50 protein-coding genes and 3 tRNA genes (1 of these 53 running past the window's edge) are annotated in these 57,671 nt (G+C 68.7%); 29 read left to right on the top strand and 24 right to left on the bottom strand.

Annotation, left to right across the window (positions count from 1 at the left end):
* Nucleotides 1–4,486, bottom strand: partial view of a glutamate synthase large subunit gene (gene gltB / locus BOX37_RS00250; RefSeq protein ID WP_071925691.1) — the 5' portion only. 182 nt of this gene lie to the left of the window's left edge; the window shows 4,486 of its 4,668 coding nt (coding positions 1–4,486); the start codon lies at nt 4,484–4,486; its stop codon lies off the left edge, out of view.
* A gap of 956 nt (nt 4,487–5,442) precedes the next feature.
* Between gltB and BOX37_RS00245 the strand changes: the two genes are divergently transcribed.
* Entirely contained in the window at nt 5,443–7,365 is a 1,923-nt protein-coding gene (locus tag BOX37_RS00245; RefSeq protein ID WP_071925690.1) for a DUF4407 domain-containing protein, read from the top strand.
* A 136-nt stretch (nt 7,366–7,501) separates the two neighbouring features.
* Here BOX37_RS00245 and BOX37_RS00240 read toward each other — a convergent pair whose 3' ends face one another.
* Nucleotides 7,502–9,028 carry an MFS transporter gene (locus BOX37_RS00240; protein WP_071925689.1) on the bottom strand — a complete coding sequence of 509 codons (1,527 nt, stop codon included), beginning with the start codon at nt 9,026–9,028 and terminating at the stop codon, nt 7,502–7,504.
* 89 nt (nt 9,029–9,117) lie between these two features.
* On the opposite strand from BOX37_RS00240, the gene BOX37_RS00235 reads away from it, so the two are divergent.
* The 6 genes from BOX37_RS00235 to BOX37_RS00210 all read left to right on the top strand — a co-directional run bounded on the left by BOX37_RS00235 (nt 9,118) and on the right by BOX37_RS00210 (nt 15,626).
* Complete coding sequence (locus BOX37_RS00235) at nt 9,118–9,663, top strand: TetR/AcrR family transcriptional regulator (protein WP_071925688.1); 546 nt, start codon at nt 9,118–9,120, stop codon at nt 9,661–9,663.
* 170 nt (nt 9,664–9,833) lie between these two features.
* A complete protein-coding gene (locus BOX37_RS00230; protein ID WP_084759343.1) occupies nt 9,834–11,426 on the top strand; it encodes an adenylate/guanylate cyclase domain-containing protein in 1,593 nt (530 codons plus the stop codon).
* A 10-nt stretch (nt 11,427–11,436) separates the two neighbouring features.
* Nucleotides 11,437–12,297: a hypothetical protein gene (locus BOX37_RS00225; protein ID WP_071925687.1), complete on the top strand. Its 861-nt coding sequence runs from the start codon at nt 11,437–11,439 to the stop codon at nt 12,295–12,297.
* Nucleotides 12,294–13,334 carry a DUF4129 domain-containing protein gene (locus BOX37_RS00220; protein ID WP_071925686.1) on the top strand — a complete coding sequence of 347 codons (1,041 nt, stop codon included), beginning with the start codon at nt 12,294–12,296 and terminating at the stop codon, nt 13,332–13,334. Before BOX37_RS00225 ends, BOX37_RS00220 begins: the two co-directional genes overlap by 4 nt.
* Entirely contained in the window at nt 13,331–14,326 is a 996-nt protein-coding gene (locus BOX37_RS00215; RefSeq protein ID WP_206045745.1) for an AAA family ATPase, read from the top strand. Before BOX37_RS00220 ends, BOX37_RS00215 begins: the two co-directional genes overlap by 4 nt.
* A 4-nt stretch (nt 14,327–14,330) precedes the next feature.
* A complete protein-coding gene (locus BOX37_RS00210) occupies nt 14,331–15,626 on the top strand; it encodes a DUF58 domain-containing protein (protein WP_071925685.1) in 1,296 nt (431 codons plus the stop codon).
* 90 nt (nt 15,627–15,716) lie between these two features.
* Here the strand turns inward: BOX37_RS00210 and BOX37_RS00205 are convergent, their stop codons facing one another.
* Entirely contained in the window at nt 15,717–16,463 is a 747-nt protein-coding gene (locus tag BOX37_RS00205; protein WP_071925684.1) for an RDD family protein, read from the bottom strand.
* A gap of 18 nt (nt 16,464–16,481) precedes the next feature.
* On the opposite strand from BOX37_RS00205, the gene BOX37_RS00200 reads away from it, so the two are divergent.
* A complete protein-coding gene (locus BOX37_RS00200) occupies nt 16,482–17,516 on the top strand; it encodes a stage II sporulation protein M (protein WP_071925683.1) in 1,035 nt (344 codons plus the stop codon).
* Between the two features lie 757 nt (nt 17,517–18,273).
* On the opposite strand, the gene BOX37_RS00195 is transcribed toward BOX37_RS00200, so the two are convergent.
* Nucleotides 18,274–19,644 (bottom strand): NHL repeat-containing protein, encoded by a 1,371-nt coding sequence (locus tag BOX37_RS00195; protein WP_240505486.1) that lies wholly within the window; start codon nt 19,642–19,644, stop codon nt 18,274–18,276.
* Nucleotides 19,645–19,799: 155 nt separating this feature from the next.
* On the opposite strand from BOX37_RS00195, the gene BOX37_RS00190 reads away from it, so the two are divergent.
* From BOX37_RS00190 to BOX37_RS33595, 8 genes are all read left to right on the top strand, one after another.
* The gene (locus tag BOX37_RS00190) at nt 19,800–20,438 is read left to right on the top strand and encodes a class I SAM-dependent methyltransferase (protein WP_071925681.1); all 639 of its coding nucleotides are present in this window, start codon (nt 19,800–19,802) and stop codon (nt 20,436–20,438) included.
* 69 nt (nt 20,439–20,507) lie between these two features.
* Nucleotides 20,508–21,428, top strand: a complete 921-nt coding sequence (locus BOX37_RS00185; RefSeq protein WP_071925680.1) for an alpha/beta fold hydrolase — start codon at nt 20,508–20,510, stop codon at nt 21,426–21,428.
* Nucleotides 21,425–21,958: a TetR/AcrR family transcriptional regulator gene (locus BOX37_RS00180; RefSeq protein WP_071925679.1), complete on the top strand. Its 534-nt coding sequence runs from the start codon at nt 21,425–21,427 to the stop codon at nt 21,956–21,958. Before BOX37_RS00185 ends, BOX37_RS00180 begins: the two co-directional genes overlap by 4 nt.
* Before the next feature lie 284 nt (nt 21,959–22,242).
* Nucleotides 22,243–23,421, top strand: coding sequence for a helix-turn-helix domain-containing protein (locus tag BOX37_RS00175; RefSeq protein WP_071925678.1), 1,179 nt, complete (start codon nt 22,243–22,245; stop codon nt 23,419–23,421).
* Between the two features lie 157 nt (nt 23,422–23,578).
* On the top strand, nt 23,579–23,830 hold the full coding sequence (locus BOX37_RS00170) for a hypothetical protein (protein WP_156910217.1): 252 nt from the start codon (nt 23,579–23,581) through the stop codon (nt 23,828–23,830).
* Entirely contained in the window at nt 23,827–24,075 is a 249-nt protein-coding gene (locus BOX37_RS00165) for a hypothetical protein (protein WP_071925676.1), read from the top strand. The genes BOX37_RS00170 and BOX37_RS00165 overlap by 4 nt, the downstream gene beginning before the upstream one ends.
* Nucleotides 24,072–24,452: a hypothetical protein gene (locus BOX37_RS00160; RefSeq protein ID WP_071925675.1), complete on the top strand. Its 381-nt coding sequence runs from the start codon at nt 24,072–24,074 to the stop codon at nt 24,450–24,452. Before BOX37_RS00165 ends, BOX37_RS00160 begins: the two co-directional genes overlap by 4 nt.
* A 120-nt stretch (nt 24,453–24,572) precedes the next feature.
* Complete coding sequence (locus tag BOX37_RS33595; RefSeq protein WP_156910216.1) at nt 24,573–24,713, top strand: helix-turn-helix domain-containing protein; 141 nt, start codon at nt 24,573–24,575, stop codon at nt 24,711–24,713.
* Nucleotides 24,714–25,096: 383 nt separating this feature from the next.
* Here the strand turns inward: BOX37_RS33595 and BOX37_RS00155 are convergent, their stop codons facing one another.
* The 3 genes from BOX37_RS00155 to BOX37_RS00145 form a co-directional block, all read right to left on the bottom strand.
* Nucleotides 25,097–25,537, bottom strand: coding sequence for a hypothetical protein (locus BOX37_RS00155; RefSeq protein WP_071925674.1), 441 nt, complete (start codon nt 25,535–25,537; stop codon nt 25,097–25,099).
* A 90-nt stretch (nt 25,538–25,627) separates the two neighbouring features.
* Nucleotides 25,628–27,091: a tyrosine-type recombinase/integrase gene (locus tag BOX37_RS00150; RefSeq protein WP_071925673.1), complete on the bottom strand. Its 1,464-nt coding sequence runs from the start codon at nt 27,089–27,091 to the stop codon at nt 25,628–25,630.
* Between the two features lie 110 nt (nt 27,092–27,201).
* Nucleotides 27,202–27,284, bottom strand: a tRNA-Leu gene (locus tag BOX37_RS00145).
* A gap of 217 nt (nt 27,285–27,501) precedes the next feature.
* On the opposite strand from BOX37_RS00145, the gene BOX37_RS00140 reads away from it, so the two are divergent.
* From BOX37_RS00140 to BOX37_RS00105, 8 genes are all read left to right on the top strand, one after another.
* Entirely contained in the window at nt 27,502–28,962 is a 1,461-nt protein-coding gene (locus BOX37_RS00140) for an FhaA domain-containing protein (RefSeq protein ID WP_071925672.1), read from the top strand.
* A 168-nt stretch (nt 28,963–29,130) separates the two neighbouring features.
* Nucleotides 29,131–29,607 (top strand): FHA domain-containing protein FhaB/FipA, encoded by a 477-nt coding sequence (locus BOX37_RS00135; RefSeq protein ID WP_071925671.1) that lies wholly within the window; start codon nt 29,131–29,133, stop codon nt 29,605–29,607.
* Nucleotides 29,604–31,052, top strand: coding sequence for a PP2C family protein-serine/threonine phosphatase (locus tag BOX37_RS00130; RefSeq protein ID WP_071925670.1), 1,449 nt, complete (start codon nt 29,604–29,606; stop codon nt 31,050–31,052). The genes BOX37_RS00135 and BOX37_RS00130 overlap by 4 nt, the downstream gene beginning before the upstream one ends.
* The gene (locus tag BOX37_RS00125; protein ID WP_071925669.1) at nt 31,052–32,524 is read left to right on the top strand and encodes an FtsW/RodA/SpoVE family cell cycle protein; all 1,473 of its coding nucleotides are present in this window, start codon (nt 31,052–31,054) and stop codon (nt 32,522–32,524) included. Before BOX37_RS00130 ends, BOX37_RS00125 begins: the two co-directional genes overlap by 1 nt.
* Nucleotides 32,521–33,987, top strand: a complete 1,467-nt coding sequence (locus BOX37_RS00120; RefSeq protein ID WP_071925668.1) for a peptidoglycan D,D-transpeptidase FtsI family protein — start codon at nt 32,521–32,523, stop codon at nt 33,985–33,987. The genes BOX37_RS00125 and BOX37_RS00120 overlap by 4 nt, the downstream gene beginning before the upstream one ends.
* A 37-nt stretch (nt 33,988–34,024) precedes the next feature.
* Nucleotides 34,025–35,569 (top strand): protein kinase domain-containing protein, encoded by a 1,545-nt coding sequence (locus BOX37_RS00115; RefSeq protein WP_071925667.1) that lies wholly within the window; start codon nt 34,025–34,027, stop codon nt 35,567–35,569.
* Entirely contained in the window at nt 35,566–37,467 is a 1,902-nt protein-coding gene (gene pknB, locus BOX37_RS00110) for a Stk1 family PASTA domain-containing Ser/Thr kinase (protein ID WP_071925666.1), read from the top strand. Before BOX37_RS00115 ends, pknB begins: the two co-directional genes overlap by 4 nt.
* Before the next feature lie 154 nt (nt 37,468–37,621).
* The gene (locus BOX37_RS00105) at nt 37,622–38,041 is read left to right on the top strand and encodes a CBS domain-containing protein (RefSeq protein ID WP_071925665.1); all 420 of its coding nucleotides are present in this window, start codon (nt 37,622–37,624) and stop codon (nt 38,039–38,041) included.
* 4 nt (nt 38,042–38,045) lie between these two features.
* Here the strand turns inward: BOX37_RS00105 and BOX37_RS00100 are convergent, their stop codons facing one another.
* The 3 genes from BOX37_RS00100 to BOX37_RS00090 all read right to left on the bottom strand — a co-directional run bounded on the left by BOX37_RS00100 (nt 38,046) and on the right by BOX37_RS00090 (nt 40,009).
* On the bottom strand, nt 38,046–38,513 hold the full coding sequence (locus BOX37_RS00100) for a deaminase (protein WP_071925664.1): 468 nt from the start codon (nt 38,511–38,513) through the stop codon (nt 38,046–38,048).
* Nucleotides 38,514–38,651: 138 nt separating this feature from the next.
* Nucleotides 38,652–39,350, bottom strand: coding sequence for a RibD family protein (locus tag BOX37_RS00095; protein ID WP_071925663.1), 699 nt, complete (start codon nt 39,348–39,350; stop codon nt 38,652–38,654).
* Nucleotides 39,347–40,009, bottom strand: a complete 663-nt coding sequence (locus BOX37_RS00090) for an aminodeoxychorismate/anthranilate synthase component II (protein WP_071931047.1) — start codon at nt 40,007–40,009, stop codon at nt 39,347–39,349. The genes BOX37_RS00095 and BOX37_RS00090 overlap by 4 nt, the downstream gene beginning before the upstream one ends.
* Before the next feature lie 92 nt (nt 40,010–40,101).
* On the opposite strand from BOX37_RS00090, the gene crgA reads away from it, so the two are divergent.
* Both crgA and BOX37_RS00080 read left to right on the top strand, forming a co-directional pair.
* Nucleotides 40,102–40,365 carry a cell division protein CrgA gene (gene crgA / locus BOX37_RS00085; RefSeq protein ID WP_071925662.1) on the top strand — a complete coding sequence of 88 codons (264 nt, stop codon included), beginning with the start codon at nt 40,102–40,104 and terminating at the stop codon, nt 40,363–40,365.
* Between the two features lie 94 nt (nt 40,366–40,459).
* Nucleotides 40,460–40,918 (top strand): PH domain-containing protein, encoded by a 459-nt coding sequence (locus BOX37_RS00080; protein ID WP_071925661.1) that lies wholly within the window; start codon nt 40,460–40,462, stop codon nt 40,916–40,918.
* An 81-nt stretch (nt 40,919–40,999) separates the two neighbouring features.
* Here BOX37_RS00080 and BOX37_RS00075 read toward each other — a convergent pair whose 3' ends face one another.
* Nucleotides 41,000–41,527 (bottom strand): peptidylprolyl isomerase, encoded by a 528-nt coding sequence (locus tag BOX37_RS00075; RefSeq protein WP_071925660.1) that lies wholly within the window; start codon nt 41,525–41,527, stop codon nt 41,000–41,002.
* A gap of 18 nt (nt 41,528–41,545) precedes the next feature.
* Between BOX37_RS00075 and BOX37_RS34575 the strand changes: the two genes are divergently transcribed.
* Nucleotides 41,546–41,722, top strand: coding sequence for a hypothetical protein (locus BOX37_RS34575; RefSeq protein ID WP_167659879.1), 177 nt, complete (start codon nt 41,546–41,548; stop codon nt 41,720–41,722).
* Between the two features lie 4 nt (nt 41,723–41,726).
* On the opposite strand, the gene BOX37_RS00070 is transcribed toward BOX37_RS34575, so the two are convergent.
* Both BOX37_RS00070 and BOX37_RS00065 read right to left on the bottom strand, forming a co-directional pair.
* Complete coding sequence (locus BOX37_RS00070) at nt 41,727–42,521, bottom strand: ABC transporter permease (RefSeq protein ID WP_437126425.1); 795 nt, start codon at nt 42,519–42,521, stop codon at nt 41,727–41,729.
* A gap of 56 nt (nt 42,522–42,577) precedes the next feature.
* Nucleotides 42,578–43,567, bottom strand: coding sequence for an ATP-binding cassette domain-containing protein (locus tag BOX37_RS00065; protein ID WP_071931046.1), 990 nt, complete (start codon nt 43,565–43,567; stop codon nt 42,578–42,580).
* 611 nt (nt 43,568–44,178) lie between these two features.
* On the opposite strand from BOX37_RS00065, the gene BOX37_RS00060 reads away from it, so the two are divergent.
* Nucleotides 44,179–45,756: a serine hydrolase gene (locus BOX37_RS00060; protein WP_071925658.1), complete on the top strand. Its 1,578-nt coding sequence runs from the start codon at nt 44,179–44,181 to the stop codon at nt 45,754–45,756.
* On the opposite strand, the gene BOX37_RS00055 is transcribed toward BOX37_RS00060, so the two are convergent.
* From BOX37_RS00055 to BOX37_RS00020, 9 genes are all read right to left on the bottom strand, one after another.
* On the bottom strand, nt 45,757–46,668 hold the full coding sequence (locus tag BOX37_RS00055) for an acyl-CoA dehydrogenase family protein (protein ID WP_071925657.1): 912 nt from the start codon (nt 46,666–46,668) through the stop codon (nt 45,757–45,759).
* Nucleotides 46,669–46,699: 31 nt separating this feature from the next.
* Nucleotides 46,700–47,146 carry a nitroreductase family deazaflavin-dependent oxidoreductase gene (locus BOX37_RS00050; protein WP_071925656.1) on the bottom strand — a complete coding sequence of 149 codons (447 nt, stop codon included), beginning with the start codon at nt 47,144–47,146 and terminating at the stop codon, nt 46,700–46,702.
* Between the two features lie 160 nt (nt 47,147–47,306).
* Nucleotides 47,307–47,382, bottom strand: a tRNA-Ala gene (locus BOX37_RS00045).
* A gap of 34 nt (nt 47,383–47,416) precedes the next feature.
* Entirely contained in the window at nt 47,417–47,524 is a 108-nt protein-coding gene (locus tag BOX37_RS35010) for a DLW-39 family protein (protein WP_240505149.1), read from the bottom strand.
* A 31-nt stretch (nt 47,525–47,555) separates the two neighbouring features.
* Nucleotides 47,556–47,629 (bottom strand) — tRNA-Ile (locus BOX37_RS00040).
* 137 nt (nt 47,630–47,766) lie between these two features.
* Nucleotides 47,767–48,804 (bottom strand): DUF3566 domain-containing protein, encoded by a 1,038-nt coding sequence (locus BOX37_RS00035; RefSeq protein WP_071925655.1) that lies wholly within the window; start codon nt 48,802–48,804, stop codon nt 47,767–47,769.
* A gap of 39 nt (nt 48,805–48,843) precedes the next feature.
* Nucleotides 48,844–51,354, bottom strand: coding sequence for a DNA gyrase subunit A (gene gyrA, locus BOX37_RS00030; protein ID WP_071925654.1), 2,511 nt, complete (start codon nt 51,352–51,354; stop codon nt 48,844–48,846).
* Nucleotides 51,355–51,411: 57 nt separating this feature from the next.
* The gene (gene gyrB / locus BOX37_RS00025) at nt 51,412–53,445 is read right to left on the bottom strand and encodes a DNA topoisomerase (ATP-hydrolyzing) subunit B (protein WP_071925653.1); all 2,034 of its coding nucleotides are present in this window, start codon (nt 53,443–53,445) and stop codon (nt 51,412–51,414) included.
* A 426-nt stretch (nt 53,446–53,871) separates the two neighbouring features.
* On the bottom strand, nt 53,872–54,408 hold the full coding sequence (locus tag BOX37_RS00020; protein ID WP_156910215.1) for a DUF721 family protein: 537 nt from the start codon (nt 54,406–54,408) through the stop codon (nt 53,872–53,874).
* A 195-nt stretch (nt 54,409–54,603) separates the two neighbouring features.
* Here BOX37_RS00020 and BOX37_RS00015 point away from each other — a divergent pair, with 195 nt between their 5' ends.
* Nucleotides 54,604–55,059, top strand: coding sequence for a hypothetical protein (locus tag BOX37_RS00015; RefSeq protein ID WP_071925652.1), 456 nt, complete (start codon nt 54,604–54,606; stop codon nt 55,057–55,059).
* Nucleotides 55,060–55,093: 34 nt separating this feature from the next.
* Here BOX37_RS00015 and recF read toward each other — a convergent pair whose 3' ends face one another.
* Entirely contained in the window at nt 55,094–56,323 is a 1,230-nt protein-coding gene (recF, locus tag BOX37_RS00010) for a DNA replication/repair protein RecF (protein WP_240505148.1), read from the bottom strand.
* A 23-nt stretch (nt 56,324–56,346) separates the two neighbouring features.
* Nucleotides 56,347–57,522 carry a DNA polymerase III subunit beta gene (dnaN, locus tag BOX37_RS00005; protein ID WP_071925651.1) on the bottom strand — a complete coding sequence of 392 codons (1,176 nt, stop codon included), beginning with the start codon at nt 57,520–57,522 and terminating at the stop codon, nt 56,347–56,349.
* Nucleotides 57,523–57,671 lie beyond the last annotated feature (149 nt).

Here is a 57,671-nt window from a genome sequence, read left to right as displayed (position 1 = left end):
TCGCGATGATGTCGCGCAGCCAGGTGAAGTCGTCACCGGAGAGCTGCTCGATCGCGTCGGCCTGATCCGGGTTGACCCGCTGCGCGAGCGTGCCGTCGGGGTCGTAGACGAACGCCACGCCACCGGACATACCGGCACCGAGGTTGCGGCCGGTGCCACCGAGGATGACCACCCGGCCACCGGTCATGTACTCGAGCGCGTGGTCGCCCACACCCTCGACGACCGCGGTGGCGCCGGAGTTGCGCACGCCGAACCGCTCGCCCGCGACACCGTTGATCAGGATGCGGCCGCTGGTCGCGCCGAACATGATCACGTTGCCCGCGATGATGTTGTTCTCGGCGACGAAGCCCTCCGGCGCGTTGATCGCCGGGCGCACCACGATGTGGCCGCCGGACAGACCCTTGCCGACGTAGTCGTTGGCATCACCGTGCACGCGCAGCGTGATACCGGCCGGGACGAACGCGCCGAAGCTGTTGCCCGCCGAACCGGTGAAGGTGATGTCGATGGTGTCGTCGGGCAGGCCCGCGCCACCGTAGAGCTTGGTCACCTCGTGGCCGAGCATGGTGCCGACCGTGCGGTTGACGTTGGTGATCTTGGTTTCGATCTTGACCGCCTGACCACGCTCGAGCGCGTCGGCGCTCTTGGCGATCAGCTCGTTGTCGAGCGCCTTGTCCAGACCGTGGTCCTGGGTGCCGGTGCAGCGGGTGTCCTGGTTCATGAACGCCGTCTCCGGCATGTCCAGGATCGGCGACAGGTCCAGCTTGGCGGCCTTGAAGTGCTGCTTGGCCTTGGCGGTGTCGAGCAGGTCGACCCGGCCGACGGCCTCGTCGAGGGTGCGGAAGCCCAGCTCGGCGAGCAGCTCACGCACCTCCTCGGCGATGAACAGCATGAAGTTCTCGACGAACTCGGCCTTGCCGGTGAACCGCTCGCGCAGCACCGGGTTCTGGGTGGCGATGCCGACCGGGCAGGTGTCGAGGTGGCACACGCGCATCATGATGCAGCCCGAGACCACCAGCGGAGCGGTCGCGAAACCGAACTCCTCGGCGCCGAGCAGCGCGGCGATCATCACGTCGCGGCCGGTCTTCATCTGACCGTCGACCTGGACCACGATGCGGTCGCGCAGGCCGTTGAGCAGCAGCGTCTGCTGGGTCTCGGCCAGGCCGAGCTCCCAGGGACCACCCGCGTGCTTGAGCGAGGTCAGCGGCGAGGCGCCGGTGCCGCCGTCGTGGCCCGAGATGAGCACGACGTCGGCGTGCGCTTTCGAAACACCAGTCGCCACCGTCCCGACACCCGGCTCCGCGACAAGTTTCACGTGAATCCGAGCCTGCGGGTTCGCGTTCTTCAAGTCGTGGATCAGCTGGGCCAGATCCTCGATCGAGTAGATGTCGTGGTGCGGCGGCGGGGAGATCAGGCCGACACCCGGAGTGGAGTGACGCACCTCGGCGACCCACGGGTACACCTTGTGCGCGGGCAGCTGACCGCCCTCGCCGGGCTTGGCGCCCTGGGCCATCTTGATCTGGATGTCGGTAGCGTTGGTCAGGTAGTGCGCGGTGACGCCGAACCGACCCGAGGCGACCTGCTTGATCGCCGACCGACGCCAGTCGCCGTTCTCCTCGACCTCGAAGCGGGCCGGGCTCTCGCCGCCCTCACCGGAGTTCGAGCGGGCGCCGAGACGGTTCATCGCGACCGCGAGGGTCTCGTGGGCCTCGGCGGAGATGGAGCCGTAGCTCATCGCGCCGGTGGAGAAGCGCTTGACGATCTCGCTCGCGGGCTCGACCTGGTCGATCGAGATGGGCGCGCGCTGGCCCTTCTTGAACTTGAACAGGCCACGCAGCGCGGCCAGTCGCTCGGACTGATCGTCGACCAGCTTGGTGTACTCCTTGAAGATCGAGTACTGACCGGTGCGGGTCGCGTGCTGCAGCTTGAACACGGTGTCGGGGTTGAACAGGTGGTACTCGCCCTCGCGACGCCACTGGTACTCGCCGCCGACCTCGAGCTCGCGGTGCGCGCGCTCGTTGCGGTTCTCCAGGAACGCGGTGCGGTGGCGGATGGCCACCTCTTCGGCGATCTCGTCGAGACCGATGCCGCCCAGCGGGGAGCGCAGGCCGGTGAAGTACTCGTCGACCAGGTCCTGCGCCAGACCGATGACCTGATACAGCTGGGCGCCGTTGTAGGAGGCGAGGGTGGAGATGCCCATCTTCGACATCACCTTGAGCACGCCGTTGCTGGCCGCGGCGCAGTAGTTCGCGACGGCCTTGCCGAAATCGGCGGCCAGGTCACCGGTGGAACCGGGGATCTGCAGCGAACCGCGCTCGAGCATGTCCTCGATCGACTCGAACGCCATGTACGGGTTGATCGCGGCCGCGCCGAAGCCGACCAGCATGGCCATGTGGTGCACCTCGCGGGCGTCACCGGCCTCGACGACCAGGCCGACCATGGTGCGGGTGCGCTCGCGCACCAGGTGGTGGTGCACCGAGGAGGTGAGCAGCAGCGACGGGATCGGCGCCAGCTTCTCGTTGGACTCGCGGTCGGACAGCACGATGATGCGCGCGCCGCCGTCGATCGCGGCCGAGACCTGGGTGTTGATGGCTTCCAGCGCCCTGCGCAGGCCCTTGCCACCCTTCTTCACCGGGTACAGACCGCGCACGACCACCGAGCGCAGGCCGGGCTGGCTGCCGTCGTCGTTGATGTGCACGAGCTTGGACAGCTCGTCGTTGTCCAGGATCGGCTGCTCGAGCGCGATCTGCCGGCACGACTCGGGGCCGGGGTGCAGCAGGTCGGCCTCGGGGCCGAGGTTGCGCTTGAGGCTGGTGACGACCTTCTCGCGGATGGCGTCCAGCGGCGGGTTGGTGACCTGCGCGAACAGCTGGGAGAAGTAGTCGAACAGCAGACGCGACCGGTTCGACAGCACCGCGATCGGGGTGTCGGTGCCCATCGAGCCCAGTGCTTCACCGCCGGTCTTGGCCATCGGCGAGATGAGCAGGTTCAGGTCCTCGGTGGTGTAGCCGAAGATCTGCTGCCGGATCAGCACCCGGTCGTGCGACATGTGCACGTGCGGGCGGTCGGGCAGATCGGCCATCCGGCTCACGCCGGCATCGAGCCACTGCTGGTACGGCTGAGCCGCGGCCAGTTCGGACTTGATCTCCGCGTCGGTGACGATGCGGCCCTGCTCGGTGTCGACCAGGAACATCTTGCCCGGCTGCAGGCGAATCTTCTGGACCACGGTGGCGGGGTCGATGTCGAGGACACCGACCTCGGAGGCCAGCACGACGAGGCCGTCCTCGGTGACCCAGATCCGGCCGGGGCGCAGGCCGTTGCGGTCGAGCACGGCGCCGATCTTGGTGCCGTCGGTGAAGCAGACCGCGGCGGGTCCGTCCCAGGGCTCCATCAGCATCGAGTGGTACTCGTAGAACGCCCGCAGCTGCGGGTCCATGCTCTCGTTGCGTTCCCAGGCCTCGGGAATCATCATCAGGATCGCGTGGTGCAGGTCGCGGCCGCCGAGATGCAGCAGCTCGAGCACCTCGTCGAAGCGCGCGGTGTCACTGGCGCCCGGCGTACAGACGGGGAAGATCTTCTCGAGCCGGTTGTTGCCCGCCTCGTCCTTGCCGAACACATCCGAACGCAGCAGCGCCTCTCGCGCGCGCATCCAGTTCTCGTTGCCGGTGACGGTGTTGATCTCACCGTTGTGGGCGACCCGGCGGAACGGGTGCGCCAGCGGCCACGAGGGGAAGGTGTTGGTGGAGAAGCGCGAGTGCACGATGCCGAGCGCCGACTCGACGCGGTCGTCCTGCAGGTCGAGGTAGAACGCGCGCAGCTGCGGCGTGGTGAACATGCCCTTGTAGATGAAGGTCTCGCCGGACAGGCTCGGGAAGTACACCGATTCCTTGCCGACGGTGCCCTCGCCGGGGCCTGCCTTGCCCAGCTCGTGCTCGATCCGCTTGCGGATCACGTAGGCGCGACGCTCCAGCGCCATCCCCGAGAGCTGCTCGGCGGAGTTCTTCGGCGAGGCGATGAAGATCTGCCGGAAGGTCGGCATGGCGTCGCGGGCCAGCGCGCCGAGGGAGGACTCGTCGATCGGCACCTCGCGCCAGCCGAGCACGGCCATGCCCTCTTCGGTGACGATCTTCTCGACGCCGTAGGCGGCGCGGGCGGCCTCACGACGGGCCTGCGGCAGGAAGGCGATACCGGTGGCGTAGGAGCCCGCGGCGGGCAGCTCGAAGGGGGCAGCGCTCTCCGCGATCGCGGCACGGAAGAACCTGTCCGGGAGCTGGATGAGGATGCCGGCGCCGTCACCGGAGTTCGGCTCGGCACCCGCGGCACCGCGGTGCTCCAGGTTCAGCAGGGCCGTGATGGCCTTGTCGACGATGTCTCGACTGCGTCGTCCGTGCATGTCGGCGACGAACGCGACACCACAGGCGTCGTGTTCGTATGCCGGATCGTAGAGCCCGGTGACACCGGGTGACCTGTGGCCAGGAAGTTGCGTCATGCCTCTGCCTTCAAGAAAGTCGGCTGTCGATGAGATCTCACCGCCCAGTGCTGAGCGAGGGCCCTTCGTCGTTTCGCCTCCGTCAAGACTGCGTCCGTACGATCCGAAACCAGCGGCGATGGTGGTTTGCGGTGTGCAGTCACGTCTCCAGTTGTCCACCCGCTTCGTTGCCGTAGTGGGGTGCTCAGAGGTAACGGAACGCTTACGTGTTCCTTACCTCCGCGCGGTTTTCACCCGCTACTCTTGGCCCGGTTTCACCGGACCCCGAACAGGTGGTTGTGCCGAGCAGGGGTGTGCTCGGCGTAAGAGCAAACGATAAGTCAGACCGCTGGCCCAACCAACTAAGGTTGTACTAATAACCTTGTCTAGCTGGGGTTTGTAGCGGCCGCCCACTTCGTCGCGCGCGTCGTCCAGTGTAAAGCAGAGCGGGGCACGGATCGATCCCGAACAACCCACGCCGACCTGCGCAAACACGGTGGACGAGCAGGCTCGAAACAACCGTCGACACCGGGCCGAAAGTTCAACTCACCTGCACCGCAGCAGGTTTCCCCGGCAATGCCCTGGTCAAACCTCTCGGGCCCGCTAACGGCGGAAGTCAGCGATGAGATCTTCCCGACAGCGGCCCCGACAAGCCATGGCAGTCAGCCGACCGTACGGTCTGTACTGCCAAATGTGTGTCACAGCACATCTTTAGTTAACTTTTCGGCAGTGGTTTTGGCCACAGAATCGCCGCCGCGGCCGTTCGAGCAAGGCTCGCCGGGGACGACACGCCGAGTTTCTCGCGCAATCGCGCCTCGGTGTCGTCACCGGCGCGATATCAACGCCGTCGCCGTGTGAGGCTGCCCACAAGTGCCACCTCGCTACTCGGTGTGTCGGCGCCGGGCCTGTCACGCTGACACAACGAATCCATGACAGTTTCGCCTGCCGAGTGGAGCTCGAGAACCCGGGGAGAACCTATGACCGGCACACTCGCCTGGCTCGGCGGAGGCCTCGCCTCACCCCGGCGCCGGGATCCCGGCACGGGCGCCGAGCCGGCCCAACACCAGGAACGCGCCGGATACGTCGTCACCGGCGCCGCCGTGCTGCTGTTCGCCGTCATCGCGGCAATCGTCACCGCCGCCGCGCTGCTGGCCGCCGACGGCATCGGCGCGGTGGTCGTCGTCCTCGCGCTGCTCGTCGCGGTGGTCGCGGGCGCGCTCGGCCGTGCGCTGGCCACCACCAGGCCCGGTGCGGGCGGGCTCGGTGGCGGTGCGGGTCGGCTCGATGGCAGCGTTGATCCGGCTGGTGCGAGTGTGCGCAGCGACCCGGCTGCGGCGCGGCGCGATCGGCTCGGCGCAGCGGCCACGATCGGGGTCGGCGTGCTGGCCGGGGTGTTCGTGGCCGAGCTCGCCGCCACCGTCGTGCTCGGCGGGACTGTCGATCGGGAACTCGATGTGCGTGCGCAGGCGAGTGCGGAGAACGCTCCTGGCGTCGTCGCGGCCCGCACCGAATACGACCTTGCCGCCGCCGATCGCGCGGCCCTCGACGCCCGTATCGCCGAGGCGCAGGCCGACATCGACACCGCGCTGGTGATCGCGCGCTGCGAGTACAACCCGACCCCGGAGTGCCCGCAGACCCGGATCACCGGCGTCCCCGGCCGCGGTCCGGAGGCCCAGACCGCCAACGACATGCTCGACGACGCCCGCGCGCAGCTGGCGGCAGACCGGTCCCGTATCGCCGAACTCGACCAGCGGGTGCGCACCGAGACCGCCGAACTCGCGGCCGCCCGCGCGACCGCCTTCGCCGAGGGTGACCGCGGTCTCGGCGCGCGCTGGCTGGCCATGAACAGCTACACCGGCACGCACGCGGGCGCCGCGGCCCTGCGACTGCTGATGCTCGCCGCCGGAATCGTGCTGGCCCTGCTCCCGCTGCTGCTGCGCTGGTGGCGCGGGGAAACCTCGCTCGACCGCAGGGTCGACGCCGCCGAGCTGGCCGACCGCGCCCAGCGCGAGTCCGACGCCGCGATCGCGGTGAAACGCGCCGAGGTGCGGACCGAGACGGCCACGCTGCGCGCCGAGCACGAGCTCACCGCCGCGCGGCTGGCCATCGAAGCCGATACCGTGATCGATCGAGAACGTCAGCGCACCAGGATCATCGCCGCGATCGGCGGCTTCGAGCTCGGGGTCACCGAGCCCCATCGAAAGGACGACGCCGTGGCTCTGGAGCCGAACGTGACACCGCAACTGCCCGCGGGCTACCTGCCGAACGCGCTGCCGCAGGGATCGCAGGCGGGCGCCCTCGTCCCCGCGCAGCAGATGGCCACCCCCGCGGCCCCCGCGCCGACGCCGAACAGCGGCGGCGGGCTCGAACTGCCGATCATCGGCACGGTGCCGTTCACCGACACCGCGGCCCGCTGGATCCGGCCGCTGGTCCCCTCCTTCGTCGCCAACGCGATCGATTCGGCGACCCACCCGCTGCGCACCGCGCGCCAGGCGTTCGAAGAGGTCGAGGAGGTGACCTTCACGCTGCGCCGCAGCCGCAAGGTCACCGTCGACACCCAGGATTCCGCCGCCCAGCAGCAGGTCCCCGTCGGCTACCAACTGCCGCCCGGCTACCAGCCCGGCTACCAGCTGCCCCCCGGCGTCGCCGCACCACACGCCGATCCCGCTGCGGCCCAGTACAACCCGTACGCCCAGCAGATCGCCTCGACCGTCGTCGACGCCCCGAACGCCCGCTACCACCCGGACCCCCGCCAGTACGGCTACCCGTCCCACACCGCCCTCCCGGCCGGATCGAACGCCCTACTGCCCCAGGCGGATCAGCACACCGAACTGCCCAGCCGCGGCACCGCCGAACTCCCCGGACACCAGGGGCCCCGCGAGCTCCCGCCTGCCCGCTGAGCTGGAGCCACTCCGAGCTGCCTGCCCGCGGCATCTCCGCACTCCCCCGGACACCGCGGACCCCATCCGCCGCTGCGACTGTGGGCGACCGGATCGCACGCGAGCTCCAGGTCGGAAGAACCAGGCCCCGTGGCTTTCATTCGCGCGGTGTCTTGGTGCGCACCGCCGTGATCGCAGCGAACAGCAAGACCGCGACCATGCCGAGGACGGTCAGGTGGATACCGGACACGAACGACTCGTGCACCGACGACAGGAATTCGCCCGCCGCCGACGGCGGTAGCGCGTCGACCGCGTCGACCGCGCTGCTGAGCGAGTCCGAGGCGGTCGCGCTCAGTTCGCCCGGCAGGGCCGACAGATCGAGGCCGCGCCGGAACACCGCCATCACGGTGCTGCCGAGGACGGCGACGCCGAGCGCGAGGCCGACCTCGTAGGCGGTCTCGGAGATGGCCGCGGCCGCGCCGGCGCGTTCGGCGGGTGCCGAGCCGACGACCAGGTCGGCGGACACCGTCATCGCCACGCCCGCACCGAGCCCGATCCCGGTGAAGCCGAGCACGAACGCCCCGGCACCACTGCTCGCGTCGACGGCGAAGAAGGCCGCCGCGCCGAGCGCGGTGACGACGAGCGCACCGCCGAGCACCACGACCGCCCGCCAGCGCCGCACCAGCAGCGCCGCTGTCAGCGAACCGACCACGCTGGCCACCAGGCCGGGCACCATCAGCAAGCCCGCGTCCAGGGGCGAGCGGCCGAGCACCAGCTGCAGGTACTGCGAGCCGAAGAACAGCACACCGGCCAGGGCGAACACCGCGAGCATGTTGGTGAGCACGGCCACCCGGAACCGCGGCAGTGCGAACAACCGCAGGTCGAGCATGGGGTCGGCGAGGCGACGCTGCCTGCGCGTGAACGCCATCCCCGCGCCGACGCCGACCAAGCCGATCACCAGCACGCCGAGGTCGAGGCCGTGCGCGGCGGTTTCCTTGATCGCGTAGACCACCGGGACCAGCGCCAGCATCGCGAGGACGGCGCTGAACGCGTCGAACCGGCCCGGATGCGGGTCGCGTGATTCCGGGATGAGCAGCGGCGCGAGCACCAGCAGCCCCGCCATGACGGGCAGGTTGACCAGGAACACCGAGCCCCACCAGAAGTGCTCGAGCAGCCAGCCGCCGACCAGCGGACCCGCGGCCGCGCCACCGCCCGCCATCGCGCTCCACACGCCGATGGCCACGGTGCGCTGTCGCGGGTCCTGGAAGATCGAGCGGATCAGCCCGAGGGTGGCAGGCATCAGGGTGGCGCCCGCGACGCCTTGCAGCACGCGCGCCGCGATCAGCATCTCCGGCGAGCCGGCCCAGGCGGCCAGCGCCGAGGCGATACCGAAACCGGCGGCGCCGATCAGCAGCAGCTTCCGCCTGCCGATGCGGTCGCCGAGATTGCCCATGACGACGAGCAGGCCGGCGAGCACGAACGAGTAGACGTCGATGATCCAGAGCAGCTGCGGCGTGCTCGGGGCGAGGTCGGCGCTGATCGCGGGCACGGCGAGGTCGAGCACGGTCGCGTCGATCGCGAGCAGCAACAGGGCCAGGGCGAGTACGGCCAGACCCGCCCAGTCGCGTGCGGTGGCACGCGGTGGGGCGACCCCGGGTTCGGGGGTGGTGACTGGGGTGTTCATCGGATTTCTCGACTTCCGTCGGGTAGCAGTTGGTAAACCGTCCAGACGGTACAGTAGCAAACTAACCGTCCGGACGGTACAGTGACTGTGTGGCAGCTGACACTCGCGATCGCATCCTCGACGCCATGGAGACCCTGCTACTCGAACGCGGCGCCTCCCAGCTCACGCTCGAGAACGTCGCGGCGGCGGCCGGTGTCTCCAAGGGCGGGCTGCTTTATCACTTCAAGACCAAGGACGCCATGCTCGCCGGGCTCGTCCACCGCCTCGGCGAACGCGCCCGCGACCATCTCGCGGCCGCGCGGGCGCAGGGCAGCTCGACCGCCGAGTGGTACCTGCAATCGCCGGACCCCACCGAACCGGCCGACGCGATCGAATTGACGCTCTACCGCTCCATGCTGGCCACCATGCGCACCATCGACGCCTCGACCGCGCACTCGCCCGACGAGATCCAGCAGGCACTCGGCGATGTGATGACGTCCTGGTCGGACAATCTCGACCTCGAGATCGACGACCCGGTCCGCGCCGATACGATTCGCCTGGTCGGCGACGGCGTCTACCTGCGCGCGCTGCTCGGCCTGCCCCCGCTCGATCCCGACCGCTACCGCCAGGTCGTCGACCGGCTGCTCGAGCGCTGACCGTTCAGTGGACATCTGTACTCCGAACAGGATCTCCGCCGACTCACCCGGTCGCACCACCACCGCACCCCCGAAAAGGCATCGCGGTCTGGTTATATAGCACAATCGGACGCACTGTGACCTGGACAATAGATCGCCGCTGGATCGCCAGATCGGTTTACAGTTCGAGGGTGATCCACAGCGACGAACGGACCGGCTCGACCGGATCAGCGCCGTGGGGTTCCCCGCTCCTCGGACCGGCCGACGAGAAGTCGACGATCCGGCGCGTGCGGGTGCAGTTGCTGCTCACCGTGCCCCTGCTCATCGCGAACCTGATCGGCATCGCGATGACCGTCGTGCTCGCCGGCTTCGTGCTGCCGGGTCCGACCCTGTTCACCCGCGACCTGCTGCTGATCAACGCCATCTTCACCCCGCTGTGCGCGTTCGTCGCGCTGGCGGTCGGCACGGTGTGGGGAACTGCCGCGGGGCTGCGGACCATGCGCTGGGCGACCGATCCCGACCACGTCCCCAACGCGGCCGAGCAGCGGGTCACCGCCTCGGCGCCGCGCTGGATGGTGCTGCAACAGGCGGCGCTGTGGTCGCTGGCGCTCGGCGTGCTCACCATCGTCTACGGGGTGGCCGAGCCCGCGCTGATCCCCAAGGTCTTCCTCGCGATCGGCGCCGCGGCGATCGTCGTGTGCGCCAACAGCTACCTGATCGTGGAATTCGCCCTGCGCCCGGTGACCGCGCGCGTCCTGCAGGCCGACCCGCAGCGCCGCCGCGGCATCGGCGTGTTCGGCCGCACCATGCTGTCGTGGCTGGTCGGGGTCGGGGTGCCGGTGGCGCTGGCGATGACGGTCGCGGTGTGGGCGCTGGCCGATCCCGCGGTGAGCAAGGCCAGGCTCGCGGTGTGCGTGCTCAGTCTCGGCGGCTCGGCCCTGCTGTTCGGGATGCTGTTGATGGCGCAGGTCTCGGCGGCGACGGTGGCGCCGATCAAGGGTGTGCGCCAGGCCCTGCGCCGGGTCGAGAACGGCGACCTCGACGCCGAGATCACCCTCTACGACGGCACCGAACTCGGCGAACTGCAGAGCGGCTTCAACACGATGGTGCACGGTCTGCGCGAGCGGGCGATGATCGAGGACCTGTTCGGCAAGCACGTGGGCCACGACGTGGCGATGGCGGCCATCGCCTCCCAGCCGGTACTGGGCGGCTCCGAGACCGAGGCCGCCGCCCTGTTCATCGACATCATCGGCTCGACCACCATGGCGTCGACCCTGCCCGCCCCCGAGATCGTCGGCATCCTCAACCGGTTCTTCGACATCGTCGTCGACGAGGTGGAGGGGCACGGCGGTCTGCTCAACAAGTTCGAGGGCGACGCGGCGCTGGCCGTGTTCGGCACCCCCGCCCCGCTCGCCGACGCCGCGGGCTCGGCGCTGTCGTGCGCGCGGGCGATCCAGCGCAGGCTGCGCGGCGCCTCCGACCTGGACGCGGGCATCGGTGTGGCCGCGGGCCGGGTCGTCGCGGGCAATGTCGGCACGCACAACCGCTACGAGTTCACCGTCATCGGCGACGCGGTGAACGAGGCGGCCCGGCTGTGCGAACTGTCGAAGGCACACGATGAGCGGTTGCTCAGTTCGGCGACCACGCTGGCCGGTGCCGCCGACACCGAGGCCGCGCACTGGGAGCTCGGGGAGACCGTCACCCTGCGCGGCAGGTTGAAACACACCCAGCTGGCCAAGCCTCGCGTCGACGACCAATCGGGCACTTCGGACGGCATTGGTTAGACTCGGCCGCGTGCGTCCCGCCGTCGAAGCGGACGGCGCCGTCGGGGCGGGAGTCGATCCGGCACGAGCGCCGACGGTTCCGATCCGGCCCCTGCGTTTCCGCGAATTGCTCGACGAGCCGTTCGCCCTGATCCAGGCCCATATCCGGGCCCTCGCCGCGCTCGGCGCCTGCGTGCTCGTGCTCGCCGTGGCCGTGGTGCTCGCGGTGACCGGCGTGGTCTCCCATCTCACCGACGGGTCCGACGCGGGGACCGCGTGGGCGGTGGTCCTGGCGACGGCGGTGTGCCTGTGGCTGCTGCGGTGGGTGCTGCGGGGAGCCACGGTCGCGATGGCGCTGGCCGATTTCGGCGGGGTCACCTTCGGCGCGGGCGCCGCGTTGCGGCGGGCGGCCAAACACGCGGGGCCGCTACTGCTCGCGCAGGTCATGTTCTCGCTGACCGGGATCGGTGTGCTGGTGGTCGGCAGCCTGCTGATCGTCACCTATCCGCTCGCGCTGATCTGGCTGGCGCAGGTGCGGGCCCGACGGTTCGTCACCGAACCGGTGATCATCGGCGAGCACGCGGAGTTCGGCGCGGCCGTGGCCCGGTCCAAGCATCTCGTGGACGGCGCGAACTGGACCATCGGCGGGCTGTGGCTCACCCAGCGGCTGATCTTCACGGTGCTCGCGGTGCCGCTGTTCGGCATTCCGTTCTATCTGTCGGACTTCTCCGGCACACACCGATGGGCGGTGATCACCCTGCTGGTGAGTGGGCTGCTGCTGGTGGTGACGGTCAGCGAGATCGTCGAGGCCACCAGCCGGGCCATCTGCTACATCGACCGGCGCTGTGCCCGCGAGGGCATGGACATCCGGCTTCCCGGTGACAGCCGATGAGCGACAACGACTTCCCCGACCAGCCGCACGGCAGCCCACCACCGCCCCGGCTCGGCGCGGCCGCCGAACATCGCGCCGCCGCCGAGAACGCCGCGGCCCGTCGCGATTACGACCGCGCGCTGCGCGAACGCTTCCGCGCGGTGCTGCGCGCCCTCGAGCAGGACGGCAGTCTGCCGGTGCGCCGCTCGCGCACCGCGCAGGAGACCGCCGACGACGCCACCACCGCGCTGCCGCTGGAACACTCCACCGAATTACATCCGGCCGCACGCAGTTTCGACGAGGTCGTCTACGGCGGTCGCGCGGCCACCGAGGACGAATACCGCAGGCTCGAATACGCGGACCGGTACTCGCAGTCGGCGCCACCCCCGGTGCCGGAACCGACCGAAGTCGAGATCACCGAGCGAGCTCCCCGGCGGCGCAGAGAACTTCCGCCGCTGCCGGAGCTGTTGCGCAGCCCCAAGTTCTGGGCCGCCGTCGCGGGCGGCATCGCCATCGCCCTGCTGCTCTACGCCGCGCTGCAGGGCCTCGGGGCACCGACCGCACCCGACGCGCCCACGCCGCCGCTGCCCGACAACCCGGATCCGCCCGACAGCGACTTCGATCCCGAATTCGGCGAGGGCAAGGACTCGATCTTCAGCCGAATGCCCGGCTGGCTGGCCTACGGCGGCCTCATGTTCCTGCTGGCCTTCGCCACCCTGGTCTGGTGGCGAGCACGCAGGCGCGGGGCGCTGGTCGGCGAACCACGTCCGGTCGAGGTCGCCGCGAACGAGCTGCTCGCCGGGCAAGCCGGGCTGTACCGTCGCTCCGGTGACGTCGCGCATGTCGCGCAGATCCTGCGCACCGCGACCCTGCGCCGCATCCGGCCGCGGGTGGGCGGCGGCGGACTCACCGACGATCGACTCGTCACCACCGCCGCGACTCGCCTCGGGGTACCGGCCGAGCAGATCGGCACGGTCCTGTTCGGCCCGGTGCCGGACGAGAACACCCTCTATTACGTTGCCGCACACCTCGAATGGATCGAGACGGAGCTCGGATGACCGATACCGCGAAGGACACAGTGATGCAGAAGACGCCGAGCGCGGCGGAAGCCGGTGCGGCGCTGGCCGCGTTGCGCACCGAGATCGGCAAGGCGGTGGTCGGCAACGACCAGGCCGTGCTGTATCTGGTGCTCGCGCTGCTGTGCCGCGGCCACGTACTGCTGGAAGGCGTTCCCGGCGTGGCGAAGACGCTGCTGGTCCGAGCCCTGGCCACCTCGCTCGATCTCGACCACGCGCGCGTGCAGTTCACGCCCGACCTGATGCCGGGTGATGTCACCGGGTCGCAGATCTACGATCCGCACTCGGCGGAGTTCACCTTCCGGCACGGCCCGGTGTTCACCAACCTGCTGCTGGCCGACGAGATCAACCGCACCCCGCCGAAGACGCAGGCCTCGCTGCTGGAATCGATGGAGGAGCGCCAGGTCTCGGTGGACGGTCAGCCGCGACCGCTGCCCGACCCGTTCGTCGTCGTCGCGACGCAGAACCCGATCGAGCAGGAGGGCACCTACCCGCTGCCCGAGGCGCAGCTCGACCGGTTCCTGTTCAAGGTCGACATCCTGCTGCCCGACCGCGACGACGAATTCCGCATCCTGCAGCGCCACGCGAGCGGCTTCGACCCGCGCGATCTCGGCGGTGCCGGGCTGCGGCCGGTCGCCGGCCCCGAGCACATCGCGGCGGCCCGCGCCGCGGTCGCGCAGGTGACCGTGAGCCCGGAGATGCTGGCCTACATCGTCGACCTGTGCCGGGCCACCCGCAGCTCCCCCGCCGTCGCGCACGGCGCGTCCACCCGCGGCGCGACGGCACTGCTGGCCGCCGCCCGTGCCTTCGCCTGGCTCAACGGGCGCACGTACGTAACCCCCGATGACGTGAAAACCGTTGCGGTGGCGGTGCTCCGGCACCGGCTGCAGTTGCGGCCGGAAGCCGAGCTGGACGGGGTCAGCACCGAGGGCGTGCTCTCGTCGTTGCTGGTCTCGGTGCCGGTTCCGGTCTAGCGACGTGGTCGTCACAGGCCGGTTCACCCTGCTCACCACGCTCGCGGCGGTGGTGGTGATGTTCGGCGTTCCGTCGTGGATCGGCGCGCTCGGCGCGTGCGCGGCACTGCTGGCGCTGCTGCTCACCGATCTCGCGCTCGCCGCGCGGGCGGACGCGCTCACGCTGACCCGCGATCCCTTGACGATCGTGCGACTGGGGCGCGAGGCCGACGTCGAGTTGGTGGTGACCAACACCGGCACCGCCACCGTGCGCGGATTCCTGTGGGACAGCTGGCCCGACAGTGCGCGCGCCGACCAGCGCACGCACCACCTCGACCTGGCGGCACGCACCCGAATCCGGTTGCGCACCAGCCTGACTCCCACCTACCGCGGTGATCGCGTCGCCGGTCCGGTGACCCTGCGACTGCTCGGTCCGCTGGGACTCGCCGGTCGCCAGCGCCGGGTCGAGGTACCGGGCCGGGTACGCGCGCTGCCCGAGTTCCGCAGCGAGCGGCTGCTGCGCTCGAAGGTGAAGCGGCTGCACCACCTCGAGGGCCGCAATGTGGCGAACACGCGTGGGCAGGGCACCGAGTTCGATTCGTTCCGCGAGTACGTGGCGGGCGACGACGTGCGCAGCATCGACTGGCGGGCCACCGCCCGCGCCACCGACGTGCTGGTACGCACCTGGCGGCCCGAACGCAACCGGCACGTGCTGATGGTGCTCGACACCGGGCGGGCCAGCGCCGGGCGCGTGGGCGAGGGTACCCGGCTCGATTCCTCGATCGAGGCGGCGCTGCTGCTGGGTGGGCTGGCGGCGGCCGCGGGCGACACCGTCGACCTGCTGGCCTACGACCGCGAGGTGCGCGCCGAGACCAGCGGTGTCGGCGGTCATCAGCTGCCGCTGAAACTCATGCACACCCTTGCCGGGGTCACGCCCCGGCTGGTCGACACCGACACCACCGGGCTGGTCCGCACGGTGCTCACCCGGGTCCGCAGGCGTGCGCTGATCGTCTGGTTCACCAGTCTGGACGGGCCGACCGTCACCGAGCATCTGCTGCCCGCCCTGCCGACACTGACCCAGCGTCATCGGGTGCTGATCGTCTCGGTCACCGATCCCGAGATCGCCGCGGCCGCGCGGGACCGGGGCACGGCCGGTGCCGTCTACGCCGCGGCAGCCGCCGAGACGGTGCTGGCCGAGCGGGCACTGGTGCAGGAATCGCTCCGGCGTCGCGGTGTCGCGGTGGTCGCCACTTCACCCGACCGGCTGCCCGAGGCACTGGCCGACGAGTACCTGGAGTTGAAGCAATCCGGCTCCCTGTGAGTTGTGCACAAGTGGAGTTGTCCACCGCCACTCACAGTTCATCCACCGCTGACCAACAGGTTTGTGCACAGGGCTGATTCATCCACAGGCTTACACCCTGGCGAGCTGCTGTCGTCGCGCCAGCACCGCGCCGAGCACGTGATACGGCGGATATCCGGTCGGCACCTGGCAGCGCATGGCCGCGCACACCGCCACGACGAGCTGGCTGCCGAGGTGCTGCTGCGCGGCCGGTGACAGGGTGCGCAACCTGGTCAGATACTGGCGCACCGAGCCGGCGAGCTCGTCGGAGAGCACGCTGGTGTCCAACTGCGCCGACCAGGCGCTCAACCACGGCGGCGCCATCACCAGTGCGGGAACCGGCAGGTTCTGCCGGGTGTGGACAACCACTGTTCCAGCCAGGACGTCGCCCACCCGCCTGCCCTCGCGCGAGCACAGCGAGGTGATCACCGCGACCGCGCCGAAGGCACCGAGCATCCAGAAATCCACAATCGCGCCGGTGAGTCCGCGGGTGAGCGCGTGCCGGAAGTCGATCGGCCCCGCGTCCGACCGCACGACCCGCAGTCCGAAGGCGAGCTTGCCGATGGACCGTCCGCGCGAGAGCGTCTCGCTGCACACCGGGTAGGCGACCAGCACCGTGACCAGCGTGACGATTCCGGCCACCGCCCACCAGGCCTCGTCGGCGTCGAACGCCGTCAGCAGGGCTGTCGCGAGGAAGATCAGGGTGGCGGCGAGGGTGAGCTGGATCAACAGGTCGAGCAGGAACGCGCCCGCACGGCTGGGGATACGCGCGATCGGGAGTTCGAGCGCCACCGCTTCGCCGGTGGTGAATTCGGCCATGTGGCTAGCATTCCCGATATGGACACCGATGCCTACAGCTGGGCGCATCAACGGTCGTGGTATCGGCTCGATCAGCTCGTTCGCCAGCGCACGCTCTCCGGCGCCGAGTCCGAGGAACTCGTCCGGCTCTACCGCGCCACCTCCCAGCAGCTGGCGAAACTGCAGGGGCATCATCCCGATCCCGAGCTGGTCGCCGGGCTGAGCGCACTGCTGGCCCGCGCCCGCGGGCGGGTGCTCGGGGCGCGCTCGCAGCCGTGGCAGGAGGCCGGACGCTTCTTCACCCGGCACTTCCCGGCAGCGGTGTATCGCGCGTGGCCGTGGTGGGTGAGCGTGACGGCGCTGTTCCTCGCGGTGTCGACGGTGCTCGCCGCGCTGGTCGATCACTCACCGGGGGCACGCGAGGCGCTGGGGGTTCCGGAAGGAGACCACTCCGATATCACCGCGCCCGGCGGCAGGTTCGAGACCTACTACTCCGAGCATCCCCACGACGCCTTCGCCGCGCAGGTGTGGACCAACAACGCCTGGGTCGCCGCGATCGCGCTGTTCACCGGCGTGCTGATCCTGCCCGCTGTGTATGTCCTGTTCATGAATGCGCTGAATCTGGGGATAACCGGTGGATTGATGGCCGACGCCGGTCGCCTCGACGCGTTCTTCGGCTTCATCCTGCCGCACGGCACGCTCGAGCTCACGGCCATCTTCGTCGCGGGCGGGTGTGGCTTGAAGCTGGGCTGGACACTGGTGGACCCGGGACGGCGCAGCAGGGCCGTGGCGATGGCCCGGCAGGGCAAGGCGACCGCCACGGTGGCGCTCGGGCTGGTGGTGGTGCTGTTCGTATCCGGGCTGATCGAGGGGTTCGTGACACCGAGTCCGCTGCCCGCGGCGGTGCGGATCGCGATCGGCTTCGCCGCCGAGGCACTGTTCCTGTTCTACGTCTTCGGTCTCGGCGGCCGGGTGGCCGCGGAACAGGACGCCGCGGCTGCCGCTCCTGCCGCGCTCCCCGACCCGGCGCGACTGTGGCTGGCACCTGCGGAAAAGGCGCTGGACCGGGCGTGAATACGCATCTGCACGTGCATTTGCGCGGCAGGCAACTCCGAGCACACCCGGCCGGAGACGGCACTGGGCAACCGGTAGCTAAGCGAGGTTACGAGATGGTGTCGAACTCCCCCATTTGAGTTCCGCTGGCCGCAGCGAGTCGGGCTCGAGCTGCGGCCAGCGTTGCCGCTAACTGTACACAATCGTTATGCCCATGCAACCCCCGACGCGCAGGTCCGGCGTAAGAATCATGAACCAGCAAACAGCTGTGGAGACTGCGTTTTCCACAGTCTCAGCTAACTTCCGGCGCGCCCCTGAAGCAGGGTTGAGCAACACCGAGAATTCATCTGCGGCAAACCTTCGACAACGAACCGCGCGCCCTCGACCCGCGTATCGCGCGATTGTCCGCCGCAGTTGCTCGAGCTCGCCTCCACCCGCCCACATGGCCGATCACCTGGGGATTCGACAAGGGAATTTCGGTTTGCCGGACGTCGGATGTCTTAAAAGAGACTTCAGGTTTGTTTACAGGGCTGCAAACAAGATCAGCACTCAGCAATCAAGCCGAAGAGCCTATCCGGGGCCCCATAACCGATCGAATGACCGGTTGCGAATAGAGCGCCAGACGGCTCGAAAACGGCCGAAGAACACCCCTGAAACATCCCGACAACAAGGCTGTGATCTTCACCTCATCAGCCCGGGCATGCCCATGATCGCGACCGAGCCACAGCACACCGACGACGGTGACCGCCGCTGCGAACATGCCTGGTCACCGGGACCATCAGCCGACGCGAACGACTCCGGTGACGGTGCCTTGCAGCAGCGCTCCGCCATGCGTGGTGAGGGCCGCCATCTGCAGCGGATCCTGGGCCACCGTGCCGGGCAGCGGCGTCGCCGCGCGCACCGCGCCCGTGGCGGCATCGATGACCACGTACTCGTAGCCGTCGAGCGGGGTCGCGGTCTCGGGACCGACGCGGCGCAGGGTGTGGACACCGCCGTCGGCGAGCGACAGTTTGGGCACGGCAGCGCTGCGGACCGGGCTGTCCCACACCTGTGCACAACCAGTCGGGGTGAGGTCGACGCGGGTCAGACCACCACGCAACGGCGCGGTCGCCGGCACCGCGGGGCCCGCGCCATCGGGGACGGCCGGATAGGGATAGCCGTAGGTGCTGGCGACGAAGACGGAGTTGCCGATACCGATGGGTGAGTTCTCGCTGCCTGGACCGCCCTCGGTGAGGACCGGCACCGAGCACACCCGCTCGCCCGAACCGGAGGCCAGGATGAGCAGCCGCACCTGGTCATCGGCGTTGTCGACGAGCGCGAGGTACTCCTCGCCGGTACCCGGACCGAAATAGGTCGGCGTCGAGCCGGTGCCCCAGCTGAGCTGACCCGGCTTGCGCGCCGAACCGCGCTCATAGGCGGCACGCCACCGCACCACGGGGGCACCATCTTTCGCGGCGAGCTCATAGAGCGCGTGCGTACTCGCCACCGCCACAGCACCATTCGACGCCGCGGAGATGCTGTTGGCGATCTGCTCACCGGACGGCAGCGCCACCGTCTCGATCCGGCCCGCCGCGTTCACCAGCCCGACCAGGCCGTGGCCGGTGGCGAACCAGACGTTGCCCGACCAGTCGGGGACGAGCCCGGTCACGTTGTCGCCCTCGGGAATCGCGCCCGACAGGTCGGCCTGCTCGGTCGCGCTCAGCTGCCACCCGCCGTCGGCGGCGCGCTCGTGCGCGACCCGCAGCAGCCGTCGATCGCCGTCGACCAGCACCAGCCGGTCGGCATTGTCGAGATAGGCGTACACGCCGCCGAGGAGACTGCCCTTGGTCAGTGCCAGCGAGGTGAGCGCGCCCGCGAGCGGACCCGGTGCGGCGGGATCGAGCAGGAAGACCGTCGGCGCCTGACCGGCGATGGCCGTGCACAGGGCGACGACAAGGCCGTCGGACCCTTCGAGCAGCGTCGGGCAGGCCGCGCCGAGCGGATACACAGTGACGGGGGCGCCGGGTGCGGGCCCGGCCAGCGGGGTGACATCGGAGGAGCCCGCGTCGCCGTGCATCGTCGCGGTCCCGACTGGACCGAGGAACGGATTCGGTGCCGCGAGCGGCCCGGTGACCTGGCCCGATACCGGATCGGCACCGACCGGACCCATCGACGCGCAGGTGAGCGCGAGGGCGAGGGCGGCGGCGCGAGCGGACGCGGTGACACGATGGCGGGTGACGAACGACACGGGCGTATCGAACCCCAATCTCGAGGCCCAGGGGAAGAATTCGACTCATCCGACGCGCCCACCCCTACGATGGGCGGATGACCGGGGTCAAGGATCGCCTGCTCACCACCCTCGCCGATCAGCTCGGCAATCCGCACGGACTGCTCGGCAAGGGCGTGGCGGTCGCGCTCAACCGCGGGAACAAACGCGCCATCGCCGCGGCCGTCGACGCGGCGGCACCGACGGCGGGTGCCACGGTCGCCGATATCGGCTTCGGCGGCGGTGTCGGGCTCGGGCTCCTGCTGACCCGTGTCGGGCGCGACGGCGTGGTGCACGGCATCGAGCCCTCGCGCGACATGCTCACCCGCGCCCGCGTCGGTTTCACGACGGAGGTGGCCGATCTGCGCCTCGTACTGGCGGAGGGTTCCCTGGCCTCGCTCCCGCTGCCCGCGGCGAGCCTCGACGCGGCGATCACCGTCAACACCCTCTACTTCCTCGATGATCTGCCCGCTGCGTGTGCCGAACTCGCGCGCGTGCTCCGGTCGGGCGGGACCGCGGTGGTCGGCATCGGTGATCCCGAGGCGATGGCCAAGATGCCTTTCACTCCTTATGGATTCACCTTGCGGCCCGTCGACGAGGTCGTCGAGGCGCTGAGCGCGGCCGGGCTGACGGTGGAGCGGCGCGCACTGGCGAATCCACCGCTTCCCCACCATCTGCTCGTCGCCCGCAAGCCCTGATCACTCGCCGCTTGTCTCACCGTGTCCGAACCCTTGACCGACCGGTCGGTCATGGCTACCGTCAGGGCCATGGAGTCTTCCCGCGCATCGAACCCCGACGGGGACGACCACGCACTCGATCCCGACGGCGGCGGGCCCGGTCCGGCCCGCCGCGACACGGTGACGGTCCGGACGACCCATGGCGATGTGGCCGTCCATCTGAGCGGACGGTTCCCCGGCGCGGCCCCCGGCCTGCTCCTGCTCCACGCCAATCCTGGCGACCACCGCGATTTCGATCCGATCGTCGCCACTTTGGGAAAGACCTGGGCGATCGCCGCGGTCGACTGGCCTGGCTACGGCGAGTCGACGGTCACCGATCTCGACGCGATCACCGTCGAGGCGCTCGGTGAGATCGCGGAGCAGGTAGTAGAAGCACTGACCGACAACGGCTTCCGTACCTTCACCGTGCTCGGCAACAGCGTCGGTGGCTACGCGGCGGTGCGGCTGGCGCAGCGGGTCGAGGCTCGGGTTCGTGGGCTGGTGCTGGTGCAGCCCGCCGGGTTCGCACCGCGGAATCTGTTGAGCCGTGGGCTGTTCCGTGTGATGGCGCGTCCGGGTGTGGCACGTCGGGCGGTCGTGCCGTGCGCACGGATGTATCTGGGTTCCGCGCGCAACGCCGGGTTGCGGCCCATTCTCGAACGGGCCGAGGCGATTCCCCGCGACCCGACCCGCCTCGCGGTGTACCGCCGGCTGTGGCGCACCCTCGACGATCCCCGGGTGGACCTGCCCGCGGCCGGTCCGTTGCTGCCGGATCTGCCGGTGCTGGTGGTCTGGGGACGCAACGATCCCATCAATCCGTGGCTGCTCAATCGGCGCGGTATCGCCCGCGCCCTGCCGCACGCCGAGGTCGCGGTGCTCGCGGCCCGGCACGAACCGTTCGCCGAGACGCCGGGGCGCTTCCTCGACGCGGTGCGCGCATTTCTCACCGCCCGTACGGAAACGCCGTCATGAGATCCGCCGAACCCGGCCGCCGCGCCCTGCTCGGCGCGGGCAGGCGACTGCTTGCCACCGAGAATCTGGGCAGGCTGTCGGTCAACGCGATCACCGCCGAGGCGCGGATGGCCAAGGGCAGCTTCTATCAGCACTGGCCGAGCCGTGAGTCCTATCTCCTCGCCCTGCACCGCGCTTTCCACGACGACCTCGCCGATCAGGTGGCGACCGCGATCGCCGACCTGCCCCCGGGCGAGCGGCGCCTCATGACCGCGATCACCACCTACCTCGACGGCTGCCTGGCCGAACCGGCGACGAAAGCCCTGCTCGTGCAGGCCCGCACCGACGCCGGTCTCCACACCGAGGTCACGGCCCGCAACGCCACCGCCGCCGACCTGCTGCTCGCCGATTTGGTGGCGATGGGCTGGACCGACGCCGAACCCGTCGCGGTCCTGCTGGTCGCCGCGATCGCCGAGACCGCGCTCCTGGAGATGGACCCGCCCGCCCCACGCCCCGACCTGCGCGCTGCCCTGCTGCGCCTGGCCCGGTGACAGTCCCTTCGACGGCCCGGAAACAACGAGAGGCCCGATCCGTATAGGATCGGGCCTCTTGTCTTTGTGGGCGAAGGGGGACTTGAACCGCTGTTCAGCCCCTGCTCACACCGTGCGACCATGGGAAGCTATGGGGAGGTACGGGTATGTATGGGAATCTATGGGCAGACAATAGCCCCGATTGTGGACCGCGTCCACAGCATCCCGGGCGTACTCTGACAAGAAATGACCCCCGCTACGGTTGCCGCCGCGCGGGGGTTCGGGACTCCTGAACCGGAGGAATCGTGCCCAATCATACGCAGGACCGCGACCTTGCCGACCGTCTCGTGTCGATCCGCAAGCGCCGCGGACTCTCGCAGCCCGAGCTCGCTAAAGCGGCCCGCCTCGCGGCCTCGACAGTGAGCAAGATCGAGCGGGGCGAGCTCGCCAATCCACGGCTTGCCACGATCCGGGCACTTGCGGGCGCGCTCGGCACGACGACCACCGTCCTACAGGGCGGCATCGGCGACACCGAGCAGGCCGACGCCGCGACTAACGATGTGTGGGCGCCGGTACGCCACGCGCTCGCCGCGCCGCCCGCGGCCGAGGATGACGAGCCGCCGACGCCTGCCAACATTCGCGCCGAACTGTCACGCTTGCAGGTCGAGCTCGCCGCGCATCGGTACCAGGCAATCGCCGCCGATCTGCCCGCTCTGCTGCGCGACTCGGCCACTGCCGGCGACCGGAGCCTGCACGCGCACACACTCGGCGCGGTCGGGTGGCTGCTCACCCAGAATCGACAGTGGGAGGATGCCGCGCTCGTCCTCGACCGGGCGATCGAGACCGCCGACGACGAGGCCACCGCCGCCGCCGCTGTCGCCACGCGAGTGTGGAGTGAGCTGCGACAGGGTCACCTCGACCCGGCACGGGCGCTGGCGCTCGAATGGGCCGACCGGATCGAGCCCAAATTCTCGCGCGCCTCGCTCGCGCAACTCGCCGTGTGGGGTCGGCTGTGGCTGTTCATCGCAACGATTGCGATTCGCGACAACAGGCAGCACGAGTACGAGGACGCGATCGGCCTCGCACGGGCGGCGGCGAGCCGCATCGGGCACGAGGTGATTACCGAAGTCGGTTCGACGAGACAGTTCGGCCCGATCACTGTCGAGCATGTCGCGGCCGAGGCCGCGGTGCTCAACGATCAGCCCGCGGTCGCGCTCGCAATCGCCGCACAGACCCCGCGGCCGACACTGCTGCCGACCGCCGCGGGCCGGTTGCGTCACCGGCTCGACAAGGCCAATGCGCATTCGCAACTGGGCGATTGGGATAACGCCATGGGCGAGTTGCGCAGCCTCGCCAACCAGGCGCCGGAATGGATCGTGCAGCAACGGTATTCGCGCGACATCATGGGGTCGATCGTCGAGCGCCGTCGCACGCTCACCGACGATATGCGCGAGCTCGCCGACATGGTGCGCTTGGAGCTCTGAGCAGGGAAAGTACTAGTTTCGGTCGACACGATCCGAAACTGTCAGTGACGCAAGGCACCTCGGCGGGTGAGTCTTAGGACAACGCCGACGCCGGACGAACCTTGAGAGTCTCCGGCGTCGGTGGAATCAAATCCTCTACCGCCTGCCGGGGGAACCCATGGCCGCATCACCTGAAATGGCGGCGTTCATCGCCGCCGAGGACGAGCTACTCAATCGCGCGGTGTACCCGCTGAATTGGCCGCACGAGGCGCCCGACCGTCCATTTTCTACCGACGACGCGCACCGCGCGATGCAACGGCACGCCGGTTGCCCGGCGAACGCCTGCGCCCGCAAGCGTGCCGCGCAGAAGGTGCTCGTCGACGCCGGGCACGTCGTCCCCGACCCGCGCAACAGCAGGAACCTCGGATGAGCGCCGAGCTCGCTCGCCTCGACAAGCTCGACGGCGGCCCGGCGCCACGCCCCGCCGCGTGGATGCAACACAACGATGGCTCGTGGTGGGTCGTCGATGACTACGGGATCGCATGGCCTGTCGCGGCATTCACGACCCTCGACGAGGCCGAGGACGAGGCCGAGGCGGTGCTCGCTGCCATCGGTCAGCACATCGTCATCGACGTTGCACCGGGCACCGTCGCCGACACCGAGGTCGACCGGTGACGGCCGCCGCGGTGGCGCTCGGCCTGCCCGACAAGCGCGACGCCGGTGTTCGGCGGTACTTCGGCCTCGGCGCGTTCGCGATGCTGTCCGGCCACGGCTACAGGCAGCTTGTGAACTGGCGCCACAGCGAACGGATATGGGTACCGTCGCCCGACATCGAGATCGGGCCCCACCCCGGCTGGTCGCTGCCGTGCATACAGGCATGGTCGCCCGACGGCGCCCCGTTCCGACGATCGCCGACCGTGCGGTTCCGGGACGCGGCCGAGGTGGCGCGACAGTGGCATATGCCTCGCGAGGCGCTCTGGGCGTGCATCGGCGACGGCTCGCTCGCGGGCCCGGTCGTGTGGGTCGACGACCGGCCGGGCTGGATGCAGTGAAAGCTATCGGGCTGATTCGCGCGGCGGTCTCGGCCGACCCGAGCGTCGACGAGAATCTGATTCGGAATCTCGCTCGCGCCCGTAAGTACGAGCTCGTCGGCATCCTCACGATTCGCCCGAATGGTCAACACCATCTCGCGTTTGGAGAACCAAGAGCGGGAGATGTCAGTGAAGCAAGTCCTTGCCGTTGCGCGCGGCCTCGGCGTCGACGCCGGCGACTTCGTCGACGCCGCGCAGAAGGGAATGGGCGCCGGGGAGTAGCCGACTCGCCATCACACCTCGGCGATTAGCTGCCCTAATCAGGCTCGCCACCGAAGTAGACGCGGTGACCTCGTCTCGGTCCGCCAACTGCCCCATACCGCACCCTCGATCGCCTCGGTTCCCGCCACAGGTCGCGAGCACCCCGACTCGCTCGTTCGAACACCAGTTCGATACTACCGGGCTAAGAGTGCCGCGCAGGCTCTGCGTGGTGGAGTCCCCCGCCCGATTCGTAGGACCAATGGGTAACGCGATCGTAGCCAGGAATATGGAACCCGGTATGCCCGATTTGCAATATGACGGAATCGTTACCTACAAAAACAGTTAGATACCAAAAACCCGGAGCTCGCAAGGGTTTACGAGTCCGGGTTCATGCATCTTGACGCCTAAGCCGTCAACCGTGGTCGACGCCCGCCGAATGTGTGCGCGGTGTGTGCGCGAGCGATCTCGGCATCGGCAACTGCCGCGACCGCAGCGACCTCGCGGTCGAATTCGTGTCGCATCCTCGAGACCGCCTCGGCCGCCGCGTCTCTCGCGTCGGCCGCATCCTCGACGGCGAGGTCGCGCAGCGCGAGCGCGGCGTCTCGCTCGCGCCGGGCCGCGTGCGCGTCGACCTCGGCGAGGTGCCGGGCGCGCTCGGCCTCGACGCCGCGCGCGCGGGCCCGTTCCAGCTCGGCGGCCAGGCGCCCGGCGTCGGTCTGCTCTGCCGACGCCGCGGCCTTGTCGGCGAACCGGCGCGTCGCGCGGTGCGCGCGCACCGGGTTGTGATCGGGATCCGCACAGTAGGCGGCCGGGCGACCCGGCCCGATGCGCGGCGGAATTACCATGCCGCACACCGAATCCGGGCCGGTCGGAAACCGGCAGTGACCAGGCTCGATTTTCATTTCATTGCACCCGTCATGAAATGAAACCGCCGGTCACGCGGCGGCGGCGAGCAGGTCGCCGGCCTCGTGCTGCGCGACGTGGTCGACCGCGGTGTCGTACGTGCTGAATACCTGCGACTGCACGACGCCGTCGGCGTCCATCCACACTGCCTCGAAACCTGCGGCGACGCGCTCGATCTCGCCGAGGCGCCCGAGCTGCACGAGCCGACGCCGCCGGGCCTGCTCGATGCCGACCACGGTGCTACGCAGCCGCGGCAGGCGCCCGGCGATAACCTGAGCGCTTGCCGCGCTCGCGGCGTGCGAGTGGTGCCCGTACCGCTTGTCGGTGATCGCGTACGACGAGTGCCCGGCGTCGCGCGAGACGACCCAGATCGGCTCGCCATCCTGCAATCGCCAGCTAATTCCCGTGTGTCTCGTGACGTACGGGGTCAGGCGCTTGGACATGAGCCGGTCGACGACGCGCCCATACCGGTTAAGCAGCTCGTCGAAAGACAATCCTTGCCACCCGGCGGCACCGGTGAACGGGGTCCGGTCGCCCTTGTGCAGCGCGACGAGCCGTTCCAACGCGGGCGCCCATCCCTGTTGCCAGAATCGAACGCTCGTCACCGGCAGGCCGGTAGGGGTGAGGAACAGCCACGCATCGGCCGGGCGGTCGAGGTCGAGCCGGGCGACCGTTTCCAACGGCACGAACGTAGTCCGAATGCCGCGCTCGGTCTTCGGGTCGCCGAGGCGCGGCCTGCCGTTCGCCCACTTCCACGCCCGCACGATCGAGACGGCGCCGTTGTCGCGGTTGATGTCGCCGACCTTGAGGGCGCCCTGCTCGCCGGGGCGCGCCATGCTCATCACGCCGAACTCCCACCACGACCGCCAGAAGGGCTCGAGCAGTTGCTCGATGAGCTCGTACTCGAGGTCGTCGAGGTGGTCGACCTCACGGGCTGAACACTTCGGCAGGCGGGTATCAGCGCACGGATTCCACGGGATGAGAGCCTTCGGGCGCTTGCGGGCTGCGGCGCCCATCGCCGCGCAGAGCAGCCCGTGCTTATTGCGCACGGTCTTCGCACCGTTGCCGAACTCGCTCTCGAGCCAATCCACCCACGCCGCATCGAGTTCGGGCGTCAAGGCGTCCACGGGCAGATCCTCGCCGAAAAACGGCACCATGTCGCGGTCGATCATGCGCCTGTATTTGCGCTTGGTCTCCTCCTCGACCGACTTCCCGAGGCTGTTGACGTATCGGTGCAACCACGCCTTGAGCGTGAGCACCTCGGCCTCGGCTGCTGCTGCGGCGAGGCGGGCGGCGAGTACGCGCTCGGCCTCGACGGCGCCGACCCGGTCGAGCAGCTTTGCCCAGCGGATCGCCTCGGCGTGGTCGACGAATGTCTGCGAGGTCGCGATCTCCTCGGCCGCGCCGGGGCGCTTGATGCGGTAGCGCACCTGCGAAACGGTGCTGCCGTCCTTGCGAACGCGAATACGGGGAGTGGTCTTGCGGGGCCGTGACATGGGCGTGCGTCCTTCGCGCCAGCCGAACCTCCTCAGGTTCTTGTGGACCGCAATGTGGACGCAGAAGGGGCCTAATCCGTGGATTAAGCCCCTGACCTGCTATTTCGTTGTGGGCGAAGGGGGACTTGAACCCCCACGTCCTTACGGACACTGGCACCTGAAGCCAGCGCGTCTGCCATTCCGCCACTCGCCCGAGCGACTGGAAAAATCTAACATGCCTCGCCGACGAAAATAAAATCGAGGCTGTGACCTGCGGTGATGCCGACGGATTCGGCGCGGGAACCGGGGCGGTTCGCCGGGAGTTACAGGGTGGGAGGATCGTAGATATCATGCAAGGAACATGGTCGGGTCCGGACACGCCGTAATCAGCGTGCCGACCGGCGAGGACACTCACCGAAGGGAGGGCCGTGATGGGCATCGTGTCGAGATTCGAACGACGTCTGCAGGGCGCTGTCGGTGATGTGTTCGCGAGGGTGTTCGGCGGCAGCGTCGTCCCCCAAGAGGTGGAGGCCGCGCTGCAGCGTGAAGCCGCAGATCGAGTCCAGGATCTCGAGGGCGGGCATCTCCTCGCGCCCAACAGCTATGTGATCACGATCAACGAGTCCGATCACGGCAAGCTCGACGCCGATCACGACCTCACCACCAAGGCGTTCGCCAAACACCTGCAGGATTACATCCGCGAGCAGGGCTGGCAGACCTACGGCGAAGTGCACGTGGCGTTCGAGGCATCACCTACGCTGCACACCGGAATGTTCAGAGCGAGCGGCCGCGTCGACCCCGACGCCGGTCGCGGGACCGCCCCACCTCGCCCCGAACCGCCACAACGACCCGCACACCCGCAACCAGGAGCTGGCCCCATGACGCACAACTCAGGCTACGAGCCAAGCCGAGAGCCCGCGGAGTCCGATCCACGCAACCGCGGGTACGCGCCGCCGCCCGCCGGACGCGGTGCCGCGCCGGGTGGTTCCTACCCGGACGAGTACGGTCGCGCGGGCGGCGGCTACGGCGTGCCGGAGGCGCAGCCGGGTTACGACCCTGCCTACGGCCAGCAGGGTGGCGAGTACCAGAACGGGTACGACCCCGCCGCGCCCGCCCAGCCCGGCTACGGCCAGCAGCCCGGGTACGGCGCCCAGCCCGGCTACGACCAGCAGGGCGGCTACGGCCAACAGGCCTACAGTCAGCAGCCGGGGTACGGCCAGCAGGGCTACGCCGAGCCCGGGTACGACCAGCAGCCCGGGTACGAGCAGCAGGGCGGCTACGGCCAGCAGGGCTACGCCGACCCGCAGCAAGGCTACGGCCAGCAGCCCGGTTACGGCGCCCAGCCCGGCTACGCCGAGCCCGGCTACGACCAGCAGGGCGGCTACGGCCAACAGGGCTACGCCGACCCGCAGCAAGGCTACGGCCAGCAGCCCGGTTACGGCGCCCAGCCCGGCTACGCCGAGCCCGGCTACGACCAGCAGGGCGCCTACGGCCAACAGGGCTACGCCGACCCGCAACAGGGCTACGCCGACCCGCAACAGGGCTACGCCGACCCGCAGGCAGGCTACGGCCAGGCCGGGGGGGGCTACGGCGCCGCGCAGGCCAGCTACTCGGCCACCCTGCAACTCGACGACGGGAGCGGGCGCACCTATCAGCTGCGCGAGGGTTCCAACATCATCGGTCGCGGGCAGGACGCCCACTTCCGGCTGCCCGACACGGGGGTGTCGCGCCGCCACATCGAGGTGCGCTGGGACGGCCAGACGGCCATGCTCTCGGACCTGGGTTCCACCAACGGCACCCTCGTGAACGGTTCGCCGGTGCAAGATTGGCAGCTCGCCGACGGCGACGTCATCCGGGCCGGGCATTCCGAGATCCTGATCCGGATCGTCTGATCCCGTAAGCTGCGCGGTGCACGTCACGAGTCGACGCTGTCGGCCCTATGATGCTGCCATTACACGCACGGCCCCGACCTCGGGGCCCGCAAGCCAGCACGCTGGTGGGGGTGGTTCGCCCCGCACCTGCAGTACCGACGTACCCGGGCGAACAGGAGGTGGAACGCCGTGCAGGGATTGATCCTGCAATTGACCCGCGCGGGGTTCCTGCTGCTGCTCTGGTTGTTCGTCTGGGCCGTTCTGCGGACCTTGCGCAGCGATATCTACGCGGCATCCGGCATACGGATCCAGCCCAGGCCCGCGCGCGGTGCGCGCGGATCGCTGGGACTGCCATCCTTGCGCCGAGGCCAGAAGGGCGCCAAATATCTTGTGGTGACTCATGGTTCACTCGCCGGTACTCGAATCACCCTCGGCACACAGCCGGTTCTCATCGGCCGGGCCGACGATTCGACGCTGGTTCTCACCGACGACTACGCCTCGACCAGGCACGCGCGACTCTCTCAGCGTGGTGACGACTGGTACGTGGAGGACCTCGGCTCCACCAACGGCACATATCTCGACCGCGCGAAAGTCACCACCGCCGTCCGTGTTCCGCTCGGCACTCCGGTGCGAGTCGGCAAAACAGTGATCGAGCTGCGATCGTGACACTTGTTCTGCGCTACACCGCGCGAAGCGACCGCGGACTCGTCCGGGGCAACAACGAGGATTCGGTCTACGCGGGCGCACGCCTGCTAGCCCTCGCCGACGGCATGGGTGGCCACGCCGCCGGTGAAGTCGCCTCCCAGTTGATGATCGCCGCGCTGGCGCACCTCGACGACGACGAGCCCGGCCAGGACATCCTGGGCAAGCTCGACCGCGCCACCCGCTCCGGCAACGCCGCCATCGCCGACCACGTCGAAGCCGAACCCGAACTCGACGGCATGGGCACCACGCTCACCGCCATCCTGTTCGCGGGCGGCAAGCTCGGCTTGGTGCACATCGGCGACTCGCGCGCCTATCTGCTGCGCGACGGCGAACTCGCCCAGATCACCCGCGACGACACCTTCGTGCAGTCGCTGGTCGACGAGGGCCGGATCACCGCCGAGCAGGCGCACACCCATCCGCAGCGCTCGCTGATCATGCGCGCCCTCACCGGCAACGAGATCGAGCCGACGCTGATCATGCGCGAGGCCCGCGCCGGTGACCGCTATCTGCTCTGCTCCGACGGCCTCTCCGACGTGGTGAGCGACGAGACCATCGGCAACACCATGCGCGAGGGCAACACCGACGAATGCGCCGACCGGCTCATCGAGCTGGCCCTGCGCAGCGGCGGGCCCGACAACGTCACCGTGGTCGTCGCCGATGTGATCGACCTCGACTACGGCCAGAGCCATCCGATCGTCGCCGGCGCCGCCTCCACCGAGGAGGAGGAAGACGCGCCACCGCCGAACACCGCCGCGGGCCGCGCGGCCGCCATGCGTCCGCCGCGCGCGCAGCCGCGTCGCGCCGCCGCACCCGCCCCGCCGCCGGAGACCAAGTCGCACAAGCTGCGCTGGGTACTGCTGTCGATGGCGTTGATCGCCGCGGTCACCGTGGGACTCGTGGTGGGCTACAAGATGATCCGCAGCAACTACTACGTCGGTTCCGACGATGATCGGGTCGTCGTGATGCGGGGCCTGCCCGGCTCCATCCTGGGCTACTCGATCCACGACGTGGAGCTCACCGGCTGTGTCAACAGCAAGGGCGAGCTCACCCTCGTCGGCGCGGGCCAGACCGCACCGAGCGGGTGCAAGAAGCTGATGGTCAGCGATCTGCGCCAAACCGGACGCGAACAGGTACAGAAGGGCCTGCCGCCGGACTCGCTGGACAAGGCGCGCGACAGCATGAAGGTGCTGGCGCAGAAGGAACTCCTGCCGCCCTGCCCGAAGAAGGAATCGGTACCGCAGCCCGGCGTGCTGCCCCCCGAGGAACCGCCGGTGATCCCCGGTGACCAACCGACCCCCGGTCCCGATCAGCCCGCGACGCCGACCACCACCCCGCCGCCGCCCACGACGGCCACCCCGACCACCACCCCGCAGATCTCAGGGGAGAACTGCCGGGTGACGGACTGATGTCCGCACCGGCACCGCCGTCAGCTGGGGCATTCCCCAGCCCCCCTGGCGGCTTCGCGCCAGCGCCACCACCCTCGACGCGACGCAACTCGGAGTTGCTGCTGCTCGCGGGGGCGGCGGGGATCACGACGGTGTCGTTGTTCATCGTCGAGGCGAGCCAGGAACAGTCCATCACCTGGGACATCGCCAAGTACGGCGCGGCGTTCCTCGCGCTGTTCGGGATCGCGCACCTGGCCGTGCGCCGGTTCGCGCCGTTCGCCGACCCGCTGCTGCTACCGATCGTCGCGCTGCTCAACGGGCTCGGGCTCGTGCTGATCCACCGGCTCGATCTCGCGGACGCGCAGAAGGCCGTGTACGACTCGAGCCCGATCCCGTCCCCCGACGCCAACCAGCAGATCATGTGGACCGGCCTGGGCATCGTGGTGTTCATCAGCCTGCTCATCGTCTTGCGGGACTACCGCACGCTGGCGCGCTACACCTACACAGTAGGCCTGATCGGCCTGATCGCGCTGGCGATTCCGGCACTGTTGCCGAGCCGGTTCTCCGAAGTGAACGGCGCCAAGATCTGGATCCGGCTGCCCGGATTCAGTGTGCAGCCGGGCGAATTCGCGAAGATCCTGCTGATCGTGTTCTTCGCCGGGGTGCTGGTGGCCAAGCGCGACCTGTTCACCGCGGCGGGCAAGCACTTCCTCGGCATGGATTTCCCGCGCCCGCGCGATATGGGCCCGGTCCTGATCGTGTGGATCGTCTGCATCGGCGTGCTGGTCCTGGAGAAGGACCTCGGCACCTCGCTGCTCATCTTCGGCACGGTGCTGGTGATGATCTACATCGCCACCGAGCGGGTGGGCTGGCTGATCATCGGCAGCGCACTGCTCGCGCTCGGCTTCGTGTTCGCCTATCAGCTGTTCGGGCACGTGCGGGTGCGGGTCGACACCTGGCTGCACCCGTTCGACGACTACCACAACACCGGCTATCAGATCTCGCAGTCGCTGTTCGGCCTGGCCACCGGCGGGCTCGCCGGAACCGGCCTTGGCAGTGGACGGCCCAGCCAGGTGCCCTTCGCCAAGACCGACTTCATCGTCACCACCATCGGCGAGGAACTCGGTCTGGTCGGGCTCACCGCCGTGCTGATGCTGTTCCTGATCCTCATCATGCGCGGGCTGCGGACCGCGCTCGCGGTGCGTGACAGCTTCGGCAAGCTGCTCGCGGCCGGCCTCTCGTTCACCATCGCGATCCAGATCTTCGTGGTGGTCGGCGGTGTCACCAAGCTGATCCCGCTCACCGGCCTGACCACGCCGTTCATGTCCTACGGCGGTTCCTCGCTGCTGGCGAACTACGCGCTGCTCGCGCTGTTGATCAAGATCTCCGATGCCGCTCGCGCTCCCGCGCCCGTGCGCAAGCGGCCCCCGGCACCGATCGCCGAAGCGGCCACCGAGATGGTTCGCCGGCCGGAAGGCGGGGCGACCGCATGAACACTCCGCTACGCCGCGTCGCCGTCGCCGTCATGGTGATGGTGGTCGCGCTCCTGATGAACGCCACCTACGTGCAGGTGATCAAAGCCGACGACCTGCGCAACGATCCGCGCAACTCACGCGTGCTGCTCGACGAGTACTCGCGCCAGCGCGGCCAGATCTCCGCGGGCGGCACGGTACTCGCCGGGTCGGTCTCCACCGACGACCGGTACAAGTACCTGCGTCAGTACCCGAGCACGCCGCCGGCGTTTGCCCCGGTCACCGGCTTCTACTCCATGCAGTACGGCAAGACCGGGCTGGAACTGGCCGAGGACCCGCTGCTGTCGGGCAACGACTCGAGCCTGTTCGGGCGCAGGCTCATCGACATGTTCTCCGGGCGTGATCCGCGCGGAGCCAACGTCCTCACCACGCTGAACCCGATGATGCAGCAGGTCGCCTACGAGCAGATGACCTCGAAGGGCTACACCGGCGCGGTCGTCGCGATCGAGCCGAGCACCGGCAAGATCCTGACCATGGTCTCCACACCCAGCTATGACCCCAACGAGCTGTCGGGTCACGACGGCGCGGCGGGCCGGGCGGCGTGGGAGCGGTTGAGCACCGATCCGAGTCAGCCGATGCTCAACCGCGCTGTCTCGCAGACCTACCCGCCGGGCTCCACGTTCAAGACCGTGGTCACCGCCGCCGCGCTGTCCAACGGCGTGGCCGGACCCGATGACCAGTTCACCGCGGCGCCCAACATCACCCTGCCCGGTACCAGCACCACGTTGGAGAACTACAACGGCAGCACCTGCGGTGACCAGCCGACCGCGAGCCTCTACGAGGCATTCCGCCGGTCCTGCAACACCGCGTTCGTCGAACTCGGCGTGCAGGTCGGCGCGACCAAGCTCAAGGACGAGGCCGCGGCCTTCGGCATCGGCCCGCACCGTGGCGTGCCGATCCCGGTCGCCGAGTCGACCGTCGGGCCGATCCCCGACAACGCCGCTCTCGGCCAGTCCAGCATCGGCCAGCGCGATGTCGCGGTGACCCCGCTCGACATCGCGGTGATCGCGGCGACCATCGCCAACGGCGGGACCAGGATGCAGCCGTACCTGGTCGACCAGACCCAGGCACCCGATCTGTCCGAACTGAGCCAGACCGACCCGGTCTCGATCGGACAGGCAGTCAGCCCCCAGGTAGCGTCGACGCTGACAAATCTGATGGTCGCCTCGGAAGCCAACACAGCCGGTGGTGGCCGGACGCCGTACCAGATCGCGTCCAAGACCGGCACCGCCGAACACGGCAGCAATCCCCGCAACACCCCGCCGCACGCGTGGTACATGGCCTTCGCGCCCGCGCAGAACCCGAAGATCGCCATCGCGGTGATCGTCGAGAACGGCGGCGACCGGTCACTGGCGGCCACCGGAGGCTCGGTGGCCGCTCCGATCGCCAGGTCGGTACTGGACGCGGGCCTGGCAGGGGGCTGAACGAAATGAGTGTGCGAGTGACAACACGGGGGCCCCGATGCTGAACAACGGCGCCATGATCGCTGACCGCTACCGCCTGCAACGGCTCATCGCCACCGGTGGCATGGGTCAGGTGTGGGAAGCGATGGACACCCGGCTCGACCGCCGGGTGGCGGTCAAGGTCCTCAAGACCGAGTTCTCCGCCGACCCGACGTTCCGGCAGCGATTCCGGACCGAGGCACGCACCACCGCGCAGCTCAACCACTCCGGGATCGCGGGCATCTACGACTACGGCGAGACCACCGATCCCTCCGGGGGCGAGACCGCCTACCTGGTGATGGAGCTCGTGCAGGGCGAGCCGCTCAACGCGGTGCTCAACCGGATGGGCAGGCTCTCGGTCATCCAGGGTCTGGACATGCTCGAGCAGACCGGGCGCGCACTCGAAGTCGCGCACCTCGCGGGCGTGGTGCACCGGGACGTGAAACCGGGCAACATCCTCGTCACCCCGACCGGCCAGGTGAAGATCACCGACTTCGGCATCGCCAAGGCCGTCGACGCCTCCCCGGTCACCAAGACCGGCATGGTGATGGGCACCGCCCAGTACATCGCGCCCGAGCAGGCCGTCGGCGAGGACGCCACCGCCGCCAGCGACGTGTACTCCCTCGGCATCGTCGGCTACGAGGCCCTGGCCGGGGTGCGCCCGTTCACCGGCGACGGCGCGATCACCGTCGCGATGAAGCACGTGCGCGACGCCCCGCCGCCGATGCCCGCCGATCTGCCCGCCAACGTGCACGAGCTGATCGCGATCACGATGGCCAAGGACCCGACCCAGCGCTACAGCAGCGGCGGCGAGTTCGCCGACGCCGTGGCCGCGGTGCGCGCCGGGCACATGCCGCCGGTGCCCGCCGGTGGCGTCTCGCCGTCGATGACCGGGGCGACCAGGGTGCTTCCGCCCGGCCCCACCATGGCCATCCCCGCCGCCGCAGGCGCCGAATACGACGGTGCGACCATGCGTTTCGGCAGCCAGGGTGGCCCGCCCGTCGGCGGCTACAGCGGCCCGGCCACCCAGGCCGCCGCACCCGCGGCGGGCGCGGCCGACCCGAGCAAGAGCAATCAGAAGTGGTGGCTCATCGCCCTCGGCGCGGGCGCGGTCTTGCTCGGTGGCGTGGCGCTGTGGGTGCTGTTCGGCGGTGAGCCGAACCGCGGTTCGACAACGACAACCACCACGGTGCAGACCACCACCACCCCGCCGCCGCCGGTGACCACCACCGTGCCGCTGCCGCCGCCGGTCGTCGTGCCCGAGGAGACCACGACGCAACCGCCGCAACCGACGACGACCACCGAGGAACCGACCACCACCGAACCGCCGGTGACCACGACCGAGCCGCCGACCACGACAACCCAGCCCGATCCGACGACGACAACCAAGACGACGAGCTCGCCGCCGACCACGACCACCGAGCCCGTGGTGGCGACCACCACCGTGCGTAACCGCCCCCAGCTGCCCAGCTTCGACTTACCGTTTCCCGACGGTGACAGCGACAGCGCCGTAGGCCCGACCCTCACCGTCGACAACAACCCACCGTCACAAGGACAGCCATGACCACCCCGAAGAATCTCTCCTCGCGGTACGAGCTGGGCGAGATCATCGGGTTCGGCGGCATGTCGGAGGTGCACAAAGCCCGCGATGTCCGCCTCTCGCGCGATGTCGCGATCAAGGTGCTGCGCGCCGATCTGGCGCGCGACCCCACGTTCTACCTGCGCTTCAAGCGCGAGGCGCAGAACGCGGCGGCGCTGAACCATCCGGCGATCGTGGCTGTTTACGACACCGGCGAGGCCACCGTCGACGGCGGCCCGCTGCCCTACATCGTGATGGAGTACGTCGAGGGCGACACCCTGCGCGACATCGTGCGCGGCAAGGGCCCGCTCGCCCCGCGCAAGGCGATGGAGGTCGTCGCCGACGTGTGCGCCGCGCTCGATTTCAGCCACAAGGCCGGGATCGTGCACCGCGACATGAAGCCGGCCAACATCATGATCAACCGCGCCGGCGCGGTGAAGGTGATGGACTTCGGCATCGCGCGCGCGATCGCCGACAGCGCCAACCCGATGACCCAGACCGCCGCGGTGATCGGCACCGCCCAGTACCTCTCGCCCGAGCAGGCGCGCGGCGAGAGTGTCGACGCGCGCTCGGACGTGTACTCGGTGGGCTGCGTGCTGTTCGAGATCCTCACCGGGCAGCCGCCGTTCACCGGTGACTCGCCGGTCGCGGTCGCCTATCAGCACGTCAAGGAAGACCCGCCGCTGCCGTCGTCGGTCAATCCCGGCGTGCCGCGCGAGCTCGACTCGGTGATCCTCAAGGCGATGGCCAAGAACCCGGCCAACCGGTACCAGACGGCCGCGGAGATGCGCGCCGATCTGATCCGGGTGCTCGGCGGGCAGAAGCCGAGCGCGCCGATGGTGATGAACGACGAGGACCGCACCACCATCATGGATTACGACGACGAGCCCGCGCCGCGCTCGTTCCGTGATCGCAGCGACGACACCGCCGAGCAGGCCGCCGCCGCGCCGCCGGAGGAATCCCGCAACCGGACCGGCCTGATCGCGCTCGGCGTCGCCGCCGCGGTCGCGGTCGCGTTCGGCATGTTCTGGGTTCTGGTCGGTCCGGGCAGCAAGGCCGACCAGGTGGCCGTGCCCGATCTGTCCGGCACGCCGGCCCAGCAGGCGCAGAGCGAACTGCAGGCGGCCGGGTTCAATGTGGCCGTGCAGCAGAAGCCGGACGGCAAGGTGGCGATCGGCAATGTCATCGCGACCCAGCCGTTGGGCGGTTCGCGCATCGACGAGGGCAGCACCGTCACCCTGCAGGTCTCGACCGGGCCCGCACAGGTACAGGTGCCCCGGCTGCTCGGTCTCACCCAGGCCGAGGCGGAGCAGAAGCTGAATTCGATCGGGCTGCAACTGGACCCGAACGTGGAGCGCAAGGCGTCGAGCACGGCCGAGACCGACAAGGTGACCGGGCAGGAACCGTCCGGCGGTGTGCGCGTCGACATCGACCAGCCGATCGTGGTCACCATCGGCTCGGGGCCCGAGCAGGTGCCCGTCCCGTTCGTCGTCGGGCAGGACATCTCGGTTGCTGAGCCGAATCTGGTAGGCAGCTCGGGGTTCGAGATCAATGTCGAGGAGGTCAAGTCGACCGCGCCTCGAGGGCAGGTGATCGCCACCGATCCGGCTGGTGGTACCAGAGTCGACAAGGGATCGACGATCACCGTGCAGGTTTCCTCTGGCGACCGGATCACTATGCCGGACCTGACCGGACTCACTCCAGCCCAGGCCCAAGATCAGCTGCGGGAACTCGGCTGGACCGGCCAGCTCAGCCAGACTTCTGTCCTCACCCTCGACGGCTCGACTGTCGGCAAGATCGTCGGTCAAAGTCCGTTGCCCAATTCTTCGACCACGATGACGAGCAACATCGTCATTCGGGTGGGCGCTTCGCTCGGAGGGTAGGGCGCTCTGGTGGCGTGCCATCAGCGTGATGCTCGCGCGACAGTCGTGAGCGGGCGAGGTCTCGATTGCGTGGAGAACCCGTCTGACGCGCCGCGGCGGGCGCAGAATGGGGCTGCTTCATCCCATCCAGCAACGCTGAACGAGGAGGCAGTCCATGACCACAGCCAGGGACATCATGAAACCGGGCGCGCAGTGGATCACCCGTGGCGACACTGTGGCAACCGCGGCGACGGCGATGGCCGAACTCGGTGTCGGCTCGCTCGTCGTCGCCGATGACGATGAGCGCATGTGCGGCATCATCACCGATCGCGACATCGTGGTGAAGTGCATCGCGCTCGGCCTGTCCCCGGAGACGACGACCGCGGCGCAGCTGTGCGAGTCGACCCCGCGCTGGGTCAGCGCCGACGCCGATGTGGAAGACGTGCTCGACCAGATGGAGAGTCACCGGATCAAGCGGATGCCGGTGATCGAGAACAAGCGGCTGGTCGGCATGATCAGCGAGGCCGATCTGGCCAGGCATCTCGACGACAATCAGCTCGGCGAGTTCGTCACCGCCATCTACGGGCGGCCCTGACCACTCAGCTCAGATCGAGGTGGGTGTTCATCGACATGGCCTCGGTGGCCAGCTCGGTCAACTCCACCACTCGAACGCCGTGCGTGCGGAGTGTGTCCACACCCTCACACGCGGCGACGAACAGGCTCGGCTCGCGCCAGGCGATGACCACCGTGGGGATGCCCGCCGCCACGATGCGGTCGGCACACGGTGGTCGGTTCGCCGTGGCGCGGGTCGAGCACGGTTCGAGCGTGCTGTAGATCGTCGCCCTGGTCAGTCGCGGGTCGTCCGGGTCGAGCTTGTTCAGCGCCGATTCCTCCGCGTGCACCTTCTCGTCGGTCTCGCGGGAGTAGCCGGTGGCGATCTCCACCCCATCGGCGACGATCACCGCGCCGACCGAAAAGGCCGTGGCGCTGGGAGGGCACTTCCGGGCGAGTTCGATCGCCCTGTGCATGAACCGCTCGTCGGTGCTGGCGGTACTACCTGCGCTCACGGAATTCCCCTGGTGGTCGGGAGTTATCCACAGCTGTCGCCGGATGTGGATTTGGTCATGTTCAGGTGTGCAAGGATTCGCCGGACAACCTGTGGACAGTGGTATTTTCCCAGGTAGATCACCTGATTTCAGTAACAGTCACACGTAGTTTTCGGGCTCGGTCGACCGGTCGACCAGGTAGTTCAGCACAGCGACATCCCCAAGTTGTTCCACACCCGCCAGCCGCAGCCGACGTTGTGCACCGCCGGGGAATCGCGCGGGGGCGACGAAGCGCGGGGCGGCCGGGTCGCCGACCAGGATCGGAGCGATCGCGAGCCGGATCTCGTCGACCAGATCCGCCGCGAGGAAGCCGGTGTGCATCCCGGTGCCGCCCTCGACCATCAAGCGCTCGACGCCGCGCGCCCCGAGATCGTCGAGCAGCGCGGGCAGGGCGAGGCGCGAGCCGAGGACGACGACCTCGGCCGAACTGTCGAGGCGGCCCCGCAGCCGGGCCGCGCCCGACTCGGAGGTGTAGACGAGTTTGCCGCCGCCGGTGTGCCAGAAGCGCAGCTCGGGATCGAGCTCGCCGGAATCGGTGACAGTCACCTTCACCGGATACTCCGGCTTGCCCGCCGCCCCCCGCGCAGCCCGGCGCTCGGCGCTGTTCACCAGCAGCCGGGGGTTGTCGGTGCGCAAGGTCTGCGCGCCGACCAGGATGGCATCGGAGTCGGCGCGCACCTGGTCGACCCGGTCGAGGTCGGCGCTGTTGGACAGCAGCAGCCGCTGTGTGCTCGCGTCGTCGATGTAGCCGTCGAGGCTGGCCGCCACCGAGAGCAGGACCCGGGGGCGGGCGGTCACGACGTCACCAGCGCGGCGACCTCCGCCTCGAGCGCCGACACCAGGGCCTCCGACGGGCGTTCGCCGCACACCTCGAGCCAGTTGGCCAGCATCCGGTGCCCGCCTTGGGTGAGCACCGACTCCGGGTGGAACTGCACACCGTGGATGGGCAGGCTGCGGTGGCGCATGGCCATCACGATGCCGCTGTCGGTGTGCCCGACCACTTCCAGCTCCGCGGGCATGGTCTCGGGGACCACGGTGAGCGAGTGGTAGCGGGTCGCGGTGAACGGATCGGGCAGTCCGGCCAACACACCGGAGCCGATGTGGAACACCGAGCTGGTCTTGCCGTGCAGCAGTTCCGGCGCCTTGGCCACGGTGCCGCCGAAGGCCTCGCCGATCGCCTGGTGGCCCAGGCACACCCCGAGCAGCGGTGTGCCGTGCTTCGCGGCCGCGTGTACCAGCGGGATACTCGCCCCGGCCCGGTCGGGACTGCCGGGGCCGGGGCTGACCAGAACGCCGTCGAAGGCGCCGCCGGCGTCGCCGCGGGTGAGCAGGGCGTCGAGATCGGCGAGTCGCTGGTCGTCGTTGCGCCAGACCACGGCCTCGGCACCAAGCTGGCCGAGGTACTGCACCAGGTTGAACACGAAGCTGTCGTAGTTGTCGACGACCAATACACGCATGCACCGAGAGTACGTGGCGAGCATGTGGGTCGTCGCATCCATTGCCTGGTGGGATAGCCTAGAAGTACCTGTACGCCGAATTCGAGGACGTCATGCCCAAGTCCAAGGTCCGCAAGAAGGCCGACTACACCCCGAGCCCCGCCAGCCGCACCCCGGTGAAGGTGAAGGCGGGCCCGTCGCCGGTCTGGTACGTCGCGATCATGCTTGGCTTCATGCTCGCCGGTCTCCTCTGGTTGATCGTCTATTACCTGGCTGCCGAGCAGATCAGCTGGATGAACGACCTGAACGCCTGGAACTTCCTGATCGGCTTCGGCCTGATGGTCATCGGCCTGATCATGACCATGCGATGGCGCTGACCGCGCGCCGCACACCGGATTACACCGGTGTTATTCATGCACACCTGTGGATGAACCTGTGGACAACTCGAGGACCAACGGGGGACGAAGCCGCGTGAACGCTGGGGAATCCGACGGCGCCACCTCGTGGACGACGCCCGTCTCAGCTCTCGTCGCGGTGACCGGCGGCGGATTCGTGCTGGTCGTGGCCGCGATCCTCGCCCAGGACGGGCCGAGCAGGCTACTCGTCGGCCTCGCAGCGTTCGCTGTGCTCGCGATGGCCGTGCTCGGTGTCCGCCAGCGCCCCCGGCTGACGATGGTTCCCGAACCCGCGCCGCGCCTGGTGATCGGCACACTCACTGGCCCGAAGGAGTATCCACTCGATCGGATCGACCGGATCAGGATGGTTTCCTACCGTCGTCTCGGCCGTAAGAGCGCGATGCTCGAGGTCGACGTGCAGCACGGCGACAGCGAGCGCCTGCTGATCTTCGGTCGCTGGGATCTCGGTACCAACCCACACGATGTGTACGACGCGCTGGTCGTCAACGGATTCGCCTCGGTCACCGACGGCTGAACCGAAAGCCAACGTTTCACGTGAAGCAATGAACTCCCCGCCGCGAAGTCTCGCGGCGGGGAGTTCTCGTCCTGCGGCCGATCAGGCGAGGGTGATCGAGGAGATGACGACCGGCTCGGTCGGCCGATCGTTGCGATCGGTCTTCACCAAGGCGATCGCGTCGATCACCTTGCGTGAATCGGGGTCGACCACCTCGCCGAAGATCGTGTGCTTGCGATTCAGATGAGGCTGCGCGCCGACGGTGACGAAGAACTGCGAGCCGTTGGTGCCCGGTCCGGCATTGGCCATCGCGAGCAGGTAGCCACGATCGAAGCGCAGTTCCGGGTGGAATTCGTCGCCGAACTCGTAGCCGGGACCGCCACGCCCGGTCCCGGTGGGATCGCCGCCCTGGATCATGAACCCCGGGATCACCCGGTGGAAGACGGCGCCGTCATAGAACGGGCCTGCGTCCGTGCCGCCGGCATTGGCGGTGGTGTAGGGCGCACTGCCGTCGGCGAGGCCGACGAAGTTGCGCACCGTCTTGGGCGCGTGGTTACCGAAGAGCGCGATCTTGATATCGCCGTGGTTGGTGTGCAGCGTCGCCACGGCCGTCTGGTTGGGTGAGGTCACGCGGGTTATGGTGCCACAATGAAGCTTCGTAACCCGCTCATCGCCTCGCTGGCGATCGCAGGCGCAGGCGCCATCGCCTACCTGGCCCGCAGCAAACGCCCCCAGTTGCCCGAACCGGCCGCGGCGCCGCCGCGCCTCGGCTACTCCCGCAACGGCTCGGCGCCGGTCCCGTCCACGGAGACCGGCGCCCGCTGAACCTCTAGCGGCTCACCGTCCTGCGGTACTGGCGCTGCGCCAGCGGCACGAACACGACCAGGATGACGACGACCCAGATCAACGTCATCGCCGCCGGGTTCTGCAGCGACCAGGCCGTGGGCTCGGGCGCGTTCGGATCGGTGTTACCGAACAGGTTGCGCGTGGCCTGTGTGACCGCCGAGACCGGGTTCCACTCGGCGAAGATGCGCAGCGGAGTCGGCAGGTCCTGGATCGGCACAAAGGTGTTGGCCAGGAAGGTGAGTGGGAAGATCACCATGAAACTGGCGTTGTTGAACACCTCGGGGCTGCGGACCAGCAGGCCGACCACCGCCATGATCCAGGAGACCGCGTAGGCGAACAGCAGCATCAGCACGTAGGCGAGGACCGCGTCGAGGAACGATCCACGGATCCGCCAACCGACGATCAGCCCGGTCACCGACATCACCACGAGGCTGACCACGTTGATCACCACGTCGCTGACCGTGCGCCCGACCAGCACCGCCGAGGGTGCCATCGGTAGCGACCGGAACCGGTCGATGATGCCCTTCTGCATGTCCTCGGCCAGACCGGCGCCGGTGAACGAGGCACCGAACACCACGGTCTGCACGAAGATGCCGACGATCAGGAACTCGCGGTAGCCGCCCTCGACACCGGGGACCTGGATCACCGAGCCGAACAGGTAGGCGAACAGCAGCACGAACATGATCGGCGACATGGTCGAGAAGATCAGGACGTCGGGTACCCGTTTGATCTTGATGACGTTGCGCTTGGCGATGGTGACGCTGTCGGTGGCGACCATCTGCAGCCGTTCCCCCAACCCGGGGCGGTGGATCTCGGCGGTGTCGACGATGGCGCTCATCGAGACTGTCCTTCCTTGGCGAGCTCGGCATCTCCGTTGACGAGTTCTTCGGCCTCGTGCCCGGTGAGGGTGAGGAAGACATCGTCGAGCGAGGGTCTGCGCAACGCGACGTCGTTGATCTTCACTTTGTGTTCGGTGAGCCGTCCGATCGCGGTGACCAGATCCTGGGAGCCATCGGCCACCGGGACGACGAGCCTGCGCAGCGCCGGTTCGACGTGGATCTCGCCGTCGGCCAGCCCGCCGAGCACCTGTTGGGCGGTGGCGAGCTCGTCGACATCGGCGACGGTGAGTTCGATCCGGTCGCCGCCCACGAGGGTCTTGAGTTCGTCGGCGGTGCCGCGGGCGATCACCTTGCCGTGGTCGATCACGCCGATGGCGTCGGCGAGCCGGTCGGCCTCGTCCATGTACTGGGTGGTGAGCAGCAGGGTGGTGCCGCCGGCGACGAGTTCCTCGATGACGTCCCACAGGTCGAGCCGGGCCCGCGGGTCCAGACCGGTCGTCGGTTCGTCGAGGAACAGCACCGGCGGATTGGCCACCAGCGCGCCCGCGAGATCGAGGCGCCGGCGCATACCGCCGGAGTAGCCCTTCACCGGACGGTCGGCGGCATCGGCGAGGCGGAACCGTTCGAGTAGTTCGCGCGCGCGTTCCTTGCTCCGTTTGATGCCCAGGTGATAGAGCCTGCCGACCATTTCGAGGTTCTCGAACCCGGTGAGGTATTCGTCGACGGCGGAGTACTGACCGGACGCGCCGATCCGTGAGCGCAGTGTTTGCGGGTCGTTGAGCACATCGACCCCCGCGACGGTGGCCCGTCCCTCATCGGGGACGAGCAGGGTGGTGAGTACGCGGACTGTGGTGGTCTTGCCCGCGCCGTTGGGCCCGAGCAAGGCGGTGACGGTGCCTTCGGGAACCGACAGATCGAGTCCGTCGAGGGCGGTCACCCGTCCGTACCGCTTGACCAGCCCCTCGGCGACGATTGCGTCGGGCATGATTCTCCTGATGTCGTAGTTCGAACGAACACTGTTGCCCCAGTATTGCGGCACCCACCGACAAGTCGCATCCCCATTTCGGCGGCTTCGATCGGTCGGATGTACAGACGTGTTCGACATGCCGAGCGTCGCGACACGCGACGAATCGGACTGATTCTCCGACTGTGACCGCGAACGCAAGACCCTGTTCTTCGGGCAACGGCTCCGCGTGAACCAGAACATGTTCATCGGTATTTGCTCGGAAAGTGTTGCGTAACAGCTGATTCCGAATGCCGTAAGACAACCGTCGGGCGCGCTCCCCCCGGCTCCCGGCGAGCTTCGCGGCCGCCGCCGACCACGCTCGACGCCCTCATCGCCGAAAAATCTCGGAAACTCCTCCGTTGCGCGTACACGAATTCCGCACACATCGCGTAGGATCGTTCACGTCGGCCCCTCCCCCCCGGGCCGACCCTACGCGGGCCTCGGCTAACTCCCCCCCTTCGCCGAGGCCCGCTCCCCATTTTCCGGGAAGGTCGCAGCTCGGTTGAACCGCCGACGCGCGCCGACCCGAGCACCGTCACAGTCGGGCCACGAACCGGCGATCCCCCGGCAACCGGGGCTATCGTCGGCCCATGGTGCCCGGGCGAGGCGTGATCGCCGCGGTCGTCGTTTCGATGACGATCGCGGTCGGCTGCGCGGGAGCCACCGACGATGAGCCCGCCACCACGACGGCCGAACTCGCACCGAATCAGGTCGCCGGAGTGGCCCTGCCCGCCGACGCGGTGGACAACGCCGTCGGCCGACTCGACGAGCTGGCCGGATCACTGATGGACAGCACCGGCATACCGGGAATGGCCGTCGCCGTGGTTCACGATGGAAAAACTGTGTACGCCAAGGGATTCGGCGTCCGTGATGGGCGTTCGGGCGAGCAGGTCGATCCCGACACGGTCTTCCAGCTGGCCTCGGTGTCGAAGTCGGTCGCGGCCACCGTCGTCGCCAACCAGGTCGGCGCGGACACCGTCGACTGGACGACCCCGGTGGTGGACCACCTGCCCACCTTCGCGCTGGCGGATCCGGCCGTCACCGCCCAGCTCACCGTCGCCGACCTGTTCGCGCACCGCAGCGGCCTGCCCGATCACGCGGGCGATCGACTGGAGGACCTCGGCTACGACCGGGCCACGATCCTGGACCGGCTCCGCCTCGAACCGCTCGACCCGTTCCGGATCACCTACCAGTACACCAACTTCGGGCTCACCGCGGGCGCGGAAGCGGTCGCCGCCGCGGCCGGGACCGAGTGGGCGCAGTTGTCGGCCGATGTCCTCTACGAACCTCTGGGCATGCAGTCGACCAGTTCGCGCTTCGCCGACTTCGAGGCGCGCCCGAACCACGCCGTCGGCCATGTTGACATCGACGGCGACTGGGTCGCCCGCTACACCCGCGACCCCGACGCCCAGTCCCCCGCGGGCGGGGTGAGTTCCTCGGTGAACGACATGACCCGCTGGCTGACGATGCTGCTCGGCACCGGCACGAACGGAGCCACCACGATCGCCCCACCGGAGGCGCTGCTGCCCGCGATCACCCCGCAGGTGATCTCGTCCCCGGCCGCTGCCGTCGACGCGCGAGCGGGCACCTACGGGTACGGCTTCAACGTGTCGACCTCGCCCGCCGGCCGCACGACCCTCAGCCATTCCGGCGCCTTCGCCCTCGGCGCGGCGACCAGCTTCCAGGTGATCCCGTCGGCCGACGTGGCGATCGTCGCCCTCACCAACGCGGCCCCCATCGGCGTCCCGGAGACACTGACCGCCGAGTTCGCCGATCTGGTGCAGTTCGGCGAGATTCGCGAGGACTGGCGCACGCTCTACCGAGATGCCTTCGCCTCGATGGACGAGCCGGAAGGCGACCTGTCCGGTGAGCCGGCACCCACCGACCCCGCTCCCGCCCAGGGGTTGTCGGCCTATACCGGCACCTACGACAGCGACTACTGGGGCCCGGCGATGATCACGACCGACGACACGGGCCTCGTCCTCACCATCGGCCCCGCGCAACGGCGCTACCCCCTGCGGCACTGGGACGGCGACACCTTCGCCTTCGAGCCGATCGGCGAGAACGCCCCGCCGGGCAGCGTCTCCTCGGCGACCTTCACCGACGGCTCGCTCACCCTGGATTACTTCGACGAGGACGGCCTCGGCACCTTCACCAGGGGCGGCTGATCATTCCGCCCCGGCCACGGCACGCCACGCGGTGGTCAATCGGGCGGCCCGCGCCTTACCGGCCACGCCGAGCACCGGCGAATCGCGTTCCCATCGGCTGCGCACCACGGGGTCGACCTGGTCCCACCACGGCTCCAGCTCCACGCGCGCCCGGGTGAGCAGGCCGAAGACACCGCCCAGCGCGACGTGGGCGCCGGCCGAGCTCGGGTCCTCGACACTCACGCCACGCACGGCCGCAAGCACCGCCAGCAGCTGCGCTACCGGTTCCACGGGCCACCGCGCCTGCCTGCCCACCCGCACCAGCCGACCGAGCACAGCGGCGACCACGTGCATGTCCTCGACCGTCCGGAACGGCTTGAGATAGTCGGCGTAGCCGTCGCCGGGCAGCACGTCGCCGGGGGCTGCCGCGAACTCGACGGTGGCGTGCGGAACCTCGGGGACGAAGGGCAGCTCGGGCAACGGCGTCACCGTGATGCCGGGGGCGGTCGCGGGGACGAGGACCGCGCGCAGGCTCGACCTGCCGTCCGCGCGCAGGCCGTCCGTGGCGATCACCACGAATCGGGTGGCGGCCGGGCCGAGGGTGGCGAAGGATTTGGTCCCGGTCACCGTGCCGTCGCCGGCGACGGCGGTCGTCATGGCGGACGGCCGCGCGCCCGCCGCTTCGGTCGCGCACAGGGCGGCCAGGTCGTCGGGCTCGAGCTCGGGGATCAGGGTGTGCAGGGCTTCCTGATAGCCGCCGAGGAACGCCGAACCCGTTTCCGCGCTGTCGAAACCGGCGACCGCGGCACGGTCCACCGAGTTCGCGAACCCGGCACTGCGGGCCCGGTGGCGCGCCCAGCAGGCGGCGAGATCTTCTCCGGGCGCGTCATCGGGTTCGGCGGTGAGCAGGAAATCGAAAACCGAGGCGTTCACAGCTGTGGAGCCTAGGTGACCGGGCGACGGCTCACTTCTCGGTCAGCCGGATCACCGGGTACTCGCGGTCGGACTTGCGCTGGTACTTCTCGTATCGGGGCTGGGCGGTGGTGATCTGCGCCCAGGCGCGGTCCCGGTCGGCGCCGGCGAGCTTGTGCGCCGACACCGCGACCGCGGGACTGCCGGGCAGTTCGATCGCGACCTGGTCGGGATGGGCGAGCAGATTGGCGCACCAGTCCGGATTCCGGCCGCCGCCGCCCGAGGCGACGATCAGCCGGGCCGCGTCGCCATCGGCGAACCAGGAGACCGGCGACTGCCGCTGCTGACCACTGCGGCGCCCGACCGTGTGCAGGATCAGCACGTCCATGCCCATCATCTTGCCGCTGCCCTTGCGACGCATCTTGGTGACCGTGCGCTCGTTCATCTTGCGCTGGAACCACAGCGACAACGCGCTGAAACCACTCTTGCTGTCTGTCATCTTCTCGCTGCCTCCCAGGTCACGGCGGTTCGTGTGGACGAATACAACGCTAGGGCTCGAGCGAGGCCCGGTGCTTCTCGATTCCTGACCGGACGCGGAGACCCCGGAAACGACGAAACCCGCTCCCCCACGGAATTCGTGGTGGTGCGGGTCCGGGATGTGGTGGAGCCTAGGGGAATCGAACCCCTAACCCCTGCCTTGCAAAGGCAGTGCTCTGCCAATTGAGCTAAGGCCCCTAGCCGATCGGGTGTGATCGGTTGGCAATCCGAATCAGCGGGTGGTGACCTCACGCCAGAGGTCGGCGTCATCGCGCTTGCGGAATTTGTTGATACCGATGAGAACCGCGATCACAACACCGACCGTGAGGACAATCTTCATGATTCCCACCCTACTTGTGATGTTTCGGGAGTGGGCCTAGGAGGACTTGAACCTCCGACCTCTTCGTTATCAGCGAAGCGCTCTAACCGCCTGAGCTATAGGCCCGTAAGTTGTTTCGAACCCCTGCAGAAGCAGAGAACCGCAACGAGGAACGAGGTTACCCTACTCGCATCCTGATAACCAAAACGGCCGGTCAGGCCCATTTTCAGGGGCTGACCGGCCGTCGGTACAACAGCGGCTTCCTAGTCCGGATCGGCCAGGGTCACCTGGATGCCGCCGACCAGATCACAGCACTGGTTGTAGATGAACACACCGACCGTCGCCAGTGCGGTGAACAGCACCACATTGATCAGACCGATGACACCGGCATAGCCGAAGACCGTGCCCGCGTCGATCAGGCTCGACGAACTGCCTTCCTGGTTCAGCATCTCGCCGAGCGAGTTGTCCAGGTTGTCCCACACACCCATGCCCGCGAGCACGATGTAGAGCAGACCGACAGCCACCATCCAGACGAAGAACATCGCGATGCTGATCACCAGGGTGATCTTCAGCGTCGACCACGGATCGATCCGGCGGATCTGCACCGTCGCGCGCAACGGCTCACCCGACGCGGCGGCCGCGATGGCCACCGGCGCGGCGGGCGAGACCCCGGTGGGGGCGACGGCCCGCTGACTCGTCGGTGCGCCCTGCTGCGGTGCCTGCGGCTGCGGTGCGAGCGGGACACCGGTCTGCGCCATCGGCATATCGGACCCGGGATGGCGCACATCGGATAGATCCGGCATGTCCTTGACCAGTTCCGGCCGGGCGATGCTGCGGGTCGGCCCGTCGATCCCGACCGACTTCACCATCGCCGCTTCCTTGCGGGCCGCCTTGGCCGCGAGGTCGGCGGTGGTGCGGGCATTGGACGCGCCGCTGCCCTTGAGCCCACCGGAGGAGCCCGATGCCGGGCGCCCCTGGCTCGGCGACTCACCAGGCCGATACAGGTTCGACTGCGGTTCACGCTGCGGCAGCTGAGCCCACCCGTCCTGATACGGCGACTTGCCCGTGCCGCCCGCCGGACCCTGACCGGACGCGGGGGGCGGGGTGGGTTCGGTACCCATCCGCACCGTTGCCTGGTCGAACGATTCGCCTCCGGCGGCACCGGATTCCGGCGCCGCCGCACCTTCGGCCGGACCGCCCTGGCGTGGGATCGGCCGCGGCTGGATCGGAGAGGAGGCGACCCGTTCGGTGACGCCGTTGGTCTGGTTCCGATCGTCGTTCGACTGATTCGGTGTGGTCAATGGAATCCTCAGATCCGTTCGTTGCCGCCGCTGGTTGGGTTATTGCTCCGAAGCCGCGTCGCCGGTGAGCTGATCGGGATCGGGCTCGTCGGCGTTGCGCGCGATCGCTAGCAAGGTATCGCCATCCGCGAGGTTCATCAATCGCACGCCCTTGGTCTGGCGTCCGGCTTTACGAACTTGCTTGGCCGCGGTACGGATGACGCCACCACTCGAGGTGATCGCGTACAACTCGTCCTCGTCGTCGACGATGAGCGCACCCACCAGGCTGCCACGCTTCGGATCGTACTGAATTGTCAATACGCCTTTTCCGCCACGACCCTGCGCGGTGTACTCCTCGATCGCGGTGCGCTTGGCATAGCCGCCCGCGGTCGCGACCAGCAGATACGTGTCGCTACGCACCACATTCAGCGAGAGCAGTTCGTCGTCGGTGTTGAAGCGCATGCCCTGCACACCGGAGGTGGCCCGGCCCATCGGACGCAGCGCCTCGTCGGTCGCCGCGAACCGGATCGACTGCCCGTGCGCCGAGACCAGCAGCAGGTCGTCGTCGGAGGAGCACAGCACCGCGCCGACCAGCTCGTCGTCATCGCGCAGGTTCACCGCGACGATGCCGCCGGAGCGGTTGGAGTCGAAATCGGTGAGCTTGGATTTCTTCACCAGGCCCGCGCGTGTCGCGAGGACCAGGTACGGCGCGTCCTCGTAGGTCTTGAGCTGGATGATCTGGGCGATCTTCTCGTCCGGCTGGAAGGCCAGCAGGTTGGCCACGTGCTGACCACGCGCGGTCCGGTTGGCCTCGGGCAGCTCGTAGGCCTTGGCCCGGTAGACCCGGCCCTTGTTGGTGAAGAACAGCAGCCAGTCGTGGGTGGACGAGACGAAGAAGTGCTTGACGATGTCGTCCTGCTTGAGCCCGGCGCCCATCACGCCCTTGCCGCCGCGCTTCTGCGAGCGGTACAGGTCGGTCTTGGTGCGCTTGGCGTAGCCGGTCTCGGTGATCGTGACGACCACGTCCTCGCGGGCGATCAGGTCCTCGTCGGCGACGTCACCGTCGGCGGCGATGATCCTGGTCCTGCGGTCGTCACCGTACTTCTCGACGATTTCGGCCAGCTCGTCGCGCACGATCGCGCGCTGTCGTTCCGGCCGCTCCAGAATGTCCTTGTAGTCGGCGATCTCGAGCTCGATCTTGGCCAGATCGTCGACGATCTTCTGCCGTTCCAACGCCGAGAGGCGACGCAGCTGCATGTCCAGAATGGCGGTCGACTGGATCTCGTCGATGTCGAGCAGCTGCATCAAGCCGGTGCGCGCGGTGTCGGTGTTGGCCGAGCGCCGGATCAGGGCGATGACCTCGTCGAGCAGATCGAGCGCCTTGACCAGGCCGCGCAGGATGTGGGCCCGCTCCTCGGCCTTGCGCAGCAGGTAGCGGGTGCGCCGGACGATGACCTCGAGCTGATGGTTCACGTAGTGCCGGATCATCTGATCCAGGCGCAGCGTGCGCGGCACACCGTCGACGATCGAGAGCATGTTCGCGCCGAAGCTGGTCTGCAGCTGGGTGTGCTTGTAGAGGTTGTTCAGCACCACCTTGGCCACGGCGTCACGCTTGACCGTCACCACGATCCGCATGCCGACACGGTCGGAGGACTCGTCGTGGATATCGGCGATACCCGCGATCTTGCCGTCCTTGACCTGCTCGGCGATCGAGTTGACGAAGTTGTCGGTGTTCACCTGGTACGGCAGCTCGGTGATGACGATCGTGGTGCGGCCACGAGCGTCTTCCTCGATCTCCACCACACCGCGCATGCGGATGGAACCGCGGCCGGTGGTGTAGGCGTCGTGGATGCCCTGGCCGCCGACGATCAGGCCGTGCGTCGGGAAGTCGGGGCCCTTGACCCGTTCCATACACGCGGCGAGGGTGGTCTCCTCGTCGGCCTCGTAGTTCTCCAGCGACCAGTAGATGGCCTCGGCCAGCTCGTTCAGGTTGTGCGGCGGGATATTCGTCGCCATACCGACGGCGATGCCGTTGCTGCCGTTCATCAGCAGCGCGGGCACGCGGGCGGGCAGCACAGTCGGCTCCTGCGAGCGACCGTCGTAGTTGGGCACGAAATCGACGGTCTCGCTGTCGATGTCGCGCAGCATCTCCATCGCCAGCGGCGTCAGGCGGCACTCGGTGTAGCGCATGGCGGCCGCGCCGTCGTTGCCGCGCGAACCGAAGTTGCCCTGGCCGTCGACCAGCGGATAGCGCAGCGACCAGGGCTGGGCCATGCGCACGAGAGTGTCGTAGATCGACGAGTCGCCGTGCGGGTGGTAGTTACCCATGGTCTCGGCGACCGGACGCGCGGACTTCACGTAGCCGCGGTCGGGACGGTAGCCGTTGTCGTACATCGCGTAGAGCACGCGCCGGTGCACCGGCTTGAGGCCGTCGCGCACATCGGGCAGCGCGCGGCCGACGATCACGCTCATCGCGTAGTCGATGTAGCTGCTCTGCATCTCGTTCTGGATGTCGACCGGTTCGATCCGGTCGCCCGCACCGCCGTTGGGCGGCAGCGTGGTCTCAGTCATCAATTCTCCTTCGAGGACCTGGCGTGGGGACGGGCGCGCGCGGTGGCGCAGCTCCGGCTACACGTCGAGGAAACGGACGTCCTTGGCATTGCGGGTGATGAAGCTGCGACGTGCCTCCACGTCCTCGCCCATCAGCACGGAGAACAGCTCGTCGGCCGCGGCCGCGTCGTCGAGCGTCACCTGACGAAGCACCCGCACCGCGGGGTCCATGGTGGTCTCCCACAGCTCCTTGGCGTTCATCTCGCCCAGACCCTTGTAGCGCTGGACGCCGTCGTCCTTGTTGATCTTCTTGCCCGCGGCCAGGCCGGCCTCGATCAGCGCGTCGCGCTCGCGGTCGGAGTAGGCGAACTCCGGATCAGCGCGCATCCACTTGAGCTTGTAGAGCGGCGGCTGCGCCAGGAACACGTGGCCACCCTCCACCAGCGGCCGCATGAAGCGGAACAGCAGCGTGAGCAGCAACGTCGCGATGTGCTGTCCGTCGACGTCGGCGTCGGCCATCAGGATGATCTTGTTGTAGCGCAGCTTGGCGATGTCGAACTCGTCGTGGATGCCGGTGCCGAACGCGGTGATGATCGACTGGACCTCGTTGTTCTTGAGGACGCGGTCGATGCGGGCCTTCTCGACGTTGATGATCTTGCCGCGCAGCGGCAGGATCGCCTGGTACATCGAGTCGCGGCCGGACTTGGCCGAGCCGCCGGCGGAGTCACCCTCCACGATGTAGATCTCGCACTTGCCCGGATCCTTGGAGCGGCAGTCGGCCAGCTTGCCCGGCAGCCCGCCCAGATCGGTCGCCGACTTGCGCCGCACCAGCTCGCGCGCCTTGCGCGCGGCCATCCGGGCCTGCGCCGAGGACACCGCCTTCTGCACGATGGTCTTCGCGTCGGCCGGGTTGGCCTCGAACCAGTGCTGCAGGTGCTCGTTGCAGGCGCGCTGCACGAACGACTTGACCTCGGTGTTGCCGAGCTTGGTCTTGGTCTGACCCTCGAACTGCGGCTCGCCGACCTTGACGCTCACGATGGCGGCCAGGCCCTCGCGGATGTCGTCACCGGTGAGGTTGCCGTCCTTCTCCTTGAGGAGCTTCTTCTCCTTGGCGTACTTGTTGACCACGGTGGTCAGCGCCGCGCGGAAGCCCTCTTCGTGGGTGCCGCCCTCATGGGTGTTGATCGTGTTGGCGAAGGTGTGGACCGACTCGGAGTAGCCCGAGTTCCACTGCATCGCGACCTCGAGCTCGTGGCCGGTGCCCTTGACCGTGTAGCCGACAACCGAGTTGTGAATGGCCGACTTGGTGCGGTTGATGTGGCGGACGAAGTCCACCAGGCCGCCCGGGTAATGGTAGGTGCGGGTCTTGACCTTGTGCACCACCGCCTCGGCGGCGACTTCCTCGGCATCCTTGGGCGCCTCGGCCGTCTCACTGACCACTTCGTCGGTGATGTCGGTGTCGCTGACCCGCTCGTCGGTGAGCTTGATGGTGAGGCCCTTGTTCAGGAAGGCCATCTCCTGCAGGCGTCGCGAGACCGTCTCGAAGTTGTAGTTGGTGGTCTCGAAGATGTCCGGGTCGGCCCAGAACCGCACCGTGGTACCGGTGGCCTTGGTCGGCTCGCCCTGCGCCAGCTTGCCGGGCTTGGCGTCTTTGTAGGTCTGGCTCCAGTGGTGGCCGTCGACGTCGATCTCCACCTCGACCTTGGTCGACAGCGCGTTCACCACCGAGATGCCGACACCGTGCAGACCACCCGAGACCGCGTAGGAATCGGAGTCGAACTTGCCGCCCGCGTGCAGCTGGGTCATGACGACCTCGACCGTCGGCACGCCCTGGGCGTGCATCCCGACCGGGATACCACGGCCGTCGTCGATGACCTCGACACCGCCGTCGGCGAGCAGGGTCACCTCGACCTTGGTGGCGTAGCCGGCCATCGCCTCGTCGACCGAGTTGTCCACAACCTCCCAGATCAGGTGGTGCAGACCGCGTTCACCGGTGGAACCGATGTACATGCCGGGGCGCTTGCGCACCGCTTCCAGGCCCTCGAGGACCGTGATGGAGGAGGCACCGTAGCCCGAATTGTTGCCCGATGCGTTGGAGTCGTTGGCAGCCACTTCTCGGTAGCTCTCCTTACTTGCTGATCCCTGGCGCAGCGATCGGGCAGCACGAACACGGACTGCACAGCACGCGCCGAGGGTTCGCCGCTGGTTACTTCACCATCCTACTGGTAAGCCCAACTTACAGTGCACCTACGACACCCCTAACGTCCCCGTGAATGCGAGAAATCGACTTTCTGCGACACTGTTCCGCCTCTCCGGGAATTTTGCCGATCGTGGGAGCGAATAGGCCACCCATCCGGGACGACGGTCCGGAGCGCGAGATTCCCGGGGGTCCCGGAGGGCGATGCCCAGGTCCTCGCGCCATCGGTGGTCGCCATCGGACTGCCCGTCGCAGTTATCCACAGGCTCTATCCACATGTCCACAACTTCAGGGGCGCAGAGCCGAGCCGACGCCACGGATCTCGGCTGGTCACCGTTCGGCTATCCGTAGGTGTCGCGCGGGCCGCGGCCTTTGATGTGGCGCTCACCCTTGCGCCAGCTCGGCGCGGCGGGCCCGGTGATGCGCAGTGAGGTGACCACGCCCTGACCGACCGCGGCATTGATCTTGGCCAGGATCTGACTCTGCAACATCCGCAACTGGGTGGCCCACGCGGTGGACTCGGCGGCGATCTTGAGCACCCCGCCCTCCAGCGTCACCGGCGTGGCGTGTGAGGCGATGTCCTCGCCGACGACACTGGTCCACCGACCGAACACCATGCCCTCGGCCACCTTGCCCGACCAGCCACGACTCTTCGCGATCGAGCCGGTGAGGGCGGACAACAGCTGGGGATCGCGCGGGTCGGGACCAGCACCGGACCAGCCGGTGCGACGGCGACCACCGGCGCGGAGCTTGCGGACCGGCGAGGCCCGTCCCTGGCCGATCGACTTTCCGTTGGCCTTGGCCGCGGCGCGGGCCTCTTCCAGGGCACGGCGGGCCAGATCGATCCCACGCAGTTCCGGTGCGGGCTCTTCCTGCACAGGTTTCCGCCTTCCGGTGTCGATGCTGGCCGAGTGCGGATCGAGTCTACGCCCGGGCGCCGACAACTCCGCCGCACACCGAGCTGGCATATGTCCAGCATGTTGCCGGTTTTCCACAGGGGCTGTTGATAACTATCGCCAACTGTGCATATCTTCGGATCATCCGCCACGGATCATTCACCGTAAACTTCCACTATGGGCAGTGGCAGACCGCCGACGACGAGGATCGTTCGGCTGCCGAAAGCCTTCGACTGGCTGTTCCGGCGGGGTCTGCTGAAATCGCCCAACGGTAAGCGACTCGCCATGATCTGCATCGACCATTGGAACGGGCGGGAGCCGACAGCGTCGATCCAGGCACCGGAGAAGCCGAGGGCCGCCGTCACGCACGATCGAGCCGCGGTCGCGTCGTGGACTTTCGGCGGCGTAGCCGCGGGCAGTGGTGCCGCCGCGATGAATATGGCGGCCGTCCTCGTCGCCACCGACATCGCCGATTCGCCCGCATGGACGAGCGAGCTGCTCGACGACTATCACGGCCGGATCGACCTCGATCTCCACATCGCCCAGATCGCCTACAGCGGCGGCGAGATCAGTCGGCTCCGCATCGCCATGGCTCTCCCGACGCGGATCGACCTCACCGCCGACACCGGCTGACCGCACTGATGGCGCCCGCGTACGAGATCCGCTCTCATCGCGGGTCGCGCTCCTGCGCGGCAGGACGGGCGTCGAGCAGGCCCTCGCCGTGTTCGACCACGTCGGTGACGAACTGTGAGGTGCGCCGGTCGGCCTCGCCGGTGGTTCGCACCCGCAGCGGCTCGGCGGCGAGCTCGGCGGGCACGTCCTCGGCCACCGCGGCGGTGATCAGCACCTGCTCGGCCCCCGCGGCCACCTCGGCCAGCGCGGTGCGCCTGCGCCGATCCAGCTCGGCGAACACGTCGTCGAGCAGCAGCACCGGTTCGGTCCCGGCGCTGCGCAACAGCTCGAACGAGGCCAGGCGCAGCGCGAGCGCGAACGACCAGGATTCGCCGTGACTGGCGAACCCCTTGGCGGGCGCGCTGCCGAGCAGCAGTTCCAGATCGTCGCGGTGCGGGCCGACCAGGCACACCCCCCGGTCGAGTTCTCGGGGACGCGCGGCCGCGAGTTCCCGCAGCACGATCTCGTGCAGGAGGGCCGCGTCACCATCCTCGGGGCCCCTGGCCGGGTCGAGCAGTTCCGGCGGCAGATAGCCCGAGCGGTAAGCGATTGCGGCCGGGCGGGATTCGGGCGCGATCGACCGATAAGCCTGTGCCAGATGGGGATACAGGTCGTGCACCAGCCGCAGGCGCTGCGCGAGCAGGACCGACGCGTGCTCGGCCAGGTGCCCGTCCCACACGTCCAGCGTGCCCAGATCGGCACGGGAACGCGACTGGCGCCCAGCGGTTTTCAGCAGCGCGGAACGTTGCCGCAGCACCTTGTCGTAGTCGGCGCGCACGCCGGCCAGCCGGGGCAAGCGGGCTGTGCACAACTCGTCGAGGAACCGGCGCCGCTCCCCCGGATCGCCACGGACCAGTGCCAGGTCCTCCGGCGCGAACAACACGGTCTGCAGGATTCCGAGGATCTCGCGGGACCGGCGCACCGGTGAGCGATTGATCTGCGCTCGGTTGGCGGCACCGGCCTTGAGTTCCACGTCGACGCGCAGCTCCCGGCCGGTGTTGACCACGGTCGCCCCGATCCTGGCCTGGGTGGCGCCCATCCGGATCAGCGGCGCGTCGGCGGAGACACGATGGGAACCGAGCGTGGCCAGGTAACCGACCGCCTCGAGCAGATTGGTCTTGCCGTTGCCGTTCGCCCCCAGCAACACCGTGCGCCCTGGGGACAACTCGAGCTCGGCGTGCTCCCACGAGCGGAAATCACGGACCGACAGCGCACGGATGAACATGCCCGGTTACGCGCGAGTCCGGCTCAGCCGGGCAGCCGGACCGGCATCAACAGGTAGATGTACTGGCTCTCCAGCGCGGCGAACGCACCGGATTCCAGCACCTTGGGCTCCTCGTCGGAAGCCGGCAGCAGCACCGCCGGACGGCTCGGCGTGGTGAAGCCGAAGGTGACCCGATCGGTGTGCAGCGCCGACAGACCTTCGGTCAGGTAGCCGGGATTGAACGCGATGGTCAGCGGCTCGCCCCGGAAATCGGCCTCGAGCCATTCCTCGGCACGTCCCGCGTCGTCCCCACCCGCCGACAGCAGGACACCGTCTGTGGAGAACTCGAGACGCACCTGGGCACCACGTTCGGCCACCAGGGCGACGCGCTTGATCGCCTCCGACAACGCGGCGACCGGCAGGGTGGCGATGGAGGTGTGTTCCTTGGGGAGCAACTGGCGGAACTTGGGGAATTCCGCGTCGAGCAGCCGGGTGGTGGTTCGGCGGCCCGCGTTGACGATGCCGAGCAGGCCGTCGGCCCCGCCACCGCTGCCCAGCGACAGCTGTACGGGCGCCTCGGCGGACCCGAGCGTCTTGGCGGCCTCGGAAAGTGTGCGCGCGGGGATGAGCACCGCGGTCTCGAGATCGGGACGGTTCGGGGACCACTGCAGGTGGCGCACGGCGAGCCGGAAGCGGTCGGTGGCGGCGAGCACCACGTCGTTGCCCTCGATCTCGACCCGGATACCGGTGAGCATCGGCAGTGTGTCGTCGCGGCCGGCGGCGACGGCGACCTGGCCGACCGCCTCGGCGAACACATCGACGCTGAGCTCACCGGTCTGCTGCGGGACCTCGGGCAGTTGGGGATAGTCCTCGACCGGCATGGTCGGGAGCGAGAACTTGGCGCTGCCACAAGCGATGAGCACGCGGGTGCCGTCGACGGAGACATCGACCGGTTTGTTCGACAGCGCCTTGGTGATGTCGGCGAGCAGTCTGCCCGAGACCAGCACCTGGCCGGGACCGGCGACCTCGGCCGCGACGCGCATCTGCGCGGAGACCTCGTAGTCGAACCCGGAGACGGTCAGACCGTTCTCGTCGGCGACCAGCAGGACACCACCGAGAACCGGCACGGGCGGGCGGGACGGGAGGCTGCGCGCCACCCAGGCCACCGACTCGGCGAAATCCTCTCGGGCGACCCGAAACTTCATGCTCGCAAGCTCCATCGCCCGATTTGTCCTCTCCGAGTTTCGAATCCGTGTGCGGGTGTGTTCAGCGGAGTTGAGGTGCTGTGTCGGCCGCGCACTGAGTCTCGCACAACCAGCCGACAACCAAACGGTACCCGGACAACACGTGAAGTCCGCATCGACCCTCC

The sequence above is a fragment of the Nocardia mangyaensis genome (assembly GCF_001886715.1).
Taxonomy (GTDB): Bacteria; Actinomycetota; Actinomycetes; order Mycobacteriales; family Mycobacteriaceae; genus Nocardia; species Nocardia mangyaensis.
This window is presented reverse-complemented; position numbering and strand designations above follow the sequence as displayed.

Excerpts from the sequence above, each read along its gene's own strand:
- recF (WP_240505148.1), bottom strand. The coding sequence starts at position 56,323 with ATGTTCATCCGTGCGCTGTCGGTCCGTGATTTCCGCTCGTGGGAGCAC.
- BOX37_RS00170 (WP_156910217.1), top strand. The coding sequence starts at position 23,579 with ATGGCCGCATCACCTGAAATGGCGGCGTTCATCGCCGCCGAGGACGAG.
- BOX37_RS00115 (WP_071925667.1), top strand. The coding sequence starts at position 34,025 with ATGCTGAACAACGGCGCCATGATCGCTGACCGCTACCGCCTGCAACGG.
- BOX37_RS00105 (WP_071925665.1), top strand. The coding sequence starts at position 37,622 with ATGACCACAGCCAGGGACATCATGAAACCGGGCGCGCAGTGGATCACC.
- BOX37_RS00070 (WP_437126425.1), bottom strand. The coding sequence starts at position 42,521 with ATGGTCGCCACCGACAGCGTCACCATCGCCAAGCGCAACGTCATCAAG.
- BOX37_RS00185 (WP_071925680.1), top strand. The coding sequence starts at position 20,508 with ATGGAGTCTTCCCGCGCATCGAACCCCGACGGGGACGACCACGCACTC.
- BOX37_RS00180 (WP_071925679.1), top strand. The coding sequence starts at position 21,425 with ATGAGATCCGCCGAACCCGGCCGCCGCGCCCTGCTCGGCGCGGGCAGG.
- BOX37_RS00120 (WP_071925668.1), top strand. The coding sequence starts at position 32,521 with ATGAACACTCCGCTACGCCGCGTCGCCGTCGCCGTCATGGTGATGGTG.
- crgA (WP_071925662.1), top strand. The coding sequence starts at position 40,102 with ATGCCCAAGTCCAAGGTCCGCAAGAAGGCCGACTACACCCCGAGCCCC.
- BOX37_RS00190 (WP_071925681.1), top strand. The coding sequence starts at position 19,800 with ATGACCGGGGTCAAGGATCGCCTGCTCACCACCCTCGCCGATCAGCTC.
- BOX37_RS00155 (WP_071925674.1), bottom strand. The coding sequence starts at position 25,537 with ATGGTAATTCCGCCGCGCATCGGGCCGGGTCGCCCGGCCGCCTACTGT.
- BOX37_RS33595 (WP_156910216.1), top strand. The coding sequence starts at position 24,573 with ATGGTCAACACCATCTCGCGTTTGGAGAACCAAGAGCGGGAGATGTCA.
- BOX37_RS00140 (WP_071925672.1), top strand. The coding sequence starts at position 27,502 with ATGGGCATCGTGTCGAGATTCGAACGACGTCTGCAGGGCGCTGTCGGT.
- BOX37_RS00060 (WP_071925658.1), top strand. The coding sequence starts at position 44,179 with ATGGTGCCCGGGCGAGGCGTGATCGCCGCGGTCGTCGTTTCGATGACG.
- BOX37_RS34575 (WP_167659879.1), top strand. The coding sequence starts at position 41,546 with ATGAAGCTTCGTAACCCGCTCATCGCCTCGCTGGCGATCGCAGGCGCA.
- pknB (WP_071925666.1), top strand. The coding sequence starts at position 35,566 with ATGACCACCCCGAAGAATCTCTCCTCGCGGTACGAGCTGGGCGAGATC.
- BOX37_RS00090 (WP_071931047.1), bottom strand. The coding sequence starts at position 40,009 with ATGCGTGTATTGGTCGTCGACAACTACGACAGCTTCGTGTTCAACCTG.
- BOX37_RS00015 (WP_071925652.1), top strand. The coding sequence starts at position 54,604 with ATGGGCAGTGGCAGACCGCCGACGACGAGGATCGTTCGGCTGCCGAAA.
- dnaN (WP_071925651.1), bottom strand. The coding sequence starts at position 57,522 with ATGGAGCTTGCGAGCATGAAGTTTCGGGTCGCCCGAGAGGATTTCGCC.
- BOX37_RS00165 (WP_071925676.1), top strand. The coding sequence starts at position 23,827 with ATGAGCGCCGAGCTCGCTCGCCTCGACAAGCTCGACGGCGGCCCGGCG.
- BOX37_RS00150 (WP_071925673.1), bottom strand. The coding sequence starts at position 27,091 with ATGTCACGGCCCCGCAAGACCACTCCCCGTATTCGCGTTCGCAAGGAC.
- gyrA (WP_071925654.1), bottom strand. The coding sequence starts at position 51,354 with ATGACTGAGACCACGCTGCCGCCCAACGGCGGTGCGGGCGACCGGATC.
- BOX37_RS00195 (WP_240505486.1), bottom strand. The coding sequence starts at position 19,644 with ATGGGTCCGGTCGGTGCCGATCCGGTATCGGGCCAGGTCACCGGGCCG.
- BOX37_RS00220 (WP_071925686.1), top strand. The coding sequence starts at position 12,294 with ATGAGCGACAACGACTTCCCCGACCAGCCGCACGGCAGCCCACCACCG.
- BOX37_RS00050 (WP_071925656.1), bottom strand. The coding sequence starts at position 47,146 with ATGACAGACAGCAAGAGTGGTTTCAGCGCGTTGTCGCTGTGGTTCCAG.
- BOX37_RS00245 (WP_071925690.1), top strand. The coding sequence starts at position 5,443 with ATGACCGGCACACTCGCCTGGCTCGGCGGAGGCCTCGCCTCACCCCGG.
- BOX37_RS00125 (WP_071925669.1), top strand. The coding sequence starts at position 31,052 with ATGTCCGCACCGGCACCGCCGTCAGCTGGGGCATTCCCCAGCCCCCCT.
- BOX37_RS00205 (WP_071925684.1), bottom strand. The coding sequence starts at position 16,463 with ATGGCCGAATTCACCACCGGCGAAGCGGTGGCGCTCGAACTCCCGATC.
- BOX37_RS00065 (WP_071931046.1), bottom strand. The coding sequence starts at position 43,567 with ATGCCCGACGCAATCGTCGCCGAGGGGCTGGTCAAGCGGTACGGACGG.
- BOX37_RS00215 (WP_206045745.1), top strand. The coding sequence starts at position 13,331 with ATGACCGATACCGCGAAGGACACAGTGATGCAGAAGACGCCGAGCGCG.
- BOX37_RS35010 (WP_240505149.1), bottom strand. The coding sequence starts at position 47,524 with ATGAAGATTGTCCTCACGGTCGGTGTTGTGATCGCGGTTCTCATCGGT.
- BOX37_RS00240 (WP_071925689.1), bottom strand. The coding sequence starts at position 9,028 with ATGAACACCCCAGTCACCACCCCCGAACCCGGGGTCGCCCCACCGCGT.
- BOX37_RS00200 (WP_071925683.1), top strand. The coding sequence starts at position 16,482 with ATGGACACCGATGCCTACAGCTGGGCGCATCAACGGTCGTGGTATCGG.